Origin of the sequence: Legionella genomosp. 1, from assembly GCF_900640215.1 — a bacterium.
GTDB lineage: Bacteria > Pseudomonadota > Gammaproteobacteria > Legionellales > Legionellaceae > Legionella_C > Legionella_C quinlivanii_A.
In genome coordinates, this window is the sequence record NZ_CAAAJH010000007.1 from 115,344 (window position 1) to 173,014 (window position 57,671).

Here is a 57,671-nt window from a genome sequence, read left to right on the forward strand (position 1 = left end):
AAGAAATTGGGTGGTTCCGCTTTCCATCTCCATGAAAATCTGCAGGAGAGTGCTATTGGTGATGTCCTGACTGCTTGTAGAGTCCTCTACGCGAAAATCAATTCCCTCAATCACATACTGCTGCAATTCTTCGACAGTAATGTATTTGCTTTTTTCCATATCGTACAGACGACGATTCTTATATTTTTTTATCAGCCGGCTCATAAAGTCTCTCTTGCAAAATGGATGAAGGTTAATACATATGCAAACCGCCATTAACACTCAGGTTAGCTCCTGTGAGGTAACGGCTTCTATCATCCAGTAAAAACTCCACAACCCAGGCAACTTCTTCTGGCTCCGCTAAACGCTTGGCGGGGATGAGTTCAATAATTGATTGCAGGATATCAGGGCGTATTCCTTTCATTAAGCGAGTATTCACATAGCCTGGCGAAATACTGTTAACCGTCACATTTTTAAGCATCATCTCCTGAGCGAGGCTTTTTGTAAATCCGTAAACCCCTGCTTTCGAGGCGGCATAATTGGCTTGAGAAAACTGTCCCTTCTGCGCGTTAACCGAGGAAATATTAACAATGCGCCCATAGGCTTGCTCACGCATTGAGTCAACGACCTGGCGTGTCACATTAAACATTCCATCCAGGTTGACCCTTAAAACTTCGTCCCACTGCTGCTTTGTCATTTTATGAAATACGGCGTCACGAGTAATCCCGGCATTATTGATTAATGCACTTACAGGACCAAACTCATCTACAAGTGCATTGATGACATGCTGGCACTCATCGAAATCACAAACATTCATCCGCCGAAAAACAATGGTTTCAAAGCCTTCTTCATTTAAAGCAGCCTGCCACAAAGGCCCCTCATCGGCAGCCATAATATCCAAAGCAACAACTGTTTTATATTTTGCGTTGAGTGCTTTTGCAACAGCAGTACCAATGTCACCAGTACCCCCTGTAATCAATGCCATATTCTTTTTATCCATACTTCCTCACTCTTGATAGCTGACAAGGTAAAAATTCTCAATGGATTAAAAGCAGTCATTGCTAGAAAAACCCATTATAGTGAATGGCAAAACAGCTGCCATCCATTGTTATGACATGTACTGTCCGCCATTGATATCCAGATTGGAGCCAGTAATAAATCCAGATGTTTTTGCAGCCAGGAAAGCAACTGCTTCAGCGACTTCTTCAGGAGTTCCCAGACGCCCTACCGGAATATTTGCAACAATGCTTTTCAAAACCTCTTCCTTCATAGCAGCAAGCATGGGGGTCTCGATATATCCTGGTGCAATAGTATTAACAGTAATACCTTTATTGGCCACTTCCATCGCCAGACTCTTGGTAAATCCAAATAATGCAGCCTTACTGGCAGCATAGTTGCACTGGCCAAACTGCCCTTTTCGACCATTGATTGAAGAAATGCTGATGATGCGCCCATAATTTTTTTCAAGCATACCGGGAAGCACATTGCGCGTCATATTAAAGACGCTGGTGAGATTGGCATCAATTACCTGCTGCCATTGTTGCGGAGTCATTTTTTTAAAACTGGTATCGACTGTAATACCGGCATTATTAACCAGTACATCGATATGACCATAGCGCTCGGTAACCAGAGCAACTAATTTTTCGCAGTCGGCATAATTGGCGATATCACCATAAACAATATCAATATCATGGCCGGCTTCTTTTTGTTCCTGCTGCCAGCGTTTTGCTTCTTCGTGTTTGCCACCTTTATAGTAGCAGGCGATTACGTGATAATCAGCTGCCAGACGCTGGCAAATGGCGGAGCCAATCCCACCGGTACCTCCAGTAACCAAGGCTATCATTTTGTCCATAAATGAAACTCCCTTCTGTTTTTAAACGAATACCCTTTTACTTCAAAGGAAAATCCGTTTAATGTCAATGAAAATAAGCAAGACTGTTATGCACAGGCTTGCTTAAACTCTTTTATTCCGTTTTTTGATGATCCATCAATCAGGACAACATCCTGCCATCCTGATTATTGTTCTTGCTTGGATTCTGACCTCATACTCGAACAGGCTTGGGCACATAGGCCTTAATCTGTTGAGCAAACTGCTGTAAAACTTCTAAACCAGACTCCTCTGCCTGCTTGCACCATTGCTGTAAAGCTTCAACCAACTCCTTCTGGGAAGAGGCGGTTTTAAGCCAAATATTTTGCAATGACTGGCGATAAGTATAGACCAATCTTAACTTCTCGCGGCTGGCCAACAGCGTGTGCAGTTTGGACTTGGCTTTTGGAGACAGCAAACTGTCCTGGAGACGGAGTAAACGGCCGGCTCGCTGAAACATTTTCTTCTGGGATTTGTCGCCGGCAATTACTGTTTTCTTTTCTGTCTTCAGAATAGGACGGACTACATGTTTGTAATAATGCGACATGACCTGAAAGCGATTGCTGATAACTGCTTTTACCGTATCAAGGTCAACATGTAATTTAGCAGCATCTTTGCCGAGTTTAGGCGGCAGTTTTTTAACCTTGGCCAAGCCTAGAGCGGAAAGACATCGAATGTACAACCAGCCAATATCAAACTCCCACCATTTCACAGAAAATTTGGCAGAAGAAGCGAAGGTGTGATGATTGTTGTGCAATTCCTCACCGCCGATCCAAAAACCCCAGGGAAAAATATTAGTGGCGGCATCATGGCATTCAAAATTGCGATAACCAAAGTGGTGCCCGACACCATTGATCACTCCTGCGGCGTGAAAGGGAATCCATACCATTTGAATTGCCCAGATTGTAATTCCAGGAACTCCAAATAGCAGCAAGTCAACCAGAAACATTAACAAAATGCCTTTGGATGAAAAACGGCTGTAGATGTTTCTTTCGACCCAGTCGTTGGGCGTGCCATGTGAGTATTTGGCAACCATTTCTTTATCCTGAGACGCTTCCTTGTACAACTCGGCGCCTTCCCAGAGTACTTTCTTCAATCCTAATACCTTGGGGCTATGCGGATCCCCTTCGACATCGGTCGAGGCATGATGCTTGCGATGAATGGCTACCCATTGGGCCGTAACCATCCCAGTTGTGAGCCATAACCAGAAGCGAAAAATATGACTAACGACAGGATGAAGGGTTAAAGCACGATGCGTTTGATAGCGGTGCAGGTATAAAGTAACGCCTGCGATAGTTATCTGAGTTAAGATGAGAGTAGCAACGACATACCCCCAGAATGAAAGATTTAAAAGGCCATGAACCATGAAGCTCTCCTGTAATACTTACAGTAATAATAGAAACGGCGGATAATCTATGTAAGAAATTGGTATAATTATCCATTTTTTATGGGTAGTTCTTAAGATCATAACATAATTTGCACAAATGCGCATTGCATCCTTGCAGAATGTGAACGATAATTTAATTGATAATTTGTAAATGTTCCGAATTAAAACTCACTCTTATAATCCGAATTCGCATGGGCTCTACTAATGAATGATAAAATTCAACAGTTATTTCAGACTTTAATTCCATTCCTGTTACTCGGAATAGCCATTTCCCTGTTAGTTGGTCTCTTTATCATGTTTTCCTATGTTCTGGTTTGGGGAATCCTGATTGGTGGAACTTTATGGATTTTTGCAACGATTAAACGCCTCATTTTCCCCTCCAAAAATGTAGCAAAGACATCGGGGCGTATTATTGAACACAAAGATCATGATTAATGCCTGAATTACCCGAAGTAGAAACCACACGACAAGGACTTCTTTCCTGTGTTAAGAATAAACTGATTCGGAATTGCATTGTCCGCTGCCAGCAATTGCGTGTGCCCGTTAATCCGCAATTTGCCGAGAGCTGTGTGGGTCAGCGAATTGATACGGTTTCCCGACGCGGTAAGTATTTACTGCTGCATTTATCTAATCAGGGATACATCCTTATTCATCTGGGCATGTCAGGCCATTTTCGTATAGTGCAGAACGGATTAGCGCCTGGAAAACATGATCATATCGACATTGAACTGGATAACGGGCAAATACTGCGCTATAACGACACCCGCCGCTTTGGATTATGCCTTTATTCTGAAATCAAGCCGGAATCACATCCATTACTGGCCCGCCTTGGCCCAGAACCTTTGTCAGAGGCATTTAGCGCAAGCTATCTGTATCAGCAAAGCCGTAATCGTAAACAGGCGATTAAATCCTTTATTATGAATAATGATATTGTGGTCGGCGTTGGTAATATTTACGCCAGTGAGAGCCTGTTTATGGCTGGAATTCATCCCGCCAACGCTGCAAAAGCCTTGGACGAAAAGGATTATGAGCGATTAGCGGCCGCCATCAGAAAGGTTTTAACGCAGGCACTGGCCGCAGGAGGAACCACCCTTAAAGACTTTATTTCACCTCATGGTAAACCCGGCTATTTCGCCTTTGATTTACAGGTCTATGGGCGGGAGAAACTGCCCTGCGTGATTTGCTCCCAGCCACTTCAAAGTATTCGACTCGCCGGTAGAAGTTCGGCTTATTGCCCCTCATGTCAACCCATTAAAAGCGAAGCTTAGAGGCTGATTGTTTTATACTTTCTCTATGGGCAATTCAAATAACTTGAAGTATTATCAGGATAACTTTTTTCCTTTTGAGCTTTTATGAAGATCAGCAAGCTGCGTACATTATGGATTTCCCTGGTTTCTGTGGGTTATACTGCGAATGCCTGCTCCAGAGCTATTTTTAAGAGTTGGCGGGGGACTATTACTCGCCCCTGGGTTGATCAGGTCATTCGTAACTGGTCTGATAAACTGCTTAAATTGATTGGTGTCCAATGTAAAATCATCAATCCAGGTAATGTGGCGCCCGTGGCAGGCCAGCCTACTATTCTTATGTGTAATCATACCAGCCTTTATGATATCCCTTTAGGCTTCAAAGCCTTTCCCAATCATTCAATTCGGATGTTGGCCAAGAGAGAATTATCCAGAATCCCTATTATGGGTAAAGGAATGGCTGCAGCGGAATTTCCGTTTATTGATCGGCATAATCGGCATCAGGCAATAAAAGACCTGGCTGAAGCTCGGCAATTAATGGAAAGCGGGATTGTCATTTGGATTGCACCAGAGGGGACACGTTCCAAAAATGGCCGTCTTGCTGCTTTCAAAAAAGGGGCATTTATTACCGCCATTCAATCACAGGCAATGATTATCCCCATTGGGATTCGAGGAGCATATGATATTCTTCCCGCCCATACCATGCAGTTCAATATAAACCAGACGGCTGAAATCCATATTGGCGAAGCCATTGATGCTTCACAATATACTATGGAAACAAGAGATGAGCTGGTAGAGCGGGTGCACAAGGTGATGGAACAATTAGTCGGCGAGAGCAGCAGCCCTATCCCTGAACCAGCTAATGAGTTAAACCATAACCTGTCGGAATCTGGGAAATAACGGAAGCCCGGCCTATCCTTCTGGGATCAGATGCCGCAGAAATGATATTTCTTTCCCTGTCCCAGGTGATTGCCTGCATATCGCCATAGGGTTGATCAAGAGGCATCAGTTGATAACCCATCTTCTTTAATTTGTCCTGAACTTGCAGGGAAAAAGCATCCGGTTCAAACTGCAGCCAGTCCGGTAAATACTGATGATGGAAACGCATTGTCGAAACCATGCTGATTGCCCCGCCATAATCATAGAATGCGAGAGCAGCTATAAGAACCATTGTCGGGATACGACTCCCGCCTGGCGTTCCGACAATTGCCAAGCGCCCTGGCGTTTCCAGAAAGCTGGGCGTCATACTGGATAAAGGCCGCTTACCAGGCTCAATCACATTGAGTTCACTGCCCACCAGCCCATACACATTTTTCTGCCCAGGCTTGGACGAAAAATCGTCCATCTCATCATTCAGTAGTACACCCGTTCCTTCAGCCACCACACTCGAACCAAAGATAAAATTAACCGTTAAAGTTGCTGACACCCGATTACCCTCTTTGTCCAATATGGCAATATGCGTTGTATTTTTACCACCATGAAAAAACCGGCTTTCGGCGAGGGTGCTGCTGGGCGTTGCCTTATCAGGAGAAATAAATTCACGCAACTTTTTAGCTTCTGCGGCAGAAATGAGACGCTCTACCGGTATTTTAACAAAATCAGGATCGGCAAGCATTTGGTTACCCTGCCAGAATGACAGGCGCATCGCCTCAACGAGATAATGGATCCATTGCGCACGATCCAGCGACTCCAGAGGGAAAGCGCTTAATATATTAAGCATGGTTAATAATTCTATCCCGCCCGCAGAAGGAGGAGGTGCGGTGATAATCAGCATATTATGATACGCACCCTGCAAGGGCTCCCGTTCCTTAACCTTATAATTACTGAGATCCTCCAGTGTCCAGATTCCACCCGCGGCCCTCGCTCCTGCGACCAGTTTTTCTGCCACTTCGCCCTGATAAAACCCGGCATGGCCTTTACTGGCTAACAGGCGAAGGGTTTTTGCCAGCTCCGGTTGTTTCAGGCATTCGCCTACGGAATAGGGTTGACCATCGTGTAAATAAACTCTGGCGGTTGCCGGGTATTTTCGCATTTGTTCGAGGCGATCACTCATTGTTGAGAAATTATAAAATTGCTGATCAACAGGAAAACCGTTCTCGGCCAGTTGGATTGCTGGCGCAAGACTTTCAGATAAAGGCAGTTTTCCATAATGCGAAGCGATATAAGCCAGGGCGGCCGGTTCGCCGGGAATAGCCGCGGCCAGTCCCCCGTTGAGTGATAATTCAGGAATTACCTTGCCATTTTTATCCCAGAACATGGTTTTGTGTGCAGCCAATGGCGCCACTTCGCGCCCATCGATTAATGTATTTTTTTTATCTTCTGCCCGGTGCAATAGCCAGAATCCACCGCCTCCCAGACCACTGTGATAGGGAGCGACTACCGCCAGTACAGCACTTACAGCGATAACTGCGTCAAAGGCATTGCCGCCCTTTGCCAGGACCGCAAGGCCGGCATTAGTGGCCAGGGGATGAGCTGAAGCGACAGCATAGCCACCCGGCTTCTCCTGAACTGTTTTAGCATGAGGTAAACCACATGCCAGCACAAGTAAAGAAGCAATCAGTTTCTTCATTGTCAGGCACTCATCCTCTCAGCAAAGGCCTTCACAACGCAAGGGGGCACGAATTGAGAAATCTCGCCTTTTAAGTTAGCAATTTCTCTTACTAAAGTGGATGAAATAAATAAGAGATTTTCTGATGGTGTCAAAAACAGGGTTTCAATATCGCGGCAAAGTTTTCTGTTCATACCCGCTAACTGGAACTCATATTCAAAATCATTTACTGCCCGAAGACCGCGCAAAATAATGCCTGCTTTTTGCTCCTGTACGAAATCAATCAATAAGCTATTGAAACCTACCACAGAGACACCAGGAATGTCTTTCAGAGACTCTTTCAATAACTCAATACGCACCTCCAGCGGAAAATACGGTTTTTTAGCTTCATTACCAGCCACAGCAACGATTAATTCCGGAAAAATAGTCGCTGCTCTACTGATGATATCGACATGGCCACAGGTTACAGGGTCAAAAGTACCGGGATAAACTGCTCGTTGTTTCATAATGATTGTCTTGATTGCAAGTTGTTTCAGTCTAGCGTATTGTATTTAAAAAGACTATCCATATCTTCCTGGTCATTGGACACCGCCAATTCTTCTAAGGAACATGCAATGAATGCATTTAAGTATCTGGGATTACTATCACTCGTTTGTCTTACTGCCTGCGCGCCAAAACCGCCAGCCACAGAAATAGCATCCGATCAGTTAGCCGCTGCTGAACCTCCGCCAACGAGTACACCCGTTGCGCCTTCAGAATCCGAAACAGCTCTCAACGCCACTGGACAAAAAGCCCAGAACACAAAAGCAGCAATATCAGACCAAAACGCCAAGGCGGCAAAAACGGACACCAGCGTCGCAAAAACAGCAGCGAATGGAATCTCTTCATGGGAAATTTCCGGAGCAATGGCTGCGCGAAGCAAAAATAAGGCATGGAGTGCTTCAGTTAACTGGGTTCAACGCGGCATGAGCAATTATCAAATCAGGCTTTTTGGCCCGCTGGGCAGCGGAACAGTGCTCATTCAAAAACAGGGTGGTCAGGTCAGTTTCCGCGATGGCCCGAAATCAGCTACATCCAGTAATGCCGAGCAGCTTTTACTGCAGCAAACTGGTGTCCGCTTACCGGTGACCAGCCTTTACTATTGGGTACGCGGTGTTCCTGCTCCCGGTAAAGTACAAACAGCAGTGAAGGATCCTTCCGGCTATTTAACGCTGCTGCGTCAGGGAGGCTATACCATTCAATATCTCGGCTATACCAAATCAGGCAATGCCTATTTGCCCAGCCAGATAAAACTTCAGGGTAATGGGGTCTTTATCAAGTTTGTGATTAAACGCTGGAGAGTCTAGCCTTCACTGCCGGATGTGGGTTGGGCTTGGCCTAACCTACAATAATTCCTTAACTCAAGTCTTCGAGAGTATTCGCTTTTTCTTTCTCGGTCTTCTATAGTTTTCTGACAACAAGAAAATTTTTTAAGGTATCATTGACATCGATGCATTTTATCTGCAAAATACGCAGCACATTGTAGCGAAGCGCTCAATGTCTCAATGAAGGATCTTAAAGTTTATTGGGGTGTCGCCAAGTGGTAAGGCACAGGGTTTTGATCCCTGCATACCTAGGTTCGAATCCTAGCACCCCAGCCATTTTCTTGTTGATTCAAGTAAACAGACGGCAGAAGATAACCGGGAAGGATGCGTTCACCGGATCGCTAAAATAATAATTATATCTTTCTGGCTGTCTTCTGCTATGTGTTTAAGTTAACTGATTTAACTAATCGAAGGCTTGTTACACATGTCGACTATGATGCTCTTTACCGGCAATGCTAATCCAGAATTAGCTCTCAATATTGCTACACACCTGCAAATACCTATTGGCCAGGCCACAGTCGGAACTTTCAGCGATGGTGAAACTATGGTTGAAATTCTCGAAAATGTCCGAGGCAAGGATATTTTTGTTATACAATCAACCTGCGCTCCAGCAAATGATAACCTGATGGAGTTGCTAACGATGGCGGATGCCTTACGGCGCTCATCCGCTGGGCGTATCACTGCGGTAGTTCCCTATTTCGGCTATGCCAGGCAGGATAGACGAGTTCGCTCTGCCAGGGTTCCCATAACAGCCAAAGTGGTTGCGGATATGATGGCTTCCGTAGGTATCTGCCGCGTATTGACGGTTGACCTGCACGCTGATCAAATCCAGGGTTTTTTCTACATGCCAGTGGATAACGTTTATTCTACCCCCATACTTCTTGACGATATCAAACAGCAGAATTTAAGCAAACTGATGGTTGTCTCTCCCGATGTGGGCGGTGTAGTTCGTGCCAGAGCGATGGCCAAGCGGCTCAATGATGCGGAACTGTCAATTATTGATAAACGACGAAGCGGTCCTAACAAATCGGAAGTGATGCACATTATCGGTGAACCGAATGGAAAGAACTGCCTCATTATTGATGATATTGTCGATACCGCGGGAACTCTTTGTTCTGCAGCCCTTCAGCTCAAACGTAATGGCGCAATCAGTGTAAGAGCCTATATCACCCATGCTGTGCTTTCCGGTCCCGCTGTGGATAATATTGTTAATTCATCCCTCGATGAAGTTGTTGTTACTGACACTATCCCTCTGTCTGAAAAAGCCAAACAATGTCCAAAAATCCGCATCGTCAGTCTCGCCGATATGCTTGCCCAGGCAATCAAGCGCGTCAATGTTGAAGAGTCTGTCAGCTCAATGTTTGCAGACTAAGCCTTTGTTTTGATTGCGTATCAGCATCTGCCATAATGAGAAACTTATCGAGGCAGATGCTGGCACTTATCAGCTCTTTACACATCCACTCTCATCGCTTAAACAACTTATAAAATAATTATTCACTTTAATATTAATTTAACAGATAATTCTTGAACACTCAGAGTCTGTGAGAATCAGAGCGTTTCTGGATTGACATGATTGATTATCAGTTGGAATTAAAAAAGCTAAATCAACTTATCAAAGATGCTGAAATTGGTGTACTGCCTATTACACAAACGCGGCTTGCCACTTTATATGATACTCGCTCCATGCTCTGCCTGTATCTTTACATCAACCCCTCTACTTCAATTTCTCAAATTCGTAAACTACCCCTCCCTTCCAACTTTAGTATTGATGAAATCGATAATGATCCACAAAAGCTTAAGCAAAAGTTACAAATTCAAATTAACCACAATCTGGGAATTTATAGTGACTTGGATTTAATTCAATACATGCTTCTGCAGCTTCAACCTTTTATCAGCCAAAATCCTGTCTTCGCTGAATTTTTTAAAACACTGGAAAAATATACGATATTGGAAAATCAAGAACTGACAAAGAATCTGCTTTCCTTTGGCAACTACATGGTTGATTGCTTGAAATCAAGACATGCCTTTAGCTATGAAGAACAGCATGTGATCCTGAATCTGGCACAAATATGTAAAAATCGGCGTTTTTTTCAGGAGAGGCGCTATTTATGGCCTTTCGAGGAATTACACCCCGATCCTAACGATCTTGAAAGCCCATTCAATGCGCGAAACGTTCGCCCTCCTCTGCATCGCTTGTTACAAGCCGTCAGCTTTTCTATTGTCTACGTCTCCTCAGGCTTTGGATCAGGGCCAGGATTAGGGCATACTTTGCTGCATTTGGGCGAGGATAAGGGTTACGTACATATTAATGGGCTTTACAATTATCCAATTTACATCAGCGATGCGCATTTTCGTGATTTTTATCTGGATAAGTGGCAAAAGCGGGTTGTCGCTATTCAAAAGGTTCACGTTCCCAATCCCGATGCCGCTATGAGCAAATTAGTTCAGCTATGCCAGACAACCTGGCTCTGGGGTGGCCCTTTGCATAACTGTTTTCATTTTTGCAAACAAGTGCTTTTGGCAGGAGGCGCTTCTCTGAAAGAGATTGAAGGGCTCTGCGTGCCCAACCATCGTGTTCTGCAGCAGGCAATGATTGATTTCTCCCCTCTGGATCTAAGTCAATGGACACCGCCAGACTATGTGCAGTTCCATGAGCCAGATTCCAATCTGCAAATGTTTAAGTCCAGGCCTATTCAGGAGTGGACCATTAATCCTCAGCAAAGAGGAGAGCTGCTCGAACAAATGATTAGCCATTTAGGTAATCTTTATGTATGGCAAAAGCCCTTGCAGAAAGCTCGATTGAAAAGGAAATTAGAAGCAGTTCATAAGGAAATTGAAAAATCTGATTCTGCGCCAGAAGGTTCCCTTTCTAAAAGAGAGCGAATTATACAAAAAATGGATCAGCTCGATATGTACACTGCAAAGGCAGTGGTTCGCAGCCTGATAGAAAAAATAATTTCAAACAGCTGGCCCTTAAAATTATGGGGTGGTACGGTGGTCAATATCGTCCCAGCTGAAGGCGGGGATGCAATCCAAAAGACTGTTCCCAGAAATATGGCGAGAATGATTTCCATTTATCAAAAGCATCTGATGAAAGGAAATGTCGACTATATTAGCATACTCAATGAAATCTGCTTTATCGGCTATATGGCCAGTCTTGAAAATAACAGCAGGTGGACAGCCTATAAGGGAAGACATGATTTGACCAGGAATTTTTACCAATTGTTTAATCAGATGATTAAAGTGAACTTTGATTTTAACAATCATACAAAAGCCACCGATGCTGAGCCACCAAAGGAACTGGAGTTTTAATCAGGCGAAGAATGGCAAGAGCTATTTGATTAGGTGCTTGTGCTTCATAAAGACTAGCTTCATTTCAAATCTGTGTCTTGATGAAGCACCTGCATAATCAGGGAACATCCGGATCCGATTCTGAATAGAGGCGGATGGGGTTCTTACTGATTAGTCCCGCGTACCTACATATTTGTCGTCGAAATAACGGCGCAGCTTGGTTCTTAAAGTACCTCGGCTGATTCCGAGCATTACAGCAGCACGTGATTGATTATATTTGCAATGTTCCATAACTGCTTTGAACAATGGTGTTTCAATTTCTTCCAGAACAAATTGATATAGATCAACAGGATCAGTGCCCTTCAGCTCGGAGAAATATTTCTGTACAGATTGAGTCACACATGCCGCCAGTGACGAAGTTGTATCGCCGGCTTCACTACTGATTGTTGTCATTATTATTAACTCCTCCTTAGAAAAACAGCATCTTACCCAATTGGGCAATTCCTGACAAGTATAGGTTTAGTAATTTGCGCTTTTAACGCATGAAAAAGCACTTTTATAGCATAATTCGTGAATCAACTTATTGATTTAATGGTGAAAAGAGTGATCCACTACTGGATCACTCTTTAAAAAGATTAAAACTTCAGCATAGCCGGGGTAAATGGCTTGGTATTCACCACAAATTGTCCCTGATTAAGACTCAACTCAATAACATAGTCATTGCCTTGCTGTACTAACAATCCGGATTGCAGCATAGATGCAATTTGTTGCTCTGTCATGGAGGCAGCCTGCTGGGTTACGTCTGGCGCGGTTGTTGCCGCACTGGTAGCGGTTCCATTCTGTGCCTGGGCATTTTGTATCTGCTGAACAATTTCCTGTTGAGCAGCTTGAGATCCCAAACGTTGCTTGTTAGTTTGAGTCATCAGCTTCTTAAGGATGGGAGCAGGTACTTTCAATTTGCCATTACCCTGAACCTTTTGCATCACCTCAAAGGGGTTGCCCATTTCGCCCTTGGGCAGGCTTACCAGTAAGTTACCTTCAACCGTTCCTTCCGGCATAGCGAAACTAAGTTCAGAAATTTCAAACTCTGCACCACGGGAAAATAACTTGGGCAGATCAGGCAGCATCGCCATGATAGCCTGTTGCTTTTCCTGTTCAGTTCCCTGCTGTGCCTGCTGAACCTGCTGGTTAAGTTTGGCAAGTACATTGGCATCGAGATTTCTTAACGCCACTTCAAAATTACCAGGACCATAGGTCTGATCTTCGATCTGCATTTTGTTCAGAGAGACTTTGAAATGTGAATTGAATAAATCACCATCAATATCGCTGCTGGAATACATATCCAGACCATCAAGCTGAAATACATTGGCTGTATCGGCTTTTACAGATACTGAAGGAAAGGAAATGCTGGCGTCACCAAAGTATAAACCGTTATCCGCTTTGTACAGATTGTATTCTGAACTGATTTCACCCACGGTTCCGGTTACTTTGGCGTCTTTTTTAGCAAAGCGCATTCCATCAATCGTGATATCCCCTTTAATCTTGTCAACGTTTGAGGTGATGGTCATTGCACTGTTCATACCCAGCCATTCAAACTCTCCGCCGCCTTGCTGAGCCACCATTTTAAAGGCCGGCACTTCCATTTTTACCCGGCTATTATTTAAATAATTTACAAACAGGCTTAATTTAAGTTCCGGAGCTGTGGAATCCGCTGTAAAGAATTGCTTGAACTGGGCCTGGGCTTCATCAGGCAATGGGATAGCAGTTTGCGCATAACCCAACCCAAAACGAACTCCCTTGTGGAAAATAATCGGACCATGATACACAGTCAATGGCATTTGTCCCTGGAAGTCTTGAGCAGGAATTGTGACTGTTTGTCCGTCATCGCCTGTTTCCACACGCTCAGGTGCATGAAACTTCCAATTTAATTTAGCATCTGATTGGAACCATCCTCGATGATATTCGGGAATATCGATAAATACGTTAGCGGATTTGTTAACAATTGCAGCGTCTTTTTTGATGGTACGTTCGGTCATTACACCCATACCATAATACCCACCAAGGATTAGAGCGGCCAATATCACCACCACTCCCAAAAGTTTTTTCATTATTATCTCCGTGTGTTAGTCCAACTCATCAGTTACAAAACCGAATATAAGCTAGGGATAATTAAAACACGAGATTGCCTAACTAGCAAAAGAAATACGATAAAAACCCTTTAATTTGAACAGTCTGTGAGAATTTAAAAGCTGTAGGAGAGATGTTGATTAATAAGAGTTCCTGCTATGTGGCGCCTGCACACCCGAGTGCGCAGGCTTATATCAGACTAATGCGCTTCACGAACTGGATGACAGTAAGTTTCTTTAACCAGGAAAGCCAGTATAAGAGCAACAAGGGAGCAAAGCGGTAATATTTTTAATCCTGCCTGAAAGTCTGTTAATAATAGATTTTCGAGATTATAGGCTCGCGCACCTGCGGCTTTATCAACCAGCCATCCAACTAATGGCTGCATGCAGGCTCCAACAAAAATTGACGCCATATTGGTGAACGCTATCGCAGTGCCCAGCACTTTACCATTCTGAATTTCAGTGGAAACCGCATAGGCAATGGCTACTCCAGTGTTAGTTACTCCAAAAGCGAAAAACAGAAAATAGGCTGTGGAAGTGTTCATATCAGGAATGAAAACAAATAGTGAACTCAGAATTACACCAAAAATTGCCGATGCAATCATCAAGGGTTTACGACGCCCAATGCGATCTGAAATCCAGCCGGAGAGAGGTCCGCTAATCCCCCAGCCAATGAAGATTAATCCAGTTGCAAAAGCGGCTGAATGGGCGGATAAGCCTCTTCCATATTGTAAATAAGCCGGACCAATTGCCTCACCAATCACCGCAGTAGGACCGAACAAAAACCCCGCATAAAGCGCATTCAGCCAGGTTTGACGATGCTTGAGCACTATCATCAGGCTTTGAAAAATACTAAGTTGAGAAGCCTGCTTTTTGATTTCCCGGCGGGGAATTCCAGGTTGATCCTGGACAAACTGATAGAGTAATCCAGCGAGCGCAATGAATAGAAAGGCAATGATCAGCATACTATGACGCCAGCCGACATTAGCGACCAGGAAGGAGACAGGCGCTTCACCTGCAGCGGCCCCCAGCATTCCCAGAGCCTGCGTTAAACCGGATAATAAACCGAGCATCGCGGGCGGAAACCAGGAAGTGGCCAGTCTTAAAGAACTCACAAAGGCAAAAGCGGCGCTAAAACCAATCAGCATACGCCCCAAAGAAGCCACCAGCAGCCCATCAGCCAAACCAAAAACGCAACAGCCCAGGGCGGTAATTAAAGACATTACAGTTAATATGCCGCGGATACTCAGGCGATCAACCGTTAATCCCACAGGAATCTGCATGATGATATAGGGAATATAAAAAGAGGCGGTCAGAATACCAAATCCCGCTTCGTTAATGCCAAAATCAATTTGCAGGCTGCGATGCATTACTCCAGGAGCAACACGGGCCATGTAATCTGAGAAGTAAAAAGCGGCAGCCAATCCCCAGACCAGCCAGGCAAAGGCCAATTGCTTTTTATAACCTATTTTTTCATTTTGAGAGAGGGCGATTTTATTCATATATTCACTGTGGTTGCTAAGTTAGTCCATTAGAATCTATCACGCGATTTCAATCACAAAAACTCGTCACTATGATTAAAACATCAGCAGACTTGAGTTTACATTATACTGAGAACCGGTCATTTTTCAACAATTCTACATAGTGCTCAAAAGCGAGCACAAATTCAAGTTTAAATTGTTAATGCCCTCATTTGAAGCGCAGTGGCTAATGCCAGTCGCGTGGTTCCAGTGGAATAAGAAACCACATGATGAGATATAAAAGGAATGCAGCCCCACCTAATAGAAAGAACAACACAAAGGCAAAACGGACCCAAAAGGGATCGACGCCAAAGTAGACCGCCAGCCCTCCACAGACACCCGCTATTTTCTTGTCCCTGCGCGAGCGCCACAACTTTCGATAAGGTGGTTTAGTTGTTTCCATATTATTCATATTAAGCCATGTAAATAAATGAGTGTAGCAGGCTTGCCTGCTACAAATAAAGACTCAGTATTTTAATCAAACTTTAAACATGTAAATCAGATTATTATCATACCCGATTATTTTGTGTATAATATGCTCAGCATGCCATCCTAAAGAACATTTTCAAGCCTTCGGTTGGCCTTATTAGTAAGTTATGAGGAAAATTATGGCGGGTCAAAATAAAAAACCACTTTTTCGCAGCAAAAAAAACATTGTTGTTATGGACAGTCTCAAAAAACCCTGGCAAGAATTACAAGCCCTTTATATCCGTAAACAATATTGTTCAAATGCGAAGTCGCCAGAAAGTATTGCCTGCGAAAAAACGATTGCATCTTTAAACCCTGAATCAGTTTCCAAGGCCCTGCCTATTGCTGTGGATAAAACAACGCCTAACCCCCTCCCGCGTAACCAGGATCTTTTTGACTTATGTAACAGCATAGCCCGAAAGTTACTAGCCAAAAACCCTCTTGGGGATGAGGATATTGCCAATATCTCACGCGCCGTTATTATTGCCAATCAACATCATTTACTGACCTTTCTCAATGATAGCCATAGTGGAAGTGAAAGGGATTTTTTGTCCTTCATTTTCTGGAAAATCTGTCTTTTGAAAGGTGCTAAGAAGGATGAGCAAACCACAATACTTAAAAATCAATTTAATAAAATCCTTTGGAACACATTTGAAGAGCTATCTTTTGCCAAGGTAGAGATCGATTACTCCACAGTCTCGGAAAAATTACTGATGGAAAGACGAGATACCATTGGGGATTATCTGACTGAAGACAAAATCAGGGAATATGAAGAAGCAGGTTTTGTCATTCAGAGAGTGAATGTGGTGCCTGAGAAATTTACCTCAAAGATCATAAAAATCGATGCACAAAAGGAACAAATGATCCAAAATGCAAAGAATATTAGTGAACAGTCAACGATTGTACTAGACGCTCAGACAAATAAAGTTCTGGCTGTGTTATTAAAAGATGCGATCAATCAACGAGAAAAAGATTCAATCTCCGATTCTTTAAAGGAATTACCTCACTCAGTATTTGCGGGCGGCTCTGATTTCAATAAGAAAATCAGGAAACAAAATCCCGGTAAAGCAATAGGCAGTGCCAGTTTTGGATACCTGCGTCACTACGCGGGCCAGACAAATCATCTGGCTCGCCATCAATTTGACAGCAGGCCTATCCTCAAAGAACTGGGTCAACTTAGCGACAAGTTGAATCTGCAGTTTAAAATGCTATTACCCGCAACCTTCAGGCAAACTGCAAAGGCAATGATTCCTTTCAAAAAAGCGGGATTAATGCTGACTCCTGATAATATTTATACCACAGTGCAATACAATCGGGGAACAAAGCAGGATTTGCATCGGGACACCGATCCTGCAAACTATAGTGTAATTCTGGGTATATCCTTAAATCCAAACGCAGCGATGGGTGCAGGCACCTGTTTTTTTGAATGGAAAGACCCCGTAACCAGCCAAATTCTTCGTTTTAATCTGGACGACGGAGATGCCTTAATTGCTGATACCGATTATCTGCACTGTGTCTATGGCGCAGCTCAAGACAATAAAAAAGCGGATATATCAACCGATCGGGTTTCTTTGGTTTTCTATACCCATAATGGCCTGAAAAGATCCAGAGTGTTTTATGGCTATGATTCTGATACCGAGCACTATCCCATTCCCGAAGAAACCATTATGAAGAATGATCCTCAAGGAGAGCGAATCACAGTACTGGCTCGAGATTATACCATTCCCTATGATCCCGAGAATCCTGAACACAAGGACGAAAAAACCAAAAGTATCAGCAAAACAACATGGTACAAAAGAAGACGGGCAAAAAAAGCAAATGAAAAGGATGAGGCAGCTATTGAATCTGCAAAAGTGCTCTCATCCCTTTCTGAAAAGGCTGAGGATCTGGTTCCATCAGATGAAGAGCGCTCTACCGTGATGAGCACCGTTTATGACAATGAGGAGGAAGAATCCCAAGGTGTTTTCAGGGCCGCAAAACGTCGCCGGAAAGACGAAGAGCCCCAGCCGGAAATACTGGAGATGTCAACAACTCCCGAATGCTCTGATGATGAAATTGAAGACGCGATGGAGATTGGCTCACATACGCTTGCAGCGCTTTCAGCAAGCCAGAACAAGGACGCTCTCAGCACAAAAATCCCGGTAACCCGTAAGCAGAGCGGTATGATTACGACAAGCTACAGCGGTACGTTATTCAATACAAACCTACCGATAACCCGCTGTCAGAGAGGCATGGTTTCGGCAAGCTACAGCGGTAGTAGCTTATTCAATACAAACCTCCCGGCGACCCGCAGGCAGAGAGGCATGACGACAGTAAGCTATCCCGGTATGTTCTTCAATGAGCAAATACCCGCTCAAGCTAGTATGAGTACGGCAGCTCCTGACAGCGAGGCAAGTGACTTGCAATTGTAGAATCATTCATGAGAGCTAATCCAGAGTGCCGACGGCGACTCTGAATTACGTGTTGCATAAATGAATAATAGCTGCTCAAAGCGTCTTTGCGAGCATGGCGAAGCAATCCAGATCCTTACTTTGTTCAAGGTTCGATTTGGATTGCTTCACTCCGTTCGCAAAGACGAGAGGTTTTTGAAATATAGCCATTACTTTATATTAGTTTGCTCTTTCAGCCCTTCTTCAATGATCGAAAGTCCGATTTCCAAATCGCTCAATTGAGTAGTCAATGGCATCAACAGGCGAATGACATTCCCATAGGTTCCGCAGCCAAGCACCACCAATCCACGTTCCAGGCAAAAGCGTGCTAAACGGGCAGTCGCCTCCTTGTCAGGCAATTTGCCCTCTCTATCCTTTACCAGTTCAATGGCCCGCATAACACCCAGGCCGCGAACATCCCCGACAATAGGGTATTTTTCTTTAAACTCTTCGAGTCTTTGTTCAAGTACCGCAGCGAGAGCGGCCACATTAGACAGGATATTACCCTCTTCGAACAACTTAAACACCTCAAGCGCTGCAGCGCAGCTTAAGGGATTTCCTCCAAAGGTTCCCCCTAAACCTCCCTCCATAGCGGCATCCATTATTTCAGCCCGCCCGGTTACCGCGGCAATAACGGTTCCGCCGCCCAAGCCCTTGGCGGTGACCGTGAGATCAGCAGCCGCCACGCCCAAGGTGTCCATCGCGAACAGATTACCAGTTCGTCCAAATCCTGACTGAATTTCATCTGCAATTAAAATGATCTGGTTTGCTGTGCAGAATTCACGAAGTTTTTTAAGATAGGATGCAGGAAACCGGAGAAAGCCTCCCTCGCCAAGGACAGGCTCAAGAATAACCGCTGCCACATTCTCCAGGCCTACACGAAAATTGACCAATTCAACAAAGTCCTCAAAGGCTTCTTTTGCACAATCCTGCCCACACCAGCGATATTCATAGGGAAAAGAAGCACGATGAACCTCAGAGAGGAAGGGGCCAAATCCATGCTTGTAAGGTTTATTCTTTGCGGTCAGCGCCATTGCCATATAAGTGCGCCCATGATAGGCATGATCAAAACAAATAATGGCCTGTTTTCCGGTATAGGCGCGGGCTATTTTGATCGCATTTTCAACGGCCTCCGCGCCTGAATTCAAGAGCAATGACTTTTTCTTAAACTCGCCTGGCACGTGATAATTCAATTTCTCACATACTCTGATATAGCCTTCATAAGGAAGAATATTAAAACTGGTATGCATGAATTTTTCGGCCTGCTGTTTGACGGCATTCACCAGGGAATCAGAGCAATGGCCAGTGTTGACCACTCCAATTCCAGAAGAGAAGTCCAGAAACACATTGCCATCAACATCTTCTACAAAAGAGCCTTTTGCCCTTTCCACAAAAACAGGCGTTGCGTGAAAGGGTCCACGTGCGACATGCTCACGGCGCTCTTCCATTAATTGCAGCGATCTCGGACCAGGAATTGCCGTTTTAATTCGAATTTCTTTCATTCATACCATCCAATAGGGGTTTCATCGAGATTAATATTGACCTGCTTCACTTCAAGATAACTTTCAATGCCATACAATCCCAGCTCGCGTCCGGAGCCGCTTTGCTTATAACCACCCCAGGGCATTTCATTATAGGTCGGGTGGTAATGATTAACCCATAAGATCCCGGCCCGCAATTGCGATGTGACTCGATGCGCTCTCGTTAGATTGTTGGTCCAGACCGCGGCAGCCAAGCCATAATTTGTATCGTTAGCAATCTGAATGGCCTCTTCCTCTGTATCAAAGGGAATCACCACGAGAACCGGGCCAAAAATCTCCTCTTTGGCGATACGCATATTGGGTTTTACGTCATCAAAAATGGTAGGCTCGAGAAAATTCCCTTTTGCAAACTCCTGAGCCTGCGGTCTTTTCCCGCCACAAAGAAGTTTTGCACCTTCCTCTATACCGATCTGAATATAGTTTTCCACTTTCTGCCGGTGTGCACTGGATACCAGCGGCCCCATTTTAACGCCAGCACTTAGACCATGTCCGAGTTTAATATTGGGAATTTTTTTCAGCATTCCTTCAAGCAATGCCTTGTGAATAGAACGCTCTACTATCAAACGGGAACCGGCGGAGCACACTTCTCCCTGATTGGCAAAAGCACCAAACAGAGCACCGTCAATAGCCATTTCAAGATCGCAGTCCGCAAACACGATATTGGGATTTTTTCCTCCCAGCTCCAGAGAGATTTTCTTCAGGTTTCCGGTTGCCGCCTGCATAATTTTCCTGCCGGTTGCAGTTCCACCAGTAAACGCGATTTTATCGACCAGGGGATTGCTGCTTAGCTCTTCACCTACCCCCGCTCCGGGTCCGGTTATCAGATTGACAACGCCAGTGGGAAATCCACATTGATCAATTAGTTCAAATAATTCCAGAGCGGTTATCGGAGTTAATTCCGAGGGTTTGAGTATCACGGTGTTCCCCGCCGCTAAAGCGGGCGCCAGTTTCCATGCCGCCATTAGCAAAGGGAAATTCCAGGGGATAATTTGTCCGCATACACCAATTGGTTCGCGAACGACATAACTGAATGAATTGGCAGGAACCGACATGGTTTCGCCATGAATTTTGGTGGTGAGCCCGGCATAGAACTCAAAACAGTTAGCCGCATCGGCTACATCGTATTCCGCTTCCGCCAGTGGTTTTCCGCAATTCTGGGTTTCAAGCTCAGCCAGTCTGCCGGCATTATCTCGAATTAAATCAGCGAGCTTAAATAAAAGTTTACCGCGATCCAGAGCGGATACTTTTCGCCATTCACTGTTATCAAAGGCTTGGCGCGCAGCCTCAATGGCCAACAGGGCATCTTCTTTACTGCTTTCCGGCACTTTTGCAATTAAATCACCATTACCGGGATCAATAATATCGCGGGTCGCACCGTTTTTTGCCAGGGTAAACTCCCCATTGATATACATTCTATAGGTTTTCATTTTAAGCCCCATCTTTCAGTCCATTTGTTTATGGCAAGCATTAACTTAACTTTACTGTTTTTATTCAAGTATATTACATCGAACTCAAATTATTTTAGAATCAAAAATAATATATTTGTTTAAATTTTGTTAATTTTAGCTTAATATTACCCCTTTTGAATGAATGATAATTAAGAGGTTGTCTGTATGCGCCTTACGCCGTTACACGAGTATCATATTTTAATGGCTATGATTGAATTTGCTAAACAATGCTGTTCTCCCGAAGAAATAACAAGTCTTATCGACAAATCAGAAATAAAAAACATGTTGCTGCTCATGCAAAATTCTGAGAAACATAATGAGCTTTTCAAAAGTCAAACAGTGCGCACTAAGCGTATTTTATTCGCCCTGCTTTATCAGATTTTTCAAATTTCACCGGAAATCCTCGATTTCGGATCTTTTTTCACGGATAAAAACCTGGAAAAAGTGCTTAAGGGAAAATCTACAAAAGAATCTACAAAAGAAAGTACTGAACTAATCCAGAAATATGTGAATACCAGACTGGGAGAAGCCACTGGCATAAACCATAGCCAAACGAGCGAACCAAGCTCTCCAAGAGGACAGTTTACATCGCCTTTCACTCTTTATAATTCATGCCCCAAATCGCCTCCTTTATCGCAAAGAACGGGGCCAAACTCTGAGAAAAATGGTATTGAACTGCTTTCCAGAAAGGGATTCACCACCATCGAAGACTTTTTTGAAGGTTTATTTTCCATCGATAAGAAAAAAACTGCCGAGTTTATTTTAAATTTAGCGCGCAGAAAAGATAAAGTATTTACACAGGCCTTTGAAATATTTCAACATGCTGAGGGACAAACTCGCCAAATTTCAGAAATTCTGGCTGATCAACTGTCAGATGATGAAATGTTGACTGTATATAAGCACTTATTGAGATATGAAGAATTAATGACATGGTGTCGCGGGAATAACTTACTTATCCAATTGCTTCAGCTGCGATTAGGCAAAGAAGAGCACGCAGGATTTAAACAATTTATTCTGGAGCAGACTTCTACTTTGACCTCGTTTTTCAGAAACTTAAACATCAATGAAAAGACTTATTCTGTGGGAAGAGCAGATTTTCAGGCAACCCCAGGTGCCATTGAGTCTCTGCAGCAGCAATTTAAAATAGTGATGGAAAACATACTTTCTCCCGCTCGATTCCCACCAGTAGTTCAGAAATTTTTAAAATTGGCTTATTTCGATCTCCGGCAGAAGGATTCTGATCTGGGAAACAGCCAGCGAATTTTTCTGGCCTTCATTTTATTGCGTTTTATTAATCCGGTTATTTTTCGGGAAAAGATGAGTACGGATAATTCATCTCTGAAAATTTATCTGAGTATTCTTTATAATGCGATCCAGTCAATTTCCTCACCAAGTTCGGATAAAGAGCCCATTCAAGGGGAGCGTAATGTGCAAATTGAAGTGTTTGATCCGGTTACTCGTGATGAAAATTATAGACAAATGATATATCAGCAGATCTTTACAGGTCTTCAACTGGAAACAGCCGCTCAGACTCAGGAGCTTTTAACAAATCCCGCCGAGCAAGCCGGAACAGAGAATCATAGTCTTGAGGTATTGGGTAAATTAGTCGATGATTTTTTTGGTTTAAAACTTAAAGAGAATGGCCATATTGAACCTCGTTCAGAAGGCAGGCGCAAAGCCCAATCGATTTTCAAGGCTTTGCCAGCCATTTTACCTGAAGACTCAAGTACGGCCCCTACCAGTACCATGTAAACAGCATAAGCTGACTCATTCTTGTCTTTGCGAATGAAGTGAAGCAATCCAGAGCGAAACTTGAACAAAGTTATGTGTTGGATTGCTTCGCGGACGCTCGCAAAGACGGTTTTATTATCCCATCTTCATTTATGCAACAACGAAGCCTGCCGCAGGACACAGCTTATGAGCAATCTAGGCAAATAGCTTGTTGATCGAGAGGCTCACCGCTTGTGTACTCAAACGCTGGCTTGTATTAAACGATAGAAGCCCGCCATTGAAGCCCTCGTTTATTTCCGGAGTGAACGATATCACATGGTTTTGTTTATACGTCTCTGTTTTTGAGTAGGTATAATTGAGCATTAAAAACCAGGAAGGATTCAGAAAATACGCAATTCCCGCCTGAACAGCCCCACCCCAGAGCCATTTCTCATCAGAAAAGCCGTTTAAATTACCAATATAATAACCTGACTGCGTATCTGAGCTTCTGTATACGCTATGCTCAACTTTCTGCAAGGAAGGCCCTGCGCCCAAATAAAGAACGCTATTTTTAAATGAATGTCCTATCAAAGCCGGCAGCATCAATTGATTATCCATTTTAGTTTTAAAACCTTCCACCCGAAGCTCATTGCTCACCGCTTCGACAGGATTAAAAAAGTGAATGGATGCCGCGTTATGAGTCACATCTAACCTTGAATGCTGATAGACCAGCTCCAGCCCCCACAACCAGCCGCTGTTATTTAATGCTCCGAAATAACCCACCTGAGCCATAGGAATCAATTTATCCTCCGATTCAGAATAGCTGTTCCTTGCTCCCGAATAGATTCCCAGTGGCGGAAAACCACTATCGACATTTAATAGAGCCGAGTCACTGGATTTGACTCGCAAGGCCTCATAAGCTCCGCCGATGCCGATGAACAATCCGCCAGGACTCGGCGCTGCAACATCGCCCATGCTGCCTGCAATCGCTGTCGGAATAAAAAGAGTTAATGCCAACAGGCTAATACCATTGTACTTCATATCAATCGCCGCCTTAGTAGTAACAGTTATTCAAGTTGTCATTAGGACAATTACAGGTTCCAGAGAAGGTTATATGCCCATTTACAATCGATTGCACCGTACTGGTACAGGAGGGGGTTCCTCTGATGGTGATTGTCGAACCGGGAAATACCAGATACTGAGGCCAGGTCGAATCCGTGGGTCCTGGTTGTCCGGTACTGCTTGCCGTAATGGTCGAAACCGCTCCTGTGGAAGGATTGGTTCCACGGATGATAAGCGTATAGGGGTGGGCAAATCCTACGATAGTTAAAAGGGTGCCGCTGGAAAATCCCTGACAACCCTTGTTCGCTACCATGCTGTTGACAGGCACCAGACCAGCCGCTTTCTGGAAACAGTTTGAATCAAAAAGCCCGTAATGCCCTTCGGCTGAAGTACTGCCTTTATTAGGCTCGTCATAGGCTTCAAATGCCAGAACGGCAATTGGATAACCGGAAAAGGCGACAAAATTCGCAGCACTCGCCTGATAAAGAGCCTGATAATACGTTACTGCATTCGCTATACTGGGAAGACATGGTCCAGGAGAGTTACAGGCGTATTCGCCGGTAGAACCGGCTGTTGCCCAGCCTGTTTCGGCAGACATCAGCACTCTTCCTGGTGAGTAAAATGGCTGCTGTGCGGCTGCCGGTAAAGCTGGAGGATTGGCGGAACCTACTACCCGCAGATAATCCCATGCTAATGAGTTCTGTAGTTGGTTCTGAGTGCTCAATGGCGGTGTCCACACAGCATTCGCCGGAGGAACTCCCCATTGAAAGGGATAGGGATCAAAGGCCAGCGGGGCTGCTGGCGAATAGCTATTGACCAGAGCTATCATATCATTTGTAATTTGCACACTGGGAGTAACGAGATTGCCGCTAATCAAGGCCGAGCTGACCGGAGTGCTCAGGCCTGCCGCGGCCAGAGTAGACTGCAGCGCCGCTACCGCAGACGTCAGATAAGTGACATTGGATGTCACTGGATTGTTACAAGGCGGAATCACATTTCCTGCCTCACAATAATTCTCGTGGCCTGCGAATACCAGAATCACTGTATCATTGAAAACCGCCTGCCCTACTCGCGCAATCACCGCATTCAGGGTTGCCTGGGCACAGGGAATGTATCCCTGACCGGCTGAAGGAATTGGACATCCATTCACCGGTGAATCAGCAGGCTGCTGCGGAATCACCGCTTCATAAATCACTTTCATCCCCAGAGCATTTGCCTGCCTGATAATTTCAGCCCAGGAATACACCGTAGTCTGATAAGATCGAACCGTATAAAATCCTGCTTCTCGTAATTGCAGCAATTCAGCATAGACATTACTGACCGGAGCTCCCGTTGCATCATTACCGACAATAAACACATCATGATTATTCTGAGCGACATTACCGGCATAATGATTAGGCTGATAATCAACCCCTACCAGATGATTAAAATTATAAGCCGCGTGGCTTGCAGCAGAGTAAAACAGAAAAAACACTGAGAAATTCTTTAGTGCAGACAGCATTGTGATCATCCCTGTACTGAATAAAAACTTAAAGGCGCTGTACTTTAACATGAAAATTCGGAAAAAATACAATAAGATTTCGTTGATTAGCTTTCAAATGTGAATGCGTAAAAGCGCAGATGAGGAGTAAGCGCCTTAATGGTCACAATACCTTCCTGGGATTTCTGATGATTAAGCAGCTGATAAAGCCTGGCTTCGGAGATAACAATTTCCGATTTCTGCTGCTGATTATCAATGACTTCAATCTTTCCCCTTTGCTTTGAAGAATTCTCAACCACCAGGAATACTTTTTTTGCTTGATAGTGCAAGCTCAGTTGGCTGGTTGCATCATCATTTTCAATGTATTGCGGGGTCATTTGCCAATGACCAGTCAACTGCCAGTAGTGCAGAGCGAGGACTCCTGCACTGCTTTTTCGGTCTGCTCTGGCAGAACCGAGATAGGTTTCCGGTGTCTGATTTGCAGCGATGGGTACGTTAAATTGTGATGCTTCTTTTTTATTAAGACCTAAAAGATAACGGATATTATTTTCAATTACATCATATTCCCCTTCTCCGAAGTTAATATATACCACTTCCCCTTGCTGATTAATCAGGTAATGAGCAGGCCAATAATGATTATTAAAATTTTGCCAGGTTAATAACTGATTGTCTAAAGCGACTGGATACGTTAATCCAAATTTCCTGACCGCTTCTTTGACGTTATTAAGCTGCTGTTCAAACCCAAACTCCGGCGCATGAATACCGATAACAACCAACCCCTCTTTGTTATACTTTTGATACCAGTTTTCTATATAGGGTAAGGTCCGTATGCAATTGATACAGGAATAGGTCCAGAAATCCACTAAAACGACCTTTCCTTTCAGCGATTCGAGAGTCACTGCGGGAGAATTTATCCAATGACTTACCCCGACTATCTGTGGTGTCGGATACGACACGGGCAAGCCATTTATTAATTCATTTTTTGTTACCTGCCCAGAAGCACTTTCCCCATTGACAGAAGTCCATTGACCGATATTAATTCCGAATAAACCCAGTAAAGCGAAGCTGATAACCAGTACGCCCATGCTGCGCTTGATTTGAAGACTATGACGATTAATTGCCTTAAGATGATGACTGAAATATCGGCCAAAATAGCCGACCAATAGTAAAGGAATTGCAGTGCCAATACTAAATGCCACAATCGTCAAAACAGCTTGCCAGTTTGTTTGTGCCTGGATGATCTGCACCAGGGCGATCGCTAAAATAGGACCCGCACAGGGCGTCCATATTAATCCCAATAAACTACCAATAATAAAGGCGCCGCCAGGCTGTTCTAAAAACCGTGCTTTGCTGAGCTGCTGCGCCTGATTGGCTAATCGGTTAGTGTAACGGGCGAATTGCTTTTCCAGGATGGGTACAAGCATGATAAATCCCAGTATAAGCAGCAGTAAATATGCAAACCACTGGATTTGATCCAGATGAACGCCTGTTGCAAACAATAATTGCCTTGAAAGCAGGGAGAAGAAACTGAAGCTTAAAATGAAACCGGAAACAATTTGCAGGGGACGAAATTTTCCACCTGTAAGAGAGGCAGCAAACATGAAGGGCAGGATCGGCAAAATACAGGGAGAAAAAGCAAGTCCTAGCCCTTCAAAAAATGCGAGTGTGGTTTGGATAACATTCATTTTAAAATCGTAACTCCCCGGTACGTCATCCTGAGCCTGGCGAAGGATCTCAAACTGACTTTAGACGATTTGATTGAATTAAAATCTAATGTTAATTGCTTAAATCCTTTTCGCAATTTAGTAAGCGATTTTCTAATTATAGACAGTTAAATCGATATTTGTACTGCACAGTCAGGAGCCCCATTCGGGGCAATCCTGAGCTGATTTTCCAAATTAATATTGCTTGAAAAAATCCAGTTGTTCTTTCAATACATAAGGCGCTGCTTCGGTATGATCCTGGGTATCACTGACCGATTTAATGAATACAGCATCACTTAATTTGCGAAACGCGTCATAGGCAATTTCCGACCCATGATAAGGAACATCCTTATCCCCTTTTGTACCTATGAGCAGCAAGGGTGCAGTTGGCGTGAAATCATAATGATTAAACAGCTGTTTAAGGTTTTCGGAGTTCATATCCCGTTGATTAAGAATTGCATCAAAAAATGCCGGCTGAAGAAGCTGGGCAGGATCCTTGGGCAGAGCATCCAGAATTTCCTCGTTGCCGTGTTTACCATCAAATAATTCCGGAACGAGGGTATTGTAAGGAGGGATAAAAATGTCGTCCAGACTCGTCCAGTAATGTTTATAGTAATGTAGGGAATAAAAGAAATAAGCCATATACGCACTGGCTCGCGGGCCTGGCTCTAAAAGAATAAAGCGTATTGTTTCTTCCCAGTCATAAGGTGCTGAGCCCAAGGCCACCGCGGTAATTGGCAAATGGCTATATTCTTTTGCCAGCAACTCAAACATCACCAGCGTTGAAAATCCGCCCTCAGAGTAACCGGTCAGGTACAGCTTATCATTGAGAGAATAATTCAGCTTAGCCGCTAATTGCTTCGCAGCTAACAACATATCTACACTGCTCCCTGCCAGCGTTTCGGGCTGCACATAGGGATGAAGCGGCAACTCATTATCTCCCAGTCCAAGATAATCAGGCATAACGGTCATATAACCGCCATGACTGCCGAAAGCCGCGAGAATCATATAGCTTTTTTCCATGCTTCGCGAAGGCACATCCTCACGATTAAAACGTGTACCATGCTGATAGCTGACTACACTCACCGCTTTATCCGCTACAATCGGCATGGCAACCAAACCAGAGGCGATCGTAATTCTGCCATCGGGATCGAGGGTTTTATAATGGATTGAGTACAGATTAAGATCATAACCAGCCTCAAGTGTATCAAGAGGCACTGTTTTCTGCAGCACTAAACGGGCCGCACTCTGAGGAAACATTCCCAGATACAGATGATCCACAAGCTGACCTTTTTCCGTATCCTCAATACTGGCATTGCCATGGAAACTCAAGATACAGAGAATTACACCCAACATCCTTTTTGCCCACTGCCTTGGTGACATTGCTAATCCTTTTAGAAAAAAGGCAAATGATGGCATTTTCATCTTTGGAAATCAAAGGTTATGAAAATCAATGATAGGTAAAAAGCGAAATGTCGGGCGAAGCGCCCGACCTACAATCAACTCATCCAAAAATTGGTAAACACTCTAAGCGCATCATCCACAGTCTCTTGCATGCCCTGGAAGAATGTTCCAGCCACCTCACGGAAACTCATGTGCTGATAAGCACCCGCAAGCAGGCTTTTGGCAAATGTGCGGTGAATACGGGGTATAATCCGGTAAAAAATTGTTTTTAACTCGTCAACACTTAACTCTTTCTGAAAATCCTGCAGAGCTAGCAAGGCTTTATTCATGCGAACAAAATGTCGGGTTGGATGACCAGCCTGGAGCGCCATATTAATATGTTTTTCAAACAAGATATTCACAGATTGACCTGTTTTAATAAAGAGCGGGAGTTCTTTGACTAATGCGGCGAGTGATTCAATTTCAAGTGGGCTCAATGTTTGTAAACTCATTTCACCAAAATCATATAAACCAAGTTCTATACGATTTCCCTCAATGATAATGCGCAATTGATTGCCATGCCGGTCACAGTCATATTGCCCGCCGCTTAAGATTAAAGTTAACTCCTTTTCCATAACCGCCAAAGCAATGGCTTTGCGAATCGCTTTTTCTTCAACGGTATTAGCTGGTAAATCATTGTATTCCACGCCCGGCATGTGGCTTAGTACGCGGTAACCTGGACCACTGGATAAACTCTCGGCGGTTTTGAAAACTACTTTGTATGCCCTGCCAGCAACTTTTTTCTCCAGTAAGCTATGATGATATAATTCACAAGCTCTCTTATGCTGCTCATCGCCCGTGAGGTGATCAAGCTCACAATGCGACATTGCTTCCGCTTCCTGGATAATATTCAAAAAAGACTGTTTTGCTTCAATTACCTTCGGATGATGGCAATGAAGGATGGTATTTGCTAATTGTTGAAAGCCTTTTTCCGCCTCTTCTCTGGCATTGTCTCTCAATAATAACAATACCTGCTGCTCCCCTGTCTTTGTAGTCAGCTCCAAAGCCAGGTTATAGGAAGCAGAGCCTAACAATCTGCCGATACTGGCAATGGATTGTCTTTGTTCAGGGGTTAATACCGTTTTAATCAGGCGCCAGAGATGCCAGCGGTAGGGCGGATTGGCTCGCCCTTTCACATGAGAGAGATCCTGTTTCATGCTTAACGGGGTATCAGGATGGGAGTGAATCGCCTGAGCCAGTTTAATATACGCTGGCCCCAAATGTTCGCACAGGGTCGCAATTTTACGGCCGATCGAATAAGTCTCATGGCATTCATTGCTGGTAACGAGTAAACCAGCAAGCAGATATTGACGCTCATATTTATTCGCCACATGTAAATAGGCGCTTAATAAGCTCAAGGCGATTCCGGCTTCTGGGTCTGTATCGGCATCAGGAAATAATTTGTTCGATATATAGTTCAAACCTTCCTGATAAGCGTTTTTACGGGAATCCTCATCCATCTCGTCCTCAATGGTAATTATTACTCCATCAAGCACCACTGCCCGTTCCTGTATTCGTAAATCCCAAAACAGATTATAAATATAAGTCAGGGGAAAATATAAATCTTCAAGGGAATCGTTGTCCTTGAAACCAAAATTTTCCAAAAACTTAGCTTTTCGGGGATGGTTGGCGACATAATTCATAAATCGCTGGATAGAATCCTCGCTAAAAGGCGAGGAGATAAATTCAAGCACTTCCAACTTATCCTGGTTATTGGAAATGAAGGTCTTGAACGCATCTAACACGTAACTATAATGAGTGCTCTGTTCTTTCAGTTGATGATTAACTGTTGGCTCAAGCAGGTTTTCAATATGTACGCAAATGTCATGCTGCGCTTCAATCTCATCAGCCAATCTATCAAACAAATAAACCACATCGGTCCGATGAAAACTGGCATGAAACTGAGTCAATAGATTTTTGATTGCATAAGCATAGGTCACAGAACCCTGGTCTTTGCCATAGTGTTGAACCAGTCTTTTCACGAGCTCATCGATAAGCTTTTTAAATAAGCCGCGATCTTGCAGTGGAGCCAATTGTTTGTGTTTATCTAAAAAAGAAGCCAGATAGAAAAAAGCATCCTCAAATGAAGCTATCTGCTGAATTCTGGTTAAAATCAAATGACCGAAGTCGGCTCTGAATTGCAGATTTGGAAAAGCCAGCAGTTGATCAAGAATGCGATACAAATTAATACACTGTTCGATCGTTAATTGGCACTCATCAATAGAAACCCATCTTACCCGGGAAAAGAAACTACTTTTTTTAGAACAAAAGAAAACCGCTGAATCCCATGAGCTGAAAAAAAAGATGAGATCCTGATAAGTATCATCAGAAAAAATGGATCGTACCCCTGAATTGTGGGAGTAAGTTTCGAATAAAGGGCCCGCTTTGACATAACTTCTTTTAGAAATGAATACATTGATTAAATTAAACAGGTTAATTTTATAGGAATCATTGTTAAACCCAAGCATCTTAAACAATAATTCCTGTTGAGTTATATCAAAGAAATCCAATAGCCCTTCCATTTCAATCGATGAAAACAGGTAGTGGTACGATATGATAAATTGAGTATATATTGAACCTTCATCAAATTCGCTAAAGTTAACCAGTTTCTGAAAACAGAACTCATCCTGACTTAAAAAAAACTGTCGCACAATGGCCTGCTGTTGCTTATTTCCTCTGGCGAGATTGGATAAATAAGTGAGTAAAACCAGAGCACCTGGAGTATTTCCTGGAACATGATATCCAGAACATTTAAAATGAGGCAGGTTAATTTGAATAAACAACGCGAGATCCTGGATTTCACCATTTTGCAACATGCTGCAATCCAGTTGTAATGGATTAATGTTGCTATATTTTTCATCCACAAAATAAGGATAAATAATAAATTCTGCTCCATTAAAATAATTTGACTTGCCCACTGGACGAGGGACAACCTCGTCGAAACTCGCTTGGTAAGTACCAGCCCAAAGTCCAGGGATTTGAATCAGCTTATCCCGGGGGATGAATTGATACAGTAATACCTCCTCAATAACCCCCATAATCCATAAACTTTTCCAGAGCTGAATGGCTTGCGCTTGCTCATTGCATAAAATCCAGTTTAGATGTCTTTCATACTCTTTCGCATCATTAAACGCAGGCCAGGCAATTAATTGACCTATATCTGAATAGAAACGGTCTAAATTGTGAAAAGTAACATTCGGTTGATAATGTCTGTCATCATAAAAATTACAATGGCCATGATTCACGATTTTAGGATAAGTTGCCAAAATCACCTGATGAGCAGATTGAGCTTGCTCAAGTGTTGTCGCTTGTTTAAAAGCTAACATGGCTTTATACATGGTATAAAAATAGCCATAAGGAAAAAGTATTGGTTTCTTAACCGATTGATCAGCGCCGCATGCAGATTTATAAAGATAGGAAAAGCTCGATATCTCAAGATCATGGGCTTGTTTTAATAAACGGTGAAGCTTTTCTTCACTTTCCGGTAGAGTGTTTAATAGCTGGCAAAACTCCTTTAACCGAGAACTCGGCACTCCTGTTTTTTCAAAAGGAATTAATTCGTATGCTAAAGAAGGCAATTGAGCAATTAAATAATCATATTTATCTTTAATTGTTCCTGTGTCGGGAAATTCAGAATAATAAACATCTTGTTTAAGAGACTTAATGAACCCAGCGGTCTCATCACTGAGCCCACTACGAACCAAGTCAGCACTATCATTACTTTTCTTTGAAGACTGGGCGAGTGAAGTACGGAACAGTTTAAGACGCTCCTGAAACATAAATCTATCTGGCCTGGAGTATTCTTTGTAGCCATAGCAGCTTAGATGCCAGTTGAAATTGTCCGCTGTCTGATACCTTTTACAAAATTGAGGAGCCTTCTGCATATACTCAATAAGCCCATCAGGATTAGTGCAGACAACACTGGCTTTCTGATCAAAACTGGCCAATTCACCAGCGGTACAGAACCTGAATTGATAATTCGTCTGGTCAATATAGGCAAGCTCATGAGCGACAGCGAAAACAAGCTGATTATAATCAAAGTCCGGTTGAAGCAAGTACTGTTTATGAATAGCAATAATGGGTTGCTCAAACCCATGACAAGTAAAAACCGGGGCATTGCCTGAGTGAGCAATGGCTAAACAGGACTTTCTTGAAAAACGCTCAGCTCCTGCATTGCCTAGTAATTGCCGGGCAAAGGGCAGTAATACTGAATTCTCATCAATGATTGTCAGATCATATTCTCTGGCAATTCTATCCTGCAGATTAGGCGCATTTAATGCGCCTGTAGTGCGTAGATATTCCTTCGTATGATCCTGATACTGGGCGGTTGAATTACTGTGATCTGTTTTCTCATATTTTTGAAAAATAACTTGCTCGGATTGATTAGCGAAATCTCTTGCCTTCTGCTTTCTGACTGGATCTCTGATTTCGGTATTTACCCCTTTTCGAAGCAGAGCTTCCACGCGATGGATATTATGATAGACCGTTTCAATCATTAATGCGGTATACCCCTGGTAGGTCGCATTCCTGTCAGTACGATCAATAAAATAATTAAACGCTTTATCCGAGCATGCTTTCATCGACAGGTAGGCTAAAACGGCGGCATTGGCTGGATGGTTTAATGAGGCGCCGTTTTTTTCCAGTAATGCTACTGTATCGAATTGCTCGAGTGCTGCTGCAACCATTAGAGGACTGACAGCAGCTTCATCGACCTGATTAATATCAGCACCCTCTCGAACCAATCGCTCAATCAAGGCGGGCTGATGATGAATAATTGCAAGAATAAGAGGGGTAAAACTTTCCCTATTAAAAGGCCAGGTTTGATTAATATCATAGCCATGATCAATCAGCAATTTGATAATAGGCAAATCAGGTTGATTGGTATCACAGGCTATAAACAAAGCCCTGCCGTTATCATCAACAACGCCCTTTTGTAACAGGGCTTTTACCTGATTTATATTCTTAGTTTTAATTGCCTGAATTAAGTCCTGTTGCCGCTCAAGAACCAGTCCTAACTGACCAGGATTTTGGCAAAGGGTTTGAATTAATGCATCTGATTTAAAGCGGCTGATTTCTTTTTTACCTATCCATTGAGGGGCAGCCTGATACACTGTTGGAACAGGTTTTAAATGATCATCTTTCGTTTTTATCCTGATGACTGTTTCACTAATCTGCTCCGATTCAACGGTGACGACAGGACAAATTTCCATGGATTCAAGACGGACACCTATCGTGCGCAGTAATATCGTATTTAAATAATCTTTATCCAATGCCTCAATCGGGGCTGTAATCGTCTGGTAATAACTGGTGTTTGTACTGGTGGTTCGTCTTTTTTTTGAAATCAGAATGTTTTTATCGCTTTCAACCAAAAGATAAGCGCTGCGTTTTTTATTGTTTATGGCGGGATTTGTTAATTGCGATGGTAAGCTATTTTCACTCAATGGCTTGAGCAGCTCAACAGCACGATTATTGCAGACTTGCCGGGCAACAGCTAACAGTGAAGGCTGTCTATTAATAACCTCCACTGAAGAATAACAACCCAGATCAAGCAGCCATGTTAAAACCTGGGCATTATTTTTCTCAATCGCCGTTTTTAACCAACCATACTTCTGTTCAGTCTTTGCCTGCTCAATATTATGAGGATTAAAGCCTTTCGCATTTAAATAATCAATCATATCTTTGGCAATCAGCTCAGGCTTATCAACAATAAACTGCAAAAAATCTGCAGCAAAATGATTCACTTCATAGCCATACTGAATAAACAAATCCAGCATGTATTTATCCGATTGGCTGACAGCGATAATTATGGCCTGTTTCAATTGTTCTGGACGATATAAACGCTTTATCTGCCTGTCAGTTTTCTCAATTAAACCAGTCTTTAACATACACTCTACAACGGCATGGAGTTTTTTTTGTACCGCATGCTGTAACAGGGTATTGTTTCCATAAACCAATTGGGTATTTGCACCCTGCTCTATTAACAAATTGCATAGTGGCATAAAGTGTGCGTAGCCTTTTAAGAGAAGAGCAGCAAGGAAGGTCAGCCCTTCACCCAAATTAAGATCAAAGGGCACACCTTCTTCAATCAATTTCTTAGCCGCATTGACATCCCGATCTTTAAAAATCGCTTCAGAAAGCAGTTTTACTTTGGGATCCTCAAGTTCTTTGATTGGTGCAAAGGGTTTAACCTCAATACGTTTATCATTTAAATCAATACGCGAGGGCAGCAAAGCTTCAAAGTTCGATGAACTATAGATGACATGAATAAATGGCTCAATCGATTTAAATCTTTGATCATTCAGGCAAACCTGACGGTAAGCGCCCCCCACTAGCCTTAATTCCAGAATGATATTGAATGCCAGAAATGGCATTAATTCAGCACCCGTTATTACTTCATCAGCGATGGCCACCTCGCGCATAAATTGCCTGCCATCTTTTCTTAAATAATGGTAGCGCTTTTTATTATCATCACTAACAATACCAGGGTGATTGCTCACATAGTGAATTGTTCGCTCTGTATCATAAATTTGGGAGCGTATACCCTCTGTTTGAGTAGATAAAAGGTAATTAGACCAGTGCGAACTGATCCATAATCCAGTTAATTTATCACTTGCCTGGCTTTTTTTCAGAAAGGGGCGCAGAGGAATCCGAATTTCATGCCCTTCAGTTTGATTCAAAAAATCAGCCGCAGGGCCATTTGGCCCAGTCAGGGTGCCAAACACATTATCTGTTTTTCCAGAAAGTGTGTCCGTATGAGAGGTTGTGTTATTATGTGAATCAACATTTCGCTTATCAACCGATTTCAAAACATTCCCATCAGCCTGAATAAGGGGATACGATCTGGTTACATGTTTGATAGTCCATTCAAACTGATTCAGTAAATAATCATAAAGTCCTTTTTCCTCATTTAGAAGCAAATGCGCTTTAGTGTATTCCTGCTCCTGCGGCGTCAAACCATGGCCGGCTCTTAATTCGTGTTTCAGTTTTTCCAAACTGTTCTTTGAACTTTCTAAAGGTGAAATCCGGGTTATTTTTCTAGTGAGGGAATGGGATCGTTTCGCAAAAAAACTGCGCTGCAACACAGTTACCGCGTGCGTTAATTCGGGAGAAGCCTTGATGCGGACTGTCTCCCTGATTGTTGCCAGCTGTTCGCTGGCGGCATCAGCTTGCTGTTGTTTGGCAATAACAAGAAAAGGCATTTTGACTGCACTTTCCAATAAGCAGATGGTCTTTGCGATATCCTCTATCGCCTGCGCTTTTAAATCACGCCGGGGGATAACCCGTTCAGGGCTATTATTATGTAAAAAATAAGGGGTTCCGGTCACTTCACAGCTTGCTCTGGCGTACTCTAAAATAATATCGCTTATCGCATCAATGCTGCCATTTTCAAGCATTGACTTTAAGTTGGTTTTATTGGCTTCAGCAATTCTCTCTTTATCAGGAAAACAACGTACAAGATCAGTATGATGGCTTAAATGCAGACAATTTTTTGCCAGCTGTAACTTTTCCACTTGCTGTTCACCAGCAAAGGCAAGCGCCAGTTGCTTCTCTCTACCTTCAAAAGACTGGTAAGTAAACTCAACACAATAGGCGATGGTTTGAACGAGGCGTTCGTTAAAGCCAACCGCTAAGGCAATCGCTTTAAATAACTCTGCCGAACGGGACTGATTACTGCGATCTTCAGCACCGCTTCGCTCATTGGTTCGCCCTGCCCTTACTAGAAAAGCCGCCAAGTGCAATAGTTCCCCCTCTTCAAGGGTCAACTCGATTACCGCTTGCCGGTAGTGCTCCATTCCTTGACTTTTAACCAGCTCAAGAAAAAAACCCAGGTTCGTGTATTGTCTGGCTGCATGGGCGCTATCATGATTGGGATGATAAATAATAGTATTATTACTGCGAATCTTGTCGTCCGGGATATCCACATAAGGCTGGTTAATTACCTGTTTAACAAGCATTTGATAAAATGCGAACTTATGATTCTGATCTAACCAATACGATTGAAAATTCGGCTCTATGTCGAGCTGAATCTGAAATGAATTGCCTAAACTGGAACAAGAACCAAAAGTTAATTGCATAGAATATCGCCTCACCAATACACGATGCGCATATTTTATACAAATCTGGTAGAAAAAGGTATTACTCTATCAGATATGCCGAGTATTCAGGTAAAAGACTTTCAGCCGAATACGCAGCCGTTCGTAGAGTTGAGCGGAAAGGATTTTGTCTTGAGATTGGAGCAAGATGATATTAATTTAAAGTTTTTTGCAGGAAATTTACATTCGTTTTAGCGAACTACCTGCAAAAAAGAGAAACTTTATAAATCAATGTCCAGAGTGCAATTTTCTACACTAAGTTCCCCGTCTCTGAATTTTGTTAAATACGAGGTAACATTGCCATCAAATGCCGGGTTTAACCTGAACCGAATCACCAGTGTATTATCGCCTTCTTTGACCAGTCCGGTGTTTGATTTGCTATCATTGATTTGAGTAAAAAGGTAAGAATATTTAGCATATCCATCATCACGAGCCACCAAAATATTTTCAGATTCTGCCCGGATCTGACATACCGCTTTATACTGCACTCCACTCAGTGCATATCCAAGCTGAACAGGAGTTTGCTTCGGAGCTTTTTCAATAGCTGCGGCATACACTGTGCCGGCAACTGAAAAAGTTAAACTTGAAATTAAAAGTACGCTTCTTAAAAACAATTTTCTGCCCTCATTTGGTTTGGAATTTATCCAAGTGTTTAATTGATGCTCGATTGTACAAAGAAGGCCAATTATTGTCAAACATGAGACATTTGAACACAGACAGGCAATTTTATACCGCTACGATTGATCAGCAATTAAACACAATCTATGCTAATAAAGTAAGCCTTCTCGTTTGGAGAGATCCATGTCCAAAAAACACCATTCAAAAGAATCTAAAAAGCTGGCAGATAAGCAACTGGAAAAATTATCGGGCGGCGCCTCTGGCAGCAGGAGCAAAACCCATACTCCAAGCGGTCTGCACAGAAGAAGTAAGAAATAGAAGAGCCTTGCAATTAATCGGCGAGTACGAGCCGCTACTTCGCCAGTGTCAGACTTGGCGCTCAAAATAATTAATATTTTGGACCCCATACCACATCAAAAATGCAGCATGGGCAGAGTATCTTTTAGCGTAGCGAGGGAGACTAAAGACTGGAAGCCACTACAATAATTAACACCAGCACACCCAGTGTGCGGCGAAAGTAATTCACTCCACTTGTTATTTCCAGCCATGCCCACGTAAAGATAAAACCAAATCGGAGCATGCCCAAAAGATGATGAACTCCTGGTTGATTGCTGCTCCAAAGATAATCCAATACTGCGAAAACAAACCACAGGATTAAGGGCAAATTGGGGAACTGAAATATTACAATCCGATTTTGCTTGTCTCTAAAAAAATCCAGGAATTTATACATGTCTACACTCTTACTCAATAAAACAGGATAGGATATTTAAACCAATGATAACGCTTTGTCGTAAGGCAAAGCAAAGCCAAAAGAAAAGGGCTAAATACCGAGTTATAGTTATTCATGAAACTGTTCACAACACGCGAGAGGATGCTGTTAATTTTCTGGCAAACCATTTGCTCCATGAAGCGAGCAAGGTGAATGGCGGGGAAGTGAGTTTCATTACAGTCTATAAACTCCCTTACTCTAATGACCCAACCCAGGATATGTTTGTTAATTTGCCCATTGCTAAAATAGAAAACAAATCCAGGTCAGAAAATCAGGTCGATCATCCTCAAGAACTGAAGGAAGCCATTGAGGCATTGCAAAATTATATCAACAATTTACAGGCAGATGGCTCTACCAAGGGAAGAATCAAAGCCAATGAACTCCGATATCTGATTGATGAGTTAAATTCCCTGCCTGCTGATGAGGTAAAATCGAGAGTGGATAACATTCTTGAAAGCAGAGATCACAGCCTTATGTTAAACAGAGGAACAGGATTTTATTTCTTTATGTCAGGTTTTAAAAGCCATAGCACTACAGAGAGCTTATTGCAGGATATTTCTAACGCGGCAGGAAAGTCAGCATCAGTCAGTTTTGATTAGAAATAGTAAGGCTTTAGTGCAATGGCTCCTTCTCTTAATCGCCTAAGCTTCATTGCCTTGCAATCGAACGATATCATCCACATGGGTTGTCGGGAGACGCGGTTACATCCAATTCAGCAACTTTCCTTCGCTTGCCAGGCTTCGGGCCAAATATACCTGTTGTACTTATGTAGGTCTCACTTGGCGCGGGTGTTTCTGCCTTTCGCTTCCTCCCTTCGTTTTTTGCTTTATAAGCCCGTAACTCTGTAAGCTCCTGCCTTATCTGATTCATTTCCTCAGCCAGGGACAGTAGGGCTGAAGCAGAGGGGATATTGGCAATGTCAAGGGCTCCTTTTTTGCCTGAAAGTTCATGAAAAATCATATCGACCCTCATCTGGTCAACCACTACTTGCGGTTTATAACCGAGCGCCACTGCAAATCTTTCTTTAGACAGTTCACGGCTATTGCCTTGTGTGTCCAATATTTCCAGCTTTCTCATTTGCGCTGCGTGATAATAGGGGCTATCCATAGGGATAAGATTATAAATTTCATAAAGCTTATCACCAGAGGGGCTGGTCTCACTCTCAGAAGTGATGAGCTGTTCAAAATAATAATCAGCAAGTTGCAAAATAAAAAAATGACGTCCATTTCTTTGTGCCACCTTTAATTGTTCGATTGCTGCTTTCGTTTCACCCCTTTCAAATGAACTGATAACGTCTGCTGGTGAAGGTTTTAGCTCAAGGAAATCATAGATTTCATTTCTTAACTCCTCTAGCGGTTCATTACCGTCAAGAATAGTGATAAAAAAATCTAAATCCCCCTCATTTCTAGTGTCCAGTGTAATATCCCAACGCGGATGCGGAAAACCCCACATAGAACAAGATCTTCTATAACCCAGCCGCTGCTCCACCTCCTGGTTCGTCATCTTATGACGAGGATGTATAATTAAATCACCTTCATTCGAGCCAAAGCTTGTATAGCTTACCATTAACAAGTCATCTTTTGTTGTACTAGAAACTATCGTTTTTCCAAGCCCTATCTCCTTATGGTCATACTGATAAATTCTACAATAATTTTCTTCGTTCTTATTTTCTTCATCAGGGCTATTACCATCAACAACCACTTGCCATTTCGTAAGTTTTAAAACACCTTCTGGAAACAAATCTTCAATTTTTTTTCGTTGCTCTTTATGCAGATAATTAAAATTACAGGCCCTAAGATCCAACTCTTTAATGCCTTCCCCTAATGTCTGGGTGATAGTCTCTGCAATGCGGTACACATTATCGAATCCCAACTCTCCCAGATTGGAAAAACAAAAACTGATTCGTTTGGTTTGTTTAGGTAATTTTTTTAGTATCTCAAGCAAATTATTTATTTCATCCGGGTTATTTTTCAGGCCATTAAAATTTGAATCCTGGAATAAAACGGTATCGATTTTCTTCAATTCTTCTCTATTTTCCTGATAATCCGATAGCTTTCGGATAATAGGGAGAAGCGAGCTTCCGTCCGCAATTTTGATAATCAGTTTATCGTTTTGAGAATTTTCATCTCCTTGTACAGCAGGCAATACGATATCATCGTGGTTTGATAAAATAATCTCAGTTCCAGTCAATGTAAATTTCTTTAACATTTAAACTCCAAAAAACGCATCAAACAATAAAATTAAATTTTATCAATCTATGCAATTTTTAGTCAGGCGGGAGTTCGGACACTGGATAATGAAACTGCTACAGGTATGTTTATTTCTATAATGATCTATATTTTTTCATAAGGGCGAGCTGACAATTAGAACCAAATGTAGCTCGCCTTAACAAATTAGTTAGGACACGGCATTGCTGGTGACAACCTTAACCCAGCCGACTGAGCGTCATTAATTTGTTTGATTATTTTGAGAGCCAGGAATGCTGAGACGATTCCTAAAATATTTGAAACCGTAATTAGTCCGACATACCATTGATAACCTATCACACTTGGATCGTCTATTTTTGAACACGCCATAGTGGAAGAGTTTAAGAAGAGGAAGCTTATCCACCAGCCCAGTATGATGCCGTTATCGGTGGTTTTAACATTCAATTGCCATAGCTCTTTCATTGATTTGTAAGGCCAGTACACGCTAAGGAATGGTATAAAATAACTAAGGACACTCCATCCGGGAGTAAATTTAATTTTTACATCTGGATTTAAACAGCGCGAATTGCTGCTAACTCTGAAAATCCAGAAAGAATAAATAATTGCGGATAAAAGGAAACTAAGACCGATTAAAGTACCAATATTATCGTATTGTTGCGCAATAAACATAAGCGCATTGCTTGCTTCTTCGGTTTGCTCATACAGGGCAGTATTGTACTTAAAAACACTATAAGCGCCAATTAGAGGTGTTAAAGCGTTTAAGGCAATAAAGAGCCATAAAGAATAGGCGACCAAAGGGATTGTACCGTTTTTTACTTTGAGATTAGATTGATTATTCATAATTCCATTTCTTCTGATTGTTAAAGTGCTGCATGGCCAATACTACTTTTAAAAATTTTTGCAAATTCCATAGTTGCAGAAATTCCGTACCACTTGGATGGCAAACTGACATTAACTGAACCTGCGAGGCCCTGCTTCCGGAGAGGATTATAATACACATGGTAATTTTCTCAATGGCTTTTTATGGAAATTGGTTTGCTAGCACCTGCTTACTATGGCGAGAATCAATATCGCTATTACCAGGAGAGCAATTACTCAAGCTTCAGCAGATTCTATTTTTTTGCGAGCTAGGATTCCCTCTAAATGAAATTCGACAGATTTTAAGCAGTGATGATTTCAATAAAATTGAATCATTAAAAGCTCATAAATACATGTTGGAATCAGGTCTTAAACGAATGTGATTCGTATATGGGAATTGAATTTGTTTCCTTACAACCGCTATATTTTTTATTTAACCTTTGGTGTTGCTTGATAACCCAATTTATGGTTAGTTGAGTGGTCATTAAAAAATTGTTCTACCGTCATTTACTTTAATCTCCAGTAATAGGTAAGTACTAGTATTTAATGGAGATTAAAGTAAATATCGTGGCGTTACTAGCCCTCAATACTTTAAAAACTTAAATAACAAGCCTCTGTTTTCCATAGCTATTAATTAAAACAGGATGCTGTTTTGTGGGTTTATAAATCAAAACAACCGTCTGTTTTGTTGACTTAAATATATTATTGCTTATAATTTAATATACTACTAATGATAAGTATATTAAATGAAACGAACCCTATTAAATTTTATGGAGAACTGGCTAGTTTCACCTGACCGGAAACCATTAGTCATTCGTGGGGCAAGACAAGTTGGTAAAACATGGCTAGTAAGGCACTTAGCTGAAAAGACAGGAATGCAATTAATTGAACTCAACTTCGAGAAGCAACCTTCTTATGCCAGTCTTTTTGCTTCTAATGATGTAAATCAAATTTTATTAAATTTAAGTACGGTATCAAATCAGAAAATAGATCCTCCAAAGTGCTTATTATTCCTAGATGAAATACAGGCAGCACCTCAACTGCTTAGCAAACTCCGTTGGTTTGCAGAAGATTTACCCCAGCTAGCAGTAATCTCCGCTGGCTCTCTACTAGAATTTATTCTAGAGGAGCACTCATTTAGTATGCCGGTTGGGCGAGTTAGCTATATGCATTTGGAACCATTGTCATTTGATGAATTTTTATTAGCAAATGACAAAGAATCACTTTATGACTATTTAAATCAATATGACCTAAGTGTCGAGGTCCCCTCTGCGATTCACGAGCAATTAACTACTTTATTTAAAGAATATCTGATTATCGGCGGTATGCCCGCTGTAGTCTCTAATTGGGCTGCTGAACACTCTCTGAATAGAGTTAATCAAATACAAAATGACTTATTGGCCACCTATCGCGATGACTTTTCAAAATATAAAGGTCGTTTAGCGACAGAAAGATTAGACGAAGTACTTAATTCTATTCCAAAAATGCTTGGACAAAAATTTGTATTTAGTAAAGTTAATAAAACGATTCAAGCATCGACAATAAAGCATGTATTAAATCTGTTAGAACAAGCCCGAATTAGCCACCGAGTACAAAGTAGCTCGGCAAATGGTGTTCCCCTCGCAGCTGAAATTAAAGAAAAATTTTTTAAAGAAATTTTCCTTGATATAGGCTTATGTAGTACGGCACTAGGACTGAGTTTAAACCAAATTAATTCAACAAATGAAATTCTTTTGATTAATAATGGCGGCATCGCTGAACAGATAGTTGGCCAATTGCTAAGAACAATTGAACCACCCTATATTGAACCAGTTTTGTATTATTGGCATAGAGAAGAGGCTGGTTCAAGTGCTGAAATTGATTATGTAATCCAACATGGTAATAAAATTATACCTATTGAAGTAAAAGCTGGTGCCACAGGAAGCCTAAAGTCACTACATGTTTTCATGGGATTAAAAAAATTACCTCTCGCCATGCGAATTAATTCCGATTATCCAAGTAAGACTAATGTGGATGTAAAAGATAGTTTAGGGAAATCCGTAAGCTATACTTTTATATCCATTCCCTTTTATCTTGTGGGGCAGATACATAGATTACTTAGTTTATTCAACTAATATATATAGTGCAAAAACCAAGTGCAAGTCTTTTATTATCAGCAGACTGACCGATAGAATAACTACGCGTTAATCTCATATATGAATTCAATAATCTGAACCAAATGTAAATTTAATTCACTAAGTCAATTTAATAGGACTGGGAGGAGACTAGGATATAAGTCTCACATGAAATATTTAAATATATGGATTACTCTCCTCATAGACTTATATATCTATATAATTCAAAACTCGAATTATTAAGAATGCTTGAGCTTGTATATAAGAACCATCAATTTAACTATTTTGAAACCGAAACTAACATTGAGAAAAATCCATCTAATTTGGGGCACTATTGGGGCATTTTTTAAATTTCTGGTCTTTTTTGGGGAATTTTAAAGACAGTAAAAGACAATGAACAACAAGTAAAATTATACTCTAACTCACTGATTTTATATGGTTTCTAGTGGTCTTTGATGGTCTTTTGTAGTATTTGCTAATGGGGCGGCGGCCATCACATTCGTCAGTTAATTCACTGATAATAAACGACAATTTAAATATTTTGAAAAAGCCCCCAAATAGGCCCCTATTTATATAGTGTTACCCTTGGAATTGAACCGTGCTCCACCTATTTTATTATCCGCTATTCGCGAATTGCAAATAGCCTATTCTAAATTCTAGAATATGGAATAGCATAACTCACAATCACAGAAAATTTGTATCTCTTAAAAATGGTGTTATACTATAGATAACACGGCCGCTCCTCTTCATTGAAAAATGTACGAGCTGGTTTTTTTTTTTGTATAAGTAGCAAGACGCCACGTTATAAGCGAGTAGTTTAGCTGCGTTGTTAATAGTTATCTTACCTTCCGATACTTTAGTAATAACATCAACCGTGAGTTGAGTCTTCGAATCCATAATAATCATCCTTAGCAACCTCTAAAAGTACCTTTAAATGCTTTCAGAAAATCACTGATTAATTAGAATCCATCAGTTTCGCTTGGTAATTAAGATACTACATAATCGCTTGGTGGTAACAAAAATAACATGTAGTAGTCGAACTTGATCTGACAGTTGCCAGTTTTTCAGAAGTGCCTGTCATGTCAAATTTAGGTTAAAAATTTATTCATCCAAATTATTTGCAATCAAAGCCAGATAAAGTCAAAACAAATTCTCTATAAGGATTCAACTTGTTCAGAAGCTGGGTATCTTAAATCAAAAGAAACACGATGTCGTGGTTTATTTGTTTGCTTTTTTGTTATTTCTTTCGGTAGCTTAAGTCCTTTTGAGGCTATTAGCAATTCTGATCCGATACGTTTAGTTTGAATAGAGTACCTAATATCGAAACTGAATTGTCGACGCATTTTATAAAGTTCCTTTATTTCTTCCGTATTGTCATAAGTTACAATCCAAGGGCTTATCAATTTTAATATAATATCTGCCACACTCTTATGTTCGCTTTTTCCATAGAAATTAGCATACAGACATGAACCTTTATTGTAATATGGGGGATCTATATAAAAAAAAGCATGTGTCCCTAATTCACTTTGTGCTTCCACCATAAAGTCTATTGCATCCATTCGCGTCAAATGTATTCTATTTTTATATTTTGCAATTCTTCGTATCCTATTCACCAATTCTTCACGATTAAAGCGGCAATCGATTTTGTAATGCCCTGTTTGATGCAATCCTCCAATGGCTCCCGCTCCTTTAATGATTCCCGAGCGATTAGTTCTATTTAGAAAAAAAGTTGAAAAGGCTAAGGAGAGGATATCTTCGTTTGAAGAAGACTGAATATTCTTTTGCTTATACCATTCATCTATCGTAATAGGTGTGGTTTCAATCAGAGAGATTAAATCCTCTGTATAGTTCAATACACAATACCAAAAAGACCAAATTGATAAATCCAAGTCATTAATATGAATATCACTAACATGGCCTCCATAAAGTAAGGCTAATGCTAGTCCACAACCACCCGCATAAGGCTCAATATAGTGACCACGATTTAAATCATTGTTCTTTAAAATAATGGATATAATTTCATAAAGACAAGATTTACCTCCAGGATATCGTAATGGTGAAACTGCTTTAGTCATATTGGGATACTCATATTTATTTTTATTCTTATCAATTGCTAATATCAGTAACAAAGTGTCAATGTCATAGATAACTTATCAGTTTAAAAATTTTTTGCTTGTTCTGCTAATTTGCATAACAATTTATTTATAGTCTCCATGTCATTATAAAGCTGTCTTTGATTAAAATGAGCTGAAATTTCATGATGTTTTGTGGTGTTACCGTAACCTTGAATTCGTTCCAAGGCATCACGGATTGATTTTCGATTCTCTTTGTCATTAAAACCTAAATCGCTTAATTTACTATTGCTGAGAAATGATAAAAAATCGGTACCTCCAGATCGGCCGGCTCTAGCTGTAAGACTCTCAATAAATGACCATACACCAACACATAGTAATGGTGTATGGCTCTCCAAAGAAATAGAGCATATGGAATAATACATACACTCTAATTTATAACTTTGGATTTCTTTTAGCTTGTTACGTAGCTCGGAGCAATAATTAATCTTATCTGGGTGTTTTAAAACTCCTGGCGCGACTCGTCTTACATTAATTTTGTTAACAGCAGGAGAATTTAGAGATTCAGACTCTATCCGTTTACCTATAATATCCTCTTCTGAAACCATTGTCCTTGAATAAGCTTCGATTTCCGCTTTGTTACTTCGAGAACTCACTCCTTTATTTTTTTCATCTACTAGATCGCTAAGAAAACGCTTTAATAAATGATTGAACTCATGTTTAGGGCGCGTCCGGGATACATCATCAATATTACGGTTATCTATACCTATAGCATCTCTAAAAACAGGATTGCTTAAAAAGCGTTGAACTGTGGTTAATTTACCTTTACGATTTTCATCAGTGATTAGAGCTTCATTTGCGGCATAATCGAGAATACGTTGGGCCAATAGATTTTTTGTGTTTCCGATGTGTCGTGTTTTTTGTTCAGGGCTCCATGATTTCCTGCCTACTCCTCCTTGAAGGCCTCCATGTATTCTTTCTAACCATGTATGGACTTCATCGCGCTCTGTATAAATAATACTAGGTATCTCAAGGATAGTTTCCGTTGTTTCCGCCAATTTTTTAAATTCCTTTCGATATTTCACAGGAGCTAATTCAGGATCATTTAAAAGTTTGATAGCGCACATTCTACGATTACCTTCAAGTACAGTGTAATACTTAGAATTGCCTTTATTTACTATAAGTAATGCAAAAGCTTCAAGAGGATTAATCCCATTGTGGACTATATCTTTTGCAAGCTCATAAACTAATTCATTGCAACACAAATAATCAATTATTTGCTCTTCACTAGAAAATGGCTGATGTCTAGGATTTTCAAGGTCAAGGAAAATCCTATCTATTTTAATCATTTGATACACGAAGCTTCCTCTGTAATTCATTTCCTTTTGGCCCAATAGGACATTATAACATAAACCTTCTGGATGCTCCCCGGATGCTTTTAAATGCTCATCAGGCTTGCATGGCTAAGGAAATTATAAAAGAGATTCTTTTGGAATTAGAAGATGATTCTAGCCAATGCTTTATTCCCGGGGGTCTACTTTTACCTACCTTGTGACTCAAACCAGCTTTGCGTTAAAAATGGTTGATGACAGTATGGATCAGAAATTAGAGTTAATGATATTTTAATTATTGATTCAAATTTAGAACTAAACAGGAAGTTTAGTTCTCGCCCAAGTTAATAATTCTAAAACAGCAATAATAAGAAAATATAGACAACTTACTCTATCAAAGAACAATAATACTTTGAACTAACCGCAATCAACCCCAACTGGGGCAACATTCGAAATGGAGATGAGTTTACTTGTGAAATAATAGGTACTGTGATTGGACTAAACAGAGAATTTTAACGCCTGCTCCGAAATCTAAGGTTCTAAAATATAACCAACTTCTCTATGAGTAAAGTTATCTACAAGAGCAAACCTTTCAATCTTGAGTGCCATTATACAATGAGAGTAAGGGGTTTTTAGGTAAAGAATATCATTTTCTCTTATAAACTCTCCATTCTCTTCAGTATATACCTGAGATTTGTGATTAGGATCTTTGGGATCTTGGACTGAAATTTTCATTTTAATATTCCTCAACTGGAATATGCGATAACTGGTTATTGTTTAGTATAATACCTATTTCACGAATATTTGAACAGTCAGAGATTATTCGTTTAACGTTATCGGCGCATATTTCAATTTTGCCTCTAACCAAAACTTCGTAAGTTTTAGCTTTTTTATTCAGTGCATCCTTTAGTATGGTTAAATCCGAGTACTTATCTTCATCTGAAGCAGATTTAAAATACCTTCCCGTATTAAAAGGAAACACATAAAATTCTTTTTCTTTTAACAAGGGAAATGGCTTAAGTTCAAACCCTATCTGCCCATAGTAAGAATTTAGCCCTAATTCAATCCAATTAGTATTGCCTAAAAAAACATAATCTATAAATCCATTTTCTGTATCTGCTGACAGATCAGGGTGTTTTACAAGCATTGAATATTCATTCGGATGCATCCCGAATAGAGTAGCCTTTGAATATATATACATATCCTTTATAATTTTTTCTGCACAAGTTAGGGAAGTCCAATGATATAAAAAACTGCTTTTATTGGTTAGTCCTACAATTTTTTCTAAATAGAAAGCTGGGAAATACATCTTCAAATCCATTTCATATCCATTTGTGTAATTATAGCCATTATCTCCACATCGTGTTTCTGGGCACAAATTGGGTACTTTTCTTCATTATTTGGGTACTTTTTGGGATCTTTCACAGACCAATATAGACCACGCAAGACAATGTAAAGTAGTATGTAATAGCTTGATTTAGAATGGTTTTAGGTTGTTTTTGATGGTCTTTCGCTGTTTTAAGTGATGGTGGAGGCGGCGGGAATCGAACCCGCGTCCGCAAATCCTCTGCCTTTAGTTCTACATGCTTAGCCTTGTCGATTGGTTTTAGCTGTGGCTCCTCCGACAGGCAGGATTAGACACAGCGATTCTCTGAATTTCGCAAGCTCGCTCGAGACGGGCGGGATTGCTAGCTTATCTCTTATGACCGTTGATTCGATACCGATAAGCGGGCTCGGTCGAACGGGGTGCTGGTTTTTTGGCAGCACACGGTGGGTTACACTATCAAAGCTTACGCAGCGATAGCTTCACCAGCAAAGTTTTCATCGTTTGCATTTATATTTACTGAGTCTTATTTACGAGAGATCTCCTTCTCGGCATGCACCTCCGGTTTCGCAACCCGCGTCGAAGCCAGGTCGCCCCCCAACTTTTATTATAACATAAGTCTGGAAATTTTGATCCTATGGTGGGAAAAATGTCTGTTTTGTTGATGAAAAACTTCCCGCCCCAACGGGCGGGAGGCTTTTTCTTAGCTTTTAATGCCGTTGTGACGCAGTAAAGCGTCTACAGTGGCAGGACGTCCGCGGAAAGAAATAAAGGCGTCGGCGGCTTTTTTAGATCCTCCTACTTCCAATATGCTTCGCAGGAAGTCGCGCCCGGTTTGCGGGTTGAAGATGCCCTCTTCTTCAAAGCGCGAGTACGCATCGCTGGAAAGCACTTCCGCCCATTTGTAGCTGTAATAACCAGCAGCATATCCGCCTGCAAAAATATGGGTGAAGCTATGCGGGAAGCGGTTGTAGGGGGTTGATGGCGTTACTGCGGTAATGCTTCGGACTTCTTTCAGCATTCGGGCAATAAAATCGGCTTCATTCGCAAAATGCTGATGGATTCTGAAATCAAACAATGAGAACTCCAGCTGCCGCATCATTCCCATTGCGGATTGGAAATTTTTTGCAGCGAGCATTTTTTCATACCATTGATCAGAGAGCTTTTCTCCTGTCTCAACATGGCAGCTTAACTCATCAAGTGCCTCTTTTTCCCAGCACCAGTTCTCAAAAATCTGGCTTGGTAATTCAACAGCATCCCATTCAACACCGTGAATGCCAGATGCGCTTAAGTAATCAACCTGAGTCAGAAGATGGTGCAGGCAATGACCGCACTCATGGAATAAAGTAGACACTTCGTCATGAGATAAAGTGCCAGGATTATCTCCGGCAGGTTTGGCAAAATTGCAGGTCAGTGTGGCGATGGGTAACTGAATTTCACCGTTGGGCAATCGTCGTCTTGTTTGCAGTGAGTCCATCCAGGCCCCCCCGCGTTTATTTTGTCTGGCATAGAGATCCACATACATAAACCCGCGTGAGTCATTCTTTTCATCCAGCAACTCATAGCAAATGACGTCCGGATGCCAGGTTTCAGCGTTCTTGACCTCTTGCAGGCGAATACCATACAAACGTTCGATGATGTTAAACAGCCCACTCATCACCTGATTTTGCGGGAAAAATGGACGCAATTCCTCCTGTGAGAAATTGTAATCACGATGACTCAGTTTTTCAGACAGGTAAGGAATATCCCAGGGTGAGACGGGATCAATTTTCCATTCTTCTCTTGCATATTTTTGCAAATTCTGGAACTCTGCCCTGGCCTGATCAAGAGCGCGTTCGCTTAAATCAAGGAGAAAGTCAGTTACCTGAGTGGTTGAGTCCACCATTTTGGTAGCAATCGACAATTCTGCATAATTTTTAAATCCCAACAACTGCGCTTCTCTGTGACGCAATGCCAGGATTTCCTGCATAATGGCTGAATTGTCAAATTTACCCGCTGTAGGACCCTGATCAGACGCACGGGTTACAAAGGCATGATAAAAGGTTTCGCGTAATTCTCTATCATCCGCATAAGTTATTACCGCCAGATAACAGGGAAATTCAAGATTTAACACCCATCCTGGCAATTGCTTTTCCTCGGCCAACTCTCTTGCCGTCAGTATGGCATGCTCTGGCAGGCCTTTTAGTTTGGCCTCATCGGTAACATGCATTGTAAATGCCTGTCCGGCATCGAGCACATTGTTTTCAAACTGATTGGATAATTCCGAAACTCTCGCCTGGATGTTTTCAAATTCCTGCTTATCTTCAGGAGACAAAGCCACACCGGATAATTCAAAGCCCTGCAGCATATCCTCATGTAGTTTTTTCTGGACATCATTCATGTGAGTGACGTCCAGAGAGCGAACAGCCTCATACAATGCCTGATTTTGGCCTATAGCCGACTGGTAAGCTGACAGTTTGGGCAGACAATCTTTGTAGCAAGCCCGTAATTCGGGGGAATTTACCACGGCATGCAGATGGGATAGCGGAGACCAGAAACGCTCCAGTTCATCCTCCATTTCATCAAGCGGATCAATCAGATTTTCCCAGGTAAAAGCGGTTTCCTGTTGCAATAACGTATTGATGCGCTCCAGATTATTTTGAAGCATGTCGCCCAGATCGTTTGCAAAATGTTCTGGATCAATCGATTTGAAAGACGGTAATTTAACTTTCGACATTACAAGATCTCTAGGAATAAAAAAGAAGAGCATAGCACTTTCCGAAAGAATGCTCCAATGCCCAGGCTATGTGAGCTGGAATACAGGCTGAGTAAGAAGTGTATCGTTATAGTGTCCATCCTGTTCGTTCTTATTAACCGAATTAAAAAACAGGAGTGGCGAAGAGGTAATACTCGGCTTTTCTTTTGCTGGTAATTGCAGCTGATCCTGAGGTCTTAACTCTTCAAAATAACGGGTAGCCAAAAAGCCGGCTACGGTCGCGCTTAAAAAAATCATTGCGCCAATGAGGGGAATAACAGGGTTGGCCATGAAAAATGGCAGCATCAGGATGAAGCCAAGACAAACGCCTGCAGTCGTTGCAATTGTAGTGAGTACGCGCCTGGTCTCTATTTCAATACGAAAGTCCAGAATTTTCTGATGGCGAAGCAATGCCTGGTATTCTTCATATCTTGAATCATCATCCTTAATCTCATCAGCCATTTCAGCGTATTTGGCTTTCAACTGATTAAATCGGTGGATTTCAATGCCAGCTCTGATACCTGCCCAGATTATGTCGTAAATAAAGCAGGCAAGACTGAAATAAACCCCAATGGGAGCCAATGGTCCAACAAAAACAAAGCAATTCAATACCCCGGCGGTAAACCAGATCACATCATTTCCAATCTCGAAATAGCGCCGTTTTAATTGCGCCAAAAAACGAAACCAGAAACCGAGATTTTTCTCCTGCTCAGTCATGAATGCGGGTACAGAATGCTTGAAAAGGAGGAATAAATTGGAAAACAGACGAGGGGCAAAGAATATCCAGCCCAGATAAGCCAATGCCGGATTGAGCACTTTATCAACCGTGGCCATCGCTTTCGCATATTGATCGATCTGGCTAAGAACTGGCACCAGGGCGTTGAGCAAACGTTTGCTGCGGATAAAAATCAATCGAAAAGGATTAACCCAGGCCGTATCATTACGCATTTTCTGCGTGAAGGTATCAGCCTTTAACTCCAAATCGACAGGCTGAGGCTCAAAATAATAGCCGCGTTTTTCCAGGTAGTAACGATAAACAGCCTGCTCTTTTCTTAAGCGCAGCACCTCGCGTGGCACATTGATGTAATTACGAAACAGATATTCCAATAATTCAGCATATATGAGTGCTGCCTCAAGTTGTTTTGTAAATTCGGGCGAGTCTGGGCGCAGCATAAATTCGCGCGCGAGCTGCGTACAAAGTATGCTGTATTCGAGTGTCAATGCCAGATGTTCTTCGACAAGCGACTCGTAGAACGCCTGCGGCCTGTCAGAAAAGTCCGCGGTTTGCCAAATTTTTGTGCCTTCCAGTGTAATTGACGGTTCCAGTTGAACAACTTGCGGCAATCGTCGCATTACAACGTACATAATGCCCTTTAGGTTTAAATTCGAGACCAGCATGATCTCAAATTTTAAACAAAAAGTAAAATAAATATAGAAAAAGTCTGGTAATGAACAAGTTTTATACAATACTAATAAAACAATCTCGGCAACCTTGCTGATTAAAAGCTTCTGAGCGACAATAGGCAACCTGATAATAGGGGAAGTAACACATGCATTCATCAAGTGATTTGGCCAATGCTATAAGAATTTTGAGTATTGATGCGGTAGAACAAGCGCAGTCCGGACATCCTGGAATGCCCCTGGGAATGGCTGATATTGCCACTGTGCTCTGGCAGAAATTTCTGAAACATAATCCCAAGAATCCTCATTGGTATGACCGCGACCGTTTTGTCTTGTCCAATGGACATGGCTCGATGCTCTTGTACTCCTTACTGCATTTAAGCGGCTACAATCTGCCGATTGAAGAGCTTAAAAATTTTCGTCAGTTACATTCCAAAACTCCCGGCCATCCGGAATTTGGTGAAACCCCTGGTGTGGAAACAACGACCGGCCCTTTAGGCCAGGGTTTAGCGAATGCGGTAGGAATGGCCATTGCTGAAAAATTAATGGCCCGCCAGTTTAATCGCCCCAATATGGAGCTGGTTAATCATTTTACCTATGCATTTGTTGGCGACGGCTGTCTGATGGAGGGGATATCCCATGAGGCTTCTTCTCTTGCCGGTACTCTCGAATTAGGCAAACTGATTGTTTTTTACGATGACAATGGCATCTCCATTGATGGAAAGGTCGACAACTGGTTTCGCGATGACACGGCGATGCGTTTCAAGGCCTATCATTGGCAAGTCATCGGCCCCATTGACGGCCATAATCCTATTGAGATTGAAACAGCCATTAAACAAGCCCAGGCAGAAACGACAAAACCCAGCCTTATTATCTGCAAAACCACCATCGGCTTTGCGTCTCACGTGGCTGGCAGTGAAAAGTCACATGGCGCTCCTCTTGGTGCGGCTGGAATTGAGCAGGTTCGTAAAACACTGAACTGGGCTCACCCCGCATTTGAAATTCCAAATCAGATTTATGCAGAATGGAATCATGTTGAGCAGGGTCAGCATGATGAAAAACAATGGCTCCTGGCCTGCAACAACTATCAGAAACAATATAAAGATGACTATCAGGAGTTTTTAAGACGTATTAATGGCGACTTACCTGATAACTGGCCAGCTGATGCAGAGCATTTTATTCAGCAGTGTATTGCCGAAAACAAAACAATGGCTTCTCGTAAAAGTTCCCAGTATTGCATTGAGCATTTTGCCAAAGAATTACCTGAAATGCTGGGCGGCTCCGCCGATTTAACCGGCTCAAATAATACAGACTGGTCCGGCAGCAAGGCTATTTCTGCAGAGGACTTTTCAGGAAACTATTTATATTATGGTGTGCGTGAATTTGCGATGGCCGCGGTAATGAACGGCATTGCTTTACATGGCGGCTTTATTCCCTATGGCGGCACCTTCCTGGTGTTTACGGATTATGCTCGAAATGCAATTCGTTTAAGTGCATTGATGAACCAGCGTGTTATTTTTGTGTTAACACATGACTCGATTGGTCTTGGCGAAGACGGTCCTACCCATCAGCCTGTTGAACATGCCGCCATGCTTCGTCTAACGCCTGGCATGCAGGTTTGGCGCCCTGCTGATCTGGTGGAAACGGCAGTCGCCTGGGCAGAAGCCTTACAACACCAATCCGGCCCCTCTGCTCTTTTATTATCGCGCCAGAATTTGCCGGCGCTTTCTCACGCGCCCGATGCGTCAGCCTTAATCAGCAAAGGTGCTTATATTCTGAGTGACTGTGAAGAACCGGAAATTATTCTGCTGGCTACCGGCTCGGAAGTTCAGCTCGCCCTGGATGCTGCAGAACAGGCTCGTGCGAACGGTAAGCGAATTCGTGTGGTTTCCATGCCCTGCTGCGAACGTTTCTTGCAGCAGGATGAAGCGTATCAGGAACAGGTCTTGCCCAGACATGTACGCAAGCGCATTGCGATTGAGGCTGCCGCCAGTGGTTACTGGTATCGCTTTATAGGACTTGATGGCGAGGTGGTAGGTCTTGAGCGTTTTGGCGTTTCCGCACCAGCGGCAAAAGCCTATGAGTATCTGGGACTAACCGTAGAAAATATTATTAAAGTAATCAATAGATTGTAATAATGGCTCTTTTTGATTGAGTCAGTATATTTCGGAGAAGTTTTATGACTATACGAGTCGCAATTAATGGCTATGGCCGTATTGGACGCTGCATTCTGCGTGCTTTTTTTGAAAACGGCCGTCAGGATGAGTTGCAAATAGTAGCAATCAATGACCTCTCAGGCATTGAAACCACTGCTCATCTGACCCGATATGATTCCACCCATGGCCGTTTTGCCAGTACTGTTGCTATTGATGGGGATAAACTGGTCGTTGATGGCCAGCCGATTAAGGTGCTGGCGCAGCGAGATCCTGCTCTTTTACCCTGGGGTGATCTGGATGTCGATGTGGTGCTGGAATGTACCGGTGCATTCACATCCCGTGAAAAGGCCATGCAGCATATCGTATCGGGCGCCAAAAAAGTGCTGATTTCAGCGCCAGGTAAAGATGCGGATGCCACCATTGTCTATGGAGTAAATCACCACAGTCTGCGTGCCACCGATATCATTGTTTCAAATGCCTCCTGCACTACGAACTGCCTTGCACCGGTCGTCAAGCCCCTGCATCAGCGTATTGGCATTACCCAGGGTTTGGTTAACACGGTGCATGCCTATACCAAAGATCAAATGTTACTGGATGGCAGCCATCCTGATTTAAGACGCGCCCGCTCGGCAACTCAATCCATCATTCCCACTAAAACAGGTGCGGCCTCTGCGGTAGGTCTGGTATTGCCTGAGCTGGCCGGCAAACTGGACGGCTTTGCAATGCGCGTCCCGACTTTGAATGTTTCCGTAGTCGATCTGACGTTTATTGCTGCCCGGGAAACATCGGTCAGTGAAGTTAACGACATTATGCGTCAGGCAAAAAATGATATTCTCCACATCAACGAAGAGCCTCTGGTCTCCTGCGACTTCAATCACCATCCAGCGTCTGCAATATTTGACGTGACACAGACCAAAGTCATGGGTAATCTGGTTAAGGTAGTCGCCTGGTATGATAATGAGTGGGGTTTTTCTAACCGCATGCTTGATACTGCCAAGTGCATGATGAATCGTTAAGAGATCAAAAAAACATGAATGTTTTAAAAATGAGCGACCTGAATCTCAGGAATAAACGGGTTCTTATTCGTGAGGATTTGAACGTCCCGATTAAGGATGGCATGATTACCAGCGACCAACGTCTGCAGGCCTCTCTGCCTACTATCAAGCAGGCTTTGGACGCAGGCGCTGCCGTTATTGTGCTTTCCCATCTGGGCCGCCCGGAAGAAGGGCGTTTCGAGAAGCGATTTTCTCTTGAGCCGGTAGCCGATTATTTTGCCGGATATCTTGATTATCCAGTCCGTTTTGTCAGCGACTATCTCGATGGAATTGATACCAGACCCGGCGAATTAGTGATTTGCGAGAATGTTCGGTTCAATGTGGGCGAAAAAAAGAATGACCGGTTTTTATCGCAGAAACTGGCTTCATTATGCGACATCTTCATTATGGACGCCTTTGGAACGGCACATCGCGCTCAGGCATCGACAGTAGGTGTAGCCGCATTTGCTCCTCTTGCCGCTGCTGGTCCTTTATTAGTGAGTGAGTTAGAAGCTTTGCAGCAGGTTTTGAAAGCACCAAAACATCCAATCGTGGCCATTGTAGGCGGAGCGAAGGTATCTACCAAGCTTAGTCTGCTCAAACAAATGGTGACAATGGTAGATTACCTGATTCCAGGCGGCGGAATAGCCAATACTTTTTTAAAAGCTCAGGGCCATGAAATTGGGGTATCACTCTGTGAAGATGAGCTTTTGGACGAGGCGCGGGAAATTCTGCAGCTGGCCAAAGACAAGGGATGCAAAATGCCCCTGCCTACTGATGTAGTGGTTGGTAAAAGCTTTACTGAAAACTGTCCTGCGTTCAATAAATCACTTCATCACATTGCAAGTGATGATATGATTATGGATATCGGCCCGGACACCGTTCGTGCCTATGTGGATATTATTGATAAGGCTCAGACCATTATATGGAATGGACCAGTGGGTGTCTTTGAGTTTCCTCAATTTTCCTATGGAACTCGGGCACTGGCTATTGCTGTCGCAGACAGCGACGCTTTTTCAGTTGCAGGCGGCGGCGATACGCTGGCAGCTATCGATCTTTATGATTTAAATCAGCAGATTTCCTACATTTCTACAGGTGGCGGAGCATTCCTTGAATGTCTGGAAGGAAAAACCTTGCCGGCCGTTGCTATTCTGGAAGAACGTGCTAACGACCTTCAGAAAACGCCTTGATTGTTGAGGGGGTTACTTATCCGGATGTTGTTGCACAATAAGCCTGTTGTCTTTGCGAACGTTAGTGAAGCAATCCAGATCGAAAACTTGAACAACATCAGGAGATTGCTTCGCTAACGCTCGCAAAGACGGCTTTTTGTGCACCTATTTTCATTATGCAACAACGCCTGCGCGGAAGTGGTTGAGATCTACATGCAAAAATAGATCGGCAACTAAATTCGAGGAATCCGATTGAACAGGAAATAAATTCCATCTTTTGCCGCTGACGGCAAAAAAATTGGTATACTCTGCGCATTTCAATATGAGAATGATGTCATCATGAACGCATTAGAAACAGCGGTGAAGCAAGCTCTGGCTTTGTCTGGAAGCAGTCAGGAAGCCAATAAGGCCTATCTTGAATTTATTAAAGCCAATTTTATCATTCCAATTGATAAAAAATCAGCAGCGGATAATCCGGAAGTGCTTTATATGGTTGAAGACGGAAATTATTTTCTGCCGGTATTTTCAGATATGAGTTATTTCCATCCCTGGGCCCAGGATATTAAAGATGAAATTCAAATTCTTCGCCTGTCAGGTGTTGATCTGCTTAAGGGAGTGGGCGAGCAAGTTACGGTATGTCTGAACATTGGCAGTTCTATTTATAAGGAATTTAATCCATCGGAACTGGAGAGAATGCGTAGCATGGTTCTAAAACTGTTTAAATAACATCACAGCCTCTTGTTTTTGTCGACAAGAGGCGGTTTATTTCTTTGTAATCATTAAGCCACCAAATCCAAAACCTGATAGCCAACTACAGCAGTCGCTGCCAGGGCCCCGGTAATTTTTAAGAACGTTGACAGAAACGCTGACTGAAAAGGATGATGATACCATTGATCATTGGCAGCAGCCTGCGGTGCTTCCAGTTCCTCTTCTTCAATCTGCTCAGACAGTGAAAATAAAGGCTCTTCTCCGTAAAATCCTGCCCACCAGCCTTCGCTCCATTGGTCATGCTCTTCAGTTCCGGCAGCATAAGGGTTTTCTTCTTCAGAAAGCTCCGCAGCGGCACATTCGTAACCAAAAACATAACACTCTTCAAGACTTGGATGGTCAATATTAAAACGTAATCGTAAATAAGGTGTAAGCGTTGTTTTATCTTTCATTTCAATACCCCTTTGCATACT

Annotated in this window: 43 protein-coding genes, 1 tRNA gene, 1 other RNA gene and 1 pseudogene (1 of these 46 only partly in view); 17 read left to right on the plus strand and 29 right to left on the minus strand. The window is 42.3% G+C overall.

Annotated features, from left to right (window positions below):
* The 4 genes from E1O89_RS08690 to E1O89_RS08705 form a co-directional block, all read right to left on the minus strand.
* Positions 1-204, minus strand: partial view of a polyhydroxyalkanoate synthesis regulator DNA-binding domain-containing protein gene (locus E1O89_RS08690; protein WP_133139820.1) — the beginning only. 210 nt of this gene lie to the left of the window's left edge; 204 of the gene's 414 nt are visible here — the first part of the coding sequence; its start codon is at positions 202-204; its stop codon lies off the left edge, out of view.
* A gap of 28 nt (positions 205-232) precedes the next feature.
* On the minus strand, positions 233-979 hold the full coding sequence (gene phbB, locus E1O89_RS08695; protein WP_133139821.1) for an acetoacetyl-CoA reductase: 747 nt from the start codon (positions 977-979) through the stop codon (positions 233-235).
* Positions 980-1,087: 108 nt separating this feature from the next.
* Positions 1,088-1,831, minus strand: a complete 744-nt coding sequence (phbB, locus tag E1O89_RS08700) for an acetoacetyl-CoA reductase (protein ID WP_133139822.1) — start codon at positions 1,829-1,831, stop codon at positions 1,088-1,090.
* Between the two features lie 190 nt (positions 1,832-2,021).
* Entirely contained in the window at positions 2,022-3,212 is a 1,191-nt protein-coding gene (locus E1O89_RS08705) for a fatty acid desaturase (RefSeq protein ID WP_133139823.1), read from the minus strand.
* Between the two features lie 225 nt (positions 3,213-3,437).
* On the opposite strand from E1O89_RS08705, the gene E1O89_RS08710 reads away from it, so the two are divergent.
* The 3 genes from E1O89_RS08710 to E1O89_RS08720 all read left to right on the plus strand — a co-directional run bounded on the left by E1O89_RS08710 (position 3,438) and on the right by E1O89_RS08720 (position 5,377).
* The gene (locus tag E1O89_RS08710; RefSeq protein WP_112219352.1) at positions 3,438-3,668 is read left to right on the plus strand and encodes a hypothetical protein; all 231 of its coding nucleotides are present in this window, start codon (positions 3,438-3,440) and stop codon (positions 3,666-3,668) included.
* The gene (gene mutM / locus E1O89_RS08715; protein ID WP_133139824.1) at positions 3,668-4,501 is read left to right on the plus strand and encodes a bifunctional DNA-formamidopyrimidine glycosylase/DNA-(apurinic or apyrimidinic site) lyase; all 834 of its coding nucleotides are present in this window, start codon (positions 3,668-3,670) and stop codon (positions 4,499-4,501) included. The genes E1O89_RS08710 and mutM overlap by 1 nt, the downstream gene beginning before the upstream one ends.
* 84 nt (positions 4,502-4,585) lie before the next feature.
* Positions 4,586-5,377, plus strand: a complete 792-nt coding sequence (locus E1O89_RS08720; RefSeq protein WP_133139825.1) for a lysophospholipid acyltransferase family protein — start codon at positions 4,586-4,588, stop codon at positions 5,375-5,377.
* Here E1O89_RS08720 and ggt read toward each other — a convergent pair.
* Both ggt and coaD read right to left on the minus strand, forming a co-directional pair.
* Positions 5,337-7,046, minus strand: a complete 1,710-nt coding sequence (gene ggt / locus E1O89_RS08725; protein ID WP_133139826.1) for a gamma-glutamyltransferase — start codon at positions 7,044-7,046, stop codon at positions 5,337-5,339. The two genes, E1O89_RS08720 and ggt, sit on opposite strands and share 41 nt — an antisense overlap.
* 2 nt (positions 7,047-7,048) lie before the next feature.
* Complete coding sequence (gene coaD / locus E1O89_RS08730) at positions 7,049-7,531, minus strand: pantetheine-phosphate adenylyltransferase (RefSeq protein WP_112219356.1); 483 nt, start codon at positions 7,529-7,531, stop codon at positions 7,049-7,051.
* Positions 7,532-7,639: 108 nt separating this feature from the next.
* On the opposite strand from coaD, the gene lolB reads away from it, so the two are divergent.
* From lolB to E1O89_RS08750, 4 genes are all read left to right on the plus strand, one after another.
* Positions 7,640-8,371, plus strand: coding sequence for a lipoprotein insertase outer membrane protein LolB (gene lolB, locus E1O89_RS08735; protein ID WP_133139827.1), 732 nt, complete (start codon positions 7,640-7,642; stop codon positions 8,369-8,371).
* A gap of 219 nt (positions 8,372-8,590) precedes the next feature.
* Positions 8,591-8,665, plus strand: a tRNA-Gln gene (locus E1O89_RS08740).
* Between the two features lie 148 nt (positions 8,666-8,813).
* On the plus strand, positions 8,814-9,761 hold the full coding sequence (locus tag E1O89_RS08745) for a ribose-phosphate pyrophosphokinase (RefSeq protein ID WP_058507201.1): 948 nt from the start codon (positions 8,814-8,816) through the stop codon (positions 9,759-9,761).
* A 197-nt stretch (positions 9,762-9,958) separates the two neighbouring features.
* A complete protein-coding gene (locus tag E1O89_RS08750; protein ID WP_133139828.1) occupies positions 9,959-11,701 on the plus strand; it encodes a hypothetical protein in 1,743 nt (580 codons plus the stop codon).
* Positions 11,702-11,851: 150 nt separating this feature from the next.
* On the opposite strand, the gene E1O89_RS08755 is transcribed toward E1O89_RS08750, so the two are convergent.
* The 4 genes from E1O89_RS08755 to E1O89_RS08770 all read right to left on the minus strand — a co-directional run bounded on the left by E1O89_RS08755 (position 11,852) and on the right by E1O89_RS08770 (position 15,738).
* Positions 11,852-12,133: a helix-turn-helix domain-containing protein gene (locus tag E1O89_RS08755; protein WP_058507199.1), complete on the minus strand. Its 282-nt coding sequence runs from the start codon at positions 12,131-12,133 to the stop codon at positions 11,852-11,854.
* Between the two features lie 182 nt (positions 12,134-12,315).
* A complete protein-coding gene (locus E1O89_RS08760) occupies positions 12,316-13,788 on the minus strand; it encodes a YdgA family protein (RefSeq protein ID WP_133139829.1) in 1,473 nt (490 codons plus the stop codon).
* Between the two features lie 218 nt (positions 13,789-14,006).
* Positions 14,007-15,308, minus strand: a complete 1,302-nt coding sequence (locus tag E1O89_RS08765) for an MFS transporter (protein WP_133139830.1) — start codon at positions 15,306-15,308, stop codon at positions 14,007-14,009.
* Between the two features lie 205 nt (positions 15,309-15,513).
* Positions 15,514-15,738, minus strand: a complete 225-nt coding sequence (locus tag E1O89_RS08770; RefSeq protein ID WP_316043239.1) for a PspC domain-containing protein — start codon at positions 15,736-15,738, stop codon at positions 15,514-15,516.
* 196 nt (positions 15,739-15,934) lie between these two features.
* Here E1O89_RS08770 and E1O89_RS08775 point away from each other — a divergent pair, with 196 nt between their 5' ends.
* On the plus strand, positions 15,935-18,205 hold the full coding sequence (locus tag E1O89_RS08775) for a hypothetical protein (RefSeq protein WP_133139831.1): 2,271 nt from the start codon (positions 15,935-15,937) through the stop codon (positions 18,203-18,205).
* A gap of 188 nt (positions 18,206-18,393) precedes the next feature.
* Here E1O89_RS08775 and E1O89_RS08780 read toward each other — a convergent pair whose 3' ends face one another.
* On the minus strand, positions 18,394-19,725 hold the full coding sequence (locus E1O89_RS08780) for an aspartate aminotransferase family protein (RefSeq protein ID WP_133139832.1): 1,332 nt from the start codon (positions 19,723-19,725) through the stop codon (positions 18,394-18,396).
* Positions 19,722-21,191, minus strand: a complete 1,470-nt coding sequence (locus E1O89_RS08785; RefSeq protein ID WP_133139833.1) for an aldehyde dehydrogenase family protein — start codon at positions 21,189-21,191, stop codon at positions 19,722-19,724. Before E1O89_RS08785 ends, E1O89_RS08780 begins: the two co-directional genes overlap by 4 nt.
* A 186-nt stretch (positions 21,192-21,377) precedes the next feature.
* Here E1O89_RS08785 and E1O89_RS08790 point away from each other — a divergent pair, with 186 nt between their 5' ends.
* On the plus strand, positions 21,378-22,964 hold the full coding sequence (locus tag E1O89_RS08790) for a hypothetical protein (RefSeq protein ID WP_133139834.1): 1,587 nt from the start codon (positions 21,378-21,380) through the stop codon (positions 22,962-22,964).
* Between the two features lie 174 nt (positions 22,965-23,138).
* Here the strand turns inward: E1O89_RS08790 and E1O89_RS08795 are convergent, their stop codons facing one another.
* The 6 genes from E1O89_RS08795 to E1O89_RS08820 all read right to left on the minus strand — a co-directional run bounded on the left by E1O89_RS08795 (position 23,139) and on the right by E1O89_RS08820 (position 37,317).
* Positions 23,139-23,963: an outer membrane protein gene (locus tag E1O89_RS08795; RefSeq protein ID WP_262337471.1), complete on the minus strand. Its 825-nt coding sequence runs from the start codon at positions 23,961-23,963 to the stop codon at positions 23,139-23,141.
* A gap of 13 nt (positions 23,964-23,976) precedes the next feature.
* Entirely contained in the window at positions 23,977-25,485 is a 1,509-nt protein-coding gene (locus E1O89_RS08800; RefSeq protein WP_187347034.1) for a glycosyl hydrolase family 17 protein, read from the minus strand.
* Between the two features lie 86 nt (positions 25,486-25,571).
* The gene (locus tag E1O89_RS08805; protein ID WP_133139836.1) at positions 25,572-27,149 is read right to left on the minus strand and encodes a cytochrome c biogenesis protein CcdA; all 1,578 of its coding nucleotides are present in this window, start codon (positions 27,147-27,149) and stop codon (positions 25,572-25,574) included.
* A 213-nt stretch (positions 27,150-27,362) separates the two neighbouring features.
* The gene (locus tag E1O89_RS08810) at positions 27,363-28,550 is read right to left on the minus strand and encodes an alpha/beta hydrolase family protein (RefSeq protein WP_133139837.1); all 1,188 of its coding nucleotides are present in this window, start codon (positions 28,548-28,550) and stop codon (positions 27,363-27,365) included.
* Positions 28,551-28,666: 116 nt separating this feature from the next.
* Positions 28,667-36,685 carry a SidE phosphodiesterase domain-containing protein gene (locus E1O89_RS08815; RefSeq protein WP_133139838.1) on the minus strand — a complete coding sequence of 2,673 codons (8,019 nt, stop codon included), beginning with the start codon at positions 36,683-36,685 and terminating at the stop codon, positions 28,667-28,669.
* 239 nt (positions 36,686-36,924) lie between these two features.
* Positions 36,925-37,317, minus strand: a complete 393-nt coding sequence (locus E1O89_RS08820) for a hypothetical protein (protein ID WP_133139839.1) — start codon at positions 37,315-37,317, stop codon at positions 36,925-36,927.
* Between the two features lie 187 nt (positions 37,318-37,504).
* Here E1O89_RS08820 and E1O89_RS15660 point away from each other — a divergent pair, with 187 nt between their 5' ends.
* Positions 37,505-37,639, plus strand: a complete 135-nt coding sequence (locus E1O89_RS15660) for a hypothetical protein (protein ID WP_262337472.1) — start codon at positions 37,505-37,507, stop codon at positions 37,637-37,639.
* Positions 37,640-37,781: 142 nt separating this feature from the next.
* Here the strand turns inward: E1O89_RS15660 and E1O89_RS08825 are convergent, their stop codons facing one another.
* Entirely contained in the window at positions 37,782-38,051 is a 270-nt protein-coding gene (locus E1O89_RS08825; protein WP_133139840.1) for a hypothetical protein, read from the minus strand.
* Between the two features lie 44 nt (positions 38,052-38,095).
* Between E1O89_RS08825 and E1O89_RS08830 the strand changes: the two genes are divergently transcribed.
* Entirely contained in the window at positions 38,096-38,689 is a 594-nt protein-coding gene (locus E1O89_RS08830) for a hypothetical protein (protein WP_133139841.1), read from the plus strand.
* A gap of 73 nt (positions 38,690-38,762) precedes the next feature.
* Here the strand turns inward: E1O89_RS08830 and E1O89_RS08835 are convergent, their stop codons facing one another.
* Both E1O89_RS08835 and E1O89_RS08840 read right to left on the minus strand, forming a co-directional pair.
* Positions 38,763-40,298, minus strand: a complete 1,536-nt coding sequence (locus tag E1O89_RS08835) for a hypothetical protein (RefSeq protein ID WP_133139842.1) — start codon at positions 40,296-40,298, stop codon at positions 38,763-38,765.
* Positions 40,299-40,483: 185 nt separating this feature from the next.
* Positions 40,484-41,137, minus strand: a complete 654-nt coding sequence (locus E1O89_RS08840; protein WP_133139843.1) for a DUF4328 domain-containing protein — start codon at positions 41,135-41,137, stop codon at positions 40,484-40,486.
* 186 nt (positions 41,138-41,323) lie between these two features.
* Here E1O89_RS08840 and E1O89_RS15665 point away from each other — a divergent pair.
* Both E1O89_RS15665 and E1O89_RS08850 read left to right on the plus strand, forming a co-directional pair.
* Positions 41,324-41,532 (plus strand): annotated as a pseudogene (locus E1O89_RS15665) (MerR family transcriptional regulator); the annotation flags it as partial.
* 369 nt (positions 41,533-41,901) lie between these two features.
* The gene (locus tag E1O89_RS08850) at positions 41,902-43,269 is read left to right on the plus strand and encodes an ATP-binding protein (RefSeq protein WP_133139844.1); all 1,368 of its coding nucleotides are present in this window, start codon (positions 41,902-41,904) and stop codon (positions 43,267-43,269) included.
* Between the two features lie 1,154 nt (positions 43,270-44,423).
* Here the strand turns inward: E1O89_RS08850 and E1O89_RS08860 are convergent.
* From E1O89_RS08860 to E1O89_RS08890, 7 genes are all read right to left on the minus strand, one after another.
* Positions 44,424-45,344 (minus strand): DNA adenine methylase, encoded by a 921-nt coding sequence (locus E1O89_RS08860; RefSeq protein ID WP_133139846.1) that lies wholly within the window; start codon positions 45,342-45,344, stop codon positions 44,424-44,426.
* 83 nt (positions 45,345-45,427) lie between these two features.
* The gene (locus tag E1O89_RS08865) at positions 45,428-46,699 is read right to left on the minus strand and encodes a hypothetical protein (protein WP_133139847.1); all 1,272 of its coding nucleotides are present in this window, start codon (positions 46,697-46,699) and stop codon (positions 45,428-45,430) included.
* A gap of 504 nt (positions 46,700-47,203) precedes the next feature.
* Positions 47,204-47,407: a hypothetical protein gene (locus E1O89_RS08870; protein WP_133139848.1), complete on the minus strand. Its 204-nt coding sequence runs from the start codon at positions 47,405-47,407 to the stop codon at positions 47,204-47,206.
* Between the two features lies 1 nt (position 47,408).
* Positions 47,409-47,993 (minus strand): hypothetical protein, encoded by a 585-nt coding sequence (locus E1O89_RS08875; RefSeq protein WP_133139849.1) that lies wholly within the window; start codon positions 47,991-47,993, stop codon positions 47,409-47,411.
* Positions 47,994-48,198: 205 nt separating this feature from the next.
* Positions 48,199-48,594: a transfer-messenger RNA gene (ssrA, locus tag E1O89_RS08880) on the minus strand.
* 105 nt (positions 48,595-48,699) lie between these two features.
* Positions 48,700-50,712, minus strand: a complete 2,013-nt coding sequence (locus E1O89_RS08885; RefSeq protein ID WP_262337473.1) for a M3 family metallopeptidase — start codon at positions 50,710-50,712, stop codon at positions 48,700-48,702.
* 66 nt (positions 50,713-50,778) lie between these two features.
* A complete protein-coding gene (locus E1O89_RS08890; protein WP_133139851.1) occupies positions 50,779-52,095 on the minus strand; it encodes a hypothetical protein in 1,317 nt (438 codons plus the stop codon).
* A 185-nt stretch (positions 52,096-52,280) separates the two neighbouring features.
* Here E1O89_RS08890 and tkt point away from each other — a divergent pair, with 185 nt between their 5' ends.
* The 4 genes from tkt to E1O89_RS08910 all read left to right on the plus strand — a co-directional run bounded on the left by tkt (position 52,281) and on the right by E1O89_RS08910 (position 57,216).
* A complete protein-coding gene (gene tkt, locus E1O89_RS08895; protein ID WP_133139852.1) occupies positions 52,281-54,266 on the plus strand; it encodes a transketolase in 1,986 nt (661 codons plus the stop codon).
* A gap of 44 nt (positions 54,267-54,310) precedes the next feature.
* Complete coding sequence (gene gap, locus E1O89_RS08900; protein ID WP_133139853.1) at positions 54,311-55,303, plus strand: type I glyceraldehyde-3-phosphate dehydrogenase; 993 nt, start codon at positions 54,311-54,313, stop codon at positions 55,301-55,303.
* 14 nt (positions 55,304-55,317) lie between these two features.
* Positions 55,318-56,511, plus strand: coding sequence for a phosphoglycerate kinase (locus tag E1O89_RS08905; protein WP_133139854.1), 1,194 nt, complete (start codon positions 55,318-55,320; stop codon positions 56,509-56,511).
* Between the two features lie 318 nt (positions 56,512-56,829).
* Positions 56,830-57,216, plus strand: coding sequence for an SseB family protein (locus E1O89_RS08910; RefSeq protein WP_133139855.1), 387 nt, complete (start codon positions 56,830-56,832; stop codon positions 57,214-57,216).
* A gap of 53 nt (positions 57,217-57,269) precedes the next feature.
* Here the strand turns inward: E1O89_RS08910 and E1O89_RS08915 are convergent, their stop codons facing one another.
* A complete protein-coding gene (locus E1O89_RS08915; RefSeq protein WP_112219542.1) occupies positions 57,270-57,650 on the minus strand; it encodes a transmission trait enhancer LetE in 381 nt (126 codons plus the stop codon).
* Positions 57,651-57,671 lie beyond the last annotated feature (21 nt).

Excerpts from the sequence above, each read along its gene's own strand:
- phbB (WP_133139821.1), bottom strand. The coding sequence starts at position 979 with ATGGATAAAAAGAATATGGCATTGATTACAGGGGGTACTGGTGACATT.
- phbB (WP_133139822.1), bottom strand. The coding sequence starts at position 1,831 with ATGGACAAAATGATAGCCTTGGTTACTGGAGGTACCGGTGGGATTGGC.
- E1O89_RS08705 (WP_133139823.1), bottom strand. The coding sequence starts at position 3,212 with ATGGTTCATGGCCTTTTAAATCTTTCATTCTGGGGGTATGTCGTTGCT.
- E1O89_RS08710 (WP_112219352.1), top strand. The coding sequence starts at position 3,438 with ATGAATGATAAAATTCAACAGTTATTTCAGACTTTAATTCCATTCCTG.
- mutM (WP_133139824.1), top strand. The coding sequence starts at position 3,668 with ATGCCTGAATTACCCGAAGTAGAAACCACACGACAAGGACTTCTTTCC.
- E1O89_RS08720 (WP_133139825.1), top strand. The coding sequence starts at position 4,586 with ATGAAGATCAGCAAGCTGCGTACATTATGGATTTCCCTGGTTTCTGTG.
- ggt (WP_133139826.1), bottom strand. The coding sequence starts at position 7,046 with ATGAAGAAACTGATTGCTTCTTTACTTGTGCTGGCATGTGGTTTACCT.
- coaD (WP_112219356.1), bottom strand. The coding sequence starts at position 7,531 with ATGAAACAACGAGCAGTTTATCCCGGTACTTTTGACCCTGTAACCTGT.
- lolB (WP_133139827.1), top strand. The coding sequence starts at position 7,640 with ATGAATGCATTTAAGTATCTGGGATTACTATCACTCGTTTGTCTTACT.
- E1O89_RS08745 (WP_058507201.1), top strand. The coding sequence starts at position 8,814 with ATGTCGACTATGATGCTCTTTACCGGCAATGCTAATCCAGAATTAGCT.
- E1O89_RS08750 (WP_133139828.1), top strand. The coding sequence starts at position 9,959 with ATGATTGATTATCAGTTGGAATTAAAAAAGCTAAATCAACTTATCAAA.
- E1O89_RS08755 (WP_058507199.1), bottom strand. The coding sequence starts at position 12,133 with ATGACAACAATCAGTAGTGAAGCCGGCGATACAACTTCGTCACTGGCG.
- E1O89_RS08760 (WP_133139829.1), bottom strand. The coding sequence starts at position 13,788 with ATGAAAAAACTTTTGGGAGTGGTGGTGATATTGGCCGCTCTAATCCTT.
- E1O89_RS08765 (WP_133139830.1), bottom strand. The coding sequence starts at position 15,308 with ATGAATAAAATCGCCCTCTCTCAAAATGAAAAAATAGGTTATAAAAAG.
- E1O89_RS08770 (WP_316043239.1), bottom strand. The coding sequence starts at position 15,738 with ATGAATAATATGGAAACAACTAAACCACCTTATCGAAAGTTGTGGCGC.
- E1O89_RS08775 (WP_133139831.1), top strand. The coding sequence starts at position 15,935 with ATGGCGGGTCAAAATAAAAAACCACTTTTTCGCAGCAAAAAAAACATT.
- E1O89_RS08780 (WP_133139832.1), bottom strand. The coding sequence starts at position 19,725 with ATGAAAGAAATTCGAATTAAAACGGCAATTCCTGGTCCGAGATCGCTG.
- E1O89_RS08785 (WP_133139833.1), bottom strand. The coding sequence starts at position 21,191 with ATGAAAACCTATAGAATGTATATCAATGGGGAGTTTACCCTGGCAAAA.
- E1O89_RS08790 (WP_133139834.1), top strand. The coding sequence starts at position 21,378 with ATGCGCCTTACGCCGTTACACGAGTATCATATTTTAATGGCTATGATT.
- E1O89_RS08795 (WP_262337471.1), bottom strand. The coding sequence starts at position 23,963 with ATGAAGTACAATGGTATTAGCCTGTTGGCATTAACTCTTTTTATTCCG.
- E1O89_RS08800 (WP_187347034.1), bottom strand. The coding sequence starts at position 25,485 with ATGCTGTCTGCACTAAAGAATTTCTCAGTGTTTTTTCTGTTTTACTCT.
- E1O89_RS08805 (WP_133139836.1), bottom strand. The coding sequence starts at position 27,149 with ATGAATGTTATCCAAACCACACTCGCATTTTTTGAAGGGCTAGGACTT.
- E1O89_RS08810 (WP_133139837.1), bottom strand. The coding sequence starts at position 28,550 with ATGTCACCAAGGCAGTGGGCAAAAAGGATGTTGGGTGTAATTCTCTGT.
- E1O89_RS08815 (WP_133139838.1), bottom strand. The coding sequence starts at position 36,685 with ATGCAATTAACTTTTGGTTCTTGTTCCAGTTTAGGCAATTCATTTCAG.
- E1O89_RS15660 (WP_262337472.1), top strand. The coding sequence starts at position 37,505 with ATGTCCAAAAAACACCATTCAAAAGAATCTAAAAAGCTGGCAGATAAG.
- E1O89_RS08825 (WP_133139840.1), bottom strand. The coding sequence starts at position 38,051 with ATGTATAAATTCCTGGATTTTTTTAGAGACAAGCAAAATCGGATTGTA.
- E1O89_RS08830 (WP_133139841.1), top strand. The coding sequence starts at position 38,096 with ATGATAACGCTTTGTCGTAAGGCAAAGCAAAGCCAAAAGAAAAGGGCT.
- E1O89_RS08835 (WP_133139842.1), bottom strand. The coding sequence starts at position 40,298 with ATGTTAAAGAAATTTACATTGACTGGAACTGAGATTATTTTATCAAAC.
- E1O89_RS08840 (WP_133139843.1), bottom strand. The coding sequence starts at position 41,137 with ATGAATAATCAATCTAATCTCAAAGTAAAAAACGGTACAATCCCTTTG.
- E1O89_RS08850 (WP_133139844.1), top strand. The coding sequence starts at position 41,902 with ATGAAACGAACCCTATTAAATTTTATGGAGAACTGGCTAGTTTCACCT.
- E1O89_RS08860 (WP_133139846.1), bottom strand. The coding sequence starts at position 45,344 with ATGACTAAAGCAGTTTCACCATTACGATATCCTGGAGGTAAATCTTGT.
- E1O89_RS08870 (WP_133139848.1), bottom strand. The coding sequence starts at position 47,407 with ATGAAAATTTCAGTCCAAGATCCCAAAGATCCTAATCACAAATCTCAG.
- E1O89_RS08875 (WP_133139849.1), bottom strand. The coding sequence starts at position 47,993 with ATGGATTTGAAGATGTATTTCCCAGCTTTCTATTTAGAAAAAATTGTA.
- E1O89_RS08885 (WP_262337473.1), bottom strand. The coding sequence starts at position 50,712 with ATGTCGAAAGTTAAATTACCGTCTTTCAAATCGATTGATCCAGAACAT.
- E1O89_RS08890 (WP_133139851.1), bottom strand. The coding sequence starts at position 52,095 with ATGTACGTTGTAATGCGACGATTGCCGCAAGTTGTTCAACTGGAACCG.
- tkt (WP_133139852.1), top strand. The coding sequence starts at position 52,281 with ATGCATTCATCAAGTGATTTGGCCAATGCTATAAGAATTTTGAGTATT.
- gap (WP_133139853.1), top strand. The coding sequence starts at position 54,311 with ATGACTATACGAGTCGCAATTAATGGCTATGGCCGTATTGGACGCTGC.
- E1O89_RS08905 (WP_133139854.1), top strand. The coding sequence starts at position 55,318 with ATGAATGTTTTAAAAATGAGCGACCTGAATCTCAGGAATAAACGGGTT.
- E1O89_RS08910 (WP_133139855.1), top strand. The coding sequence starts at position 56,830 with ATGAACGCATTAGAAACAGCGGTGAAGCAAGCTCTGGCTTTGTCTGGA.
- E1O89_RS08915 (WP_112219542.1), bottom strand. The coding sequence starts at position 57,650 with ATGAAAGATAAAACAACGCTTACACCTTATTTACGATTACGTTTTAAT.